Here is a 56103-nt window from a genome sequence, read left to right on the forward strand (position 1 = left end):
TAAAACAGCTACCGAACAGCTGGTGACCTATCGGTTCATATGGAACCGAGGCCTGTACCGCTGGACACAGCATATTATGATGGGCTGGGGCTGCGTCCTTGCCCTCCTGGTTACGTTCCCACTTGTCTTTGGCTGGATGTATTTCACAATGGCTGACAATGGCATGTATACAATTGTGCTAATGGGCATGAACATCATGACCGTTCCAGCTGACGGTTTTATCGCATTTATGTCCTATAACGCTTTAAATATTTCTGCGCTCATGGTCATCACGGGCGTTTCAATGGCACTGTACCGCCGCCTGAAGAATATGCAGGCTCGCGCGGAGCAAACGTTCATGTACGACTTCCTGCCGCTCTACCTGTTGCTGTTTGTATCAATTACAGGCCTTGCGCTGACATTCATTAATATCGCGCTGCACGGCTTCGGCCACCAGGCAATGTCGCTAATCCATCAGTACTCTGTTATTGTCACACTGATTTACATGCCGTTTGGAAAGCTTGCACATATCCCGTTCCGGCCGCTGAGCGTTTTCGCAAGAAATTACCGTGAACACTATGCCGAGCAGGCGACAAAGGAATGTAAAGTTTGCGGAACAGGCTTCGTATCTGTCGAGCAATCGAATGATGTGATCGATGTACTCGGAACGAACGAGATAGAATTCGCAGCCAAGGAAGGCTTCCATCTTGCAGAGCTTTGCCTTCCGTGCCGCCGGAAATACCGGATCGCACAGTTCTCCGGAATTGCGACCCATCAAGTGAAAGTCAAGGAGGCCCACCAGAATGCAAAAGGCTGAGTACAGAAATGAACGAGATAAATTTTTCAAGGAAGTTGAAAACCTCACCCATCCGAACGAAACACTCGTGAAAACACACTGCAGCTATTGCGCGATGCAGTGCGGGATGAATTTGAGGGTGAATACAGTTACGAATAAAATCATCGGCGTTGAGCCTCGCTACGACTGGCCTGTGACGGTTGGCAAAATGTGCCCGAAAGGCGTGACTGCTTACCAGCAGGTCAACCATCCGGACAGGATTCTAAAGCCATTAATCCGTGATGATGCTTCCTTAAAAGGAACGAAAGACGGTTTCCGTGAAGCAACCTGGGAAGAGGCTTACGACCTGATTGTGAAGAATTTCAAAAAACTCCAAGCTGAATACGGCAAGGACAGTGTGTCTGTATACGGTGGTGTGTCCATGACAAATGAGAAGTGCTATCTGACAGGGAAATTCGCCCGTGTCGGCCTTCAGACTAGATATATCGATTACAACGGCCGTTTCTGTATGTCGAGCGCGGCTGGCGGACTGAACCGTTCTTTAGGAATCGACCGCGGTTCAACCGTTCCGTGGACGGATGTCCATGAAACAGACTGCTTATTTCTTGCAGGCAGCAACACAGCAGAATGCCATCCGACTATGATGTTCCGCGTCTGGAACGTTCAGGAACGCGGCGGTTATCTCATCATTGCCGACCCGCGTGAAACACCGATTGCCAGAAGAGCTGATGTCCACCTTGACCTGAAGCCGGGCACAGACCTGGCGCTTGCGAACGGGATCGTCAACCTTCTCATCGAAAGCGGCTATGCCGACGAAGAATTCGTAAACAACCATACAAATGGTTTTGCAGAATTAAAGGAACTTGTAAAAGAATTTACGCCTGAATATACAAGTGAAATCACAGGGGTTGCACCGGAAAAAATCATCCGTGCCGCCGAGCTGTTTGGCAGGGCGCCGAATGCGATTGTTATGTTCGCCCGCGGGATTGAGCAGCAGCAAAAAGGCGTTGATAACGTTTCTGCCTATGTGAATATGTCTTTGATTACCGGCAAAATCGGCCGCCCGAAATCCGGCGTCGCAACGATTACCGGTCAGGGGAACGGACAGGGCGGACGCGAGCATGGCCAAAAGGCTGATGCGCTACCAGGCTACCGAAAGCTTGCCAATCCTGAACACGTGAAGGAAGTTGCAGAAGTTTGGGGAATCAAACCGGAAGAAATGCCTCTTCCTGGCGTTTCCGCTTACGAAATGTTCAACCTGATGGAACAAAAAACAATCCGCGCGCTCTACTTGCTTTGTTCAAACCCGGCCGTTTCCGCGCCGAATTTGAACTATGTACGAGAGCAAATGAAGAACTTGGATTTTATGGTCTGTGTCGATTTCTATCTGTCCGAATCAGCTGAATTCGCTGATGTCATCCTGCCGACAACCACTTGGGCGGAGGACGAAGGAACAACGACAAACGTGGAAGGCCGGATTATTAAAATCAACCGCGCCCAAGCTCCACTTGGAGAGTCAAAGCCAGATTGGCAGATTCAAATTGAAATTGCTGAGCGGATGGGAAGAGGCGAGTATTTCTCCCACCTGAAAACACCGCTCGATATTTTCAATGAACTCCGCCGCGCTTCAAAAGGCGGAATTGCGGATTACTACGGAGTAACATGGGAAAAGATAGAGAAACAGGATGGCGTATTCTGGCCGTGCAAGAGCGAGGACGACCATGGGACCCCACATCTTTTCCTTGATAAAAAGTTTTACCACCCGGATGGAAAGGCAAAGCTGTTTGCCCTTCCATATACACCGCCTGCCGAGGAGCCTGATAAGGAATTCCCGCTCCGTTTGACAACTGGCCGTGTTGTGTACCATTACTTATCAGGCAATCAAACTAGAAGAATTCCATTTTTGCACGATATGTGCCCTGACCCGTTTGTCGAGGTTCATCCAGAAACAGCAGCGAAATACGGAATAGAGCATGAGGAGAGAGTCCTCCTGTATACCCGGCGCGGTGAAGCGGTCTATCAGGTAAAGATTACAGAAGCAATCCGGAAAGATACAGTATTTGTCCCGTATTCTTGGGGACATGAAAAATCTATCAACCTATTGACAATCCCGGCGCTTGACCCGATCAGCAGGATGCCGGAATTCAAGGCCTGCGCCGCGGAGATAAAAAAGGTGCCTGCCGAAAAACATGACTTAAAGAAGGTGCAATGATGAATAAGAGGCTGTATATAGAACTTGAAAACTGTATAGGATGCCGCTCATGCCTTGCTGCCTGCACACAGTGCGGCGGGCATGAAGAGCGGAACCGGAACTACGTTTACGACGTAAACCCGCTTGTTGACCGGCAGACCATGCCTCTTATGTGCCTTCACTGTGTGAATCCGGCATGTGCAAGGAGCTGCCCGGCCCAGGCCATCCAAATCCACGAAACAGGTGCGGTCCTTTCCGCTCTAGTTGAAAAGTGCATCGGCTGCCAAAACTGTACAATTGCCTGCCCGTACGGCATTCCGAAGTTTGATACCGAGCAGAATCTGATGTATAAGTGCGACTTGTGTATCGATCGCTCCAAAGATGGAATTCCGCCAATGTGCGCGAGCGTCTGCCCTACGAACACGCTGCAGTGGCTGACGGATGAGGAAATTGACGCGAAGAGAGAACAGTTTAATCTTGATAACGGTGGAAAATGGGTGACTAGCCTGCCGTACCTTGAAGGGGAAACAAATGTAAAAGTGAACCTGCCAGGCATCCTGCAGGGCGTCACGAAATTGTTTTAGGAGGGATTGCCATGACAGAGAAAAATAATAAAATCCCGTTCGAAGAAGATAATTATACACATAACATAAATCGCAGCAACGAGCGGAAGCTGGACCGGCGCGGCTTCATGAAAACACTTGTCGGAGCGGCGGGCGTCTTCGCCGTTTCCTCCCTGCCGTGGGGAGCGATGGCCGCAAAGGAACTGATGGGCCTCGGTGAAAAAGAATATCCGCGCAAAAAAATCGCCAGCCTTGATTCGGTAGCGGTTGGTGACGCAGTCGAATTCGCCTTCCCCGGCGAGCATGACAGCGCGATTATGATCAGATTGTCCGAAAAGAAATTCGTTGCGTACCAAAATGCATGCACACACCTGCGCTGCCCGGTTTTCTGGAACAAAGAAGAAAATGACTTGCTTTGCCCGTGCCACCATGGCAAGTTCGATGTGGAGACTGGAGCGCCGACGGCCGGCCCGCCTAGAAGGCCGCTTCCTGAGATTTTTGTAAAGGTTGACAAAGGGGCAGTTTACGCGACTGGGGTGAAGCGCTATGAAGCCTAGTACACTGAATTTCGTTCTCCTGTGCGCAATCCTGATGCTGAACATTGTGTGTACCCACTTCATGGTCCAGCAGTACTTTTTCGAAAACTATGCCAACTCGCTGATTTTTGGGGCTTTGAACATCGTCCTTTTTCCGCTCGCTCTTACCATTTACAAAAGGGACCGCAAGCTGGAGCGTGAAAGCAAATGATGAACAGCGAAACGTACATCGACTTTTGTTTTGCCAGAAAGGAAGAAGGAAACTTCTCGGCGGAAGTAGACAGTCTCTTGAAGGACCTCTTTACCGGCAAGCGGCTGAAATGGTATCTTGAAGAAAAAATGGCTGATGGGGCCGATGTTGTCATTGCAGAAATCAAGGGAATGTCGCCTTTCCAGTCTGAGGAAGAAACGGTTGAGTTCATTGAAACACATGCAGGCGAAGCGTTCTGGGAGTATCTCCAGGGGTATAAAATTTTTGTTTATCCGAACAAGAGAGGGTGCGGCAGCTGTGGATCACATTAAGCATAAAAACCTCAAGCGCTTTGAAGGGACAATAGTCGAACTTGCCATCAAGGACAAAGAAGGCAGCGACCAGGCACCGGCCATCCGGAAAACGATTAAATATGTGCTCATGTGCCCGGACGGCACCCATGTACGTTTTTATTTTGACAAAAATAAATTCCTGGCTGTGCCGGTGACAAGTGAATTTGGCGGCTCGGAAGATGAATTGACTGCATACGACGCAGGCAGCGGCCTGTCTTACGCGGTCAAAATAATAGACCGCGGATAGCGGTTTGAGGAAGGAGGAAGCAAAATGGAGACGTTGTCAGGACAAAAAGAAATCAGCTCGTATATTATCCACTCGCAGGAAGATGAACTGAAAAGGATTGCCTTGGATCTTCATGAGGGGGTCGGCCAAAATCTGTACAGTGTCTTCAACGGACTGCAATTTATTGAATCCGCGGTGCAGGACCCGGCGATGAAGGAGTATGTTGCTGAAATGTCCCGGCTGATGGAAAGGACCATTCAAGAAATCCGTCTTCTGTCAGTGGAATTGCATCCTCCTACTTTAAGCACGCTCGGATTTGTGCCCGCAATCAAAAGTTATATCAAGCTTTATACGTCCACATTTGGCGTCATTGTCGATGTCGAGACGGAAGGGGAAGAGCAGGCCATTTCTGAAAAAGGGCGGATCGCGGTATTCCGTGTCTGCCAGGAAGCGCTTGCGAATATCGCAAAGTATGCGGATACGTGCCATGTCAGCATGGCCATCCGCTGGTCAAGTGATGTGCTCACTGTAGTCATCAAGGATTTCGGGCAAGGCTTCGATTTGGAAGACAGCCCGCAGACGTACCAATCATCCGGACTGGCGGCCATGAAGGAAAGGATGCTTCTGGCTGGCGGTAATTGCCATATTTCCTCTACAATAGGGGAAGGGACATTGATCGAACTGACCCTGCCGCTCGACTAACCGGGCAAGGGGTTTCTTTGTTTTTAGCGATTGTAAAGGGGAGTTTGCTTTGATTAACATTCTGCTTGTTGATGACCATGCCGTTGTCAGGATGGGATTGTCGATGCTGCTGAACTCTCATGCCGATATGAGAGTGGTCGGTGAAGCATCGGAAGGGAACGAAGGAATAAAAAAAGCGCTTGAACTGAAACCGAATGTTGTCATTATGGACCTGAGCATGCCCCATGGCAAGGACGGGCTTTCGGCAACATCGGAATTGAAGAAGCTCATGCCTGAGGTGAATATCCTCATCCTGACAATGCACGATGATGAGGAGTATTTGTTCCGGGCCATTCAGGCGGGAGCATCAGGGTGTATTTTGAAAAGCGCCCCCCATGACGAATTGCTTGCCGCAATCGAAACGGTGGCAAAAGGGGATGCCTACTTGCATCCTTCCGCGACGAAGCGTCTGATGGAAGAGTATATGGGTGCTCTCCGCCATGGGAACGCGGATACGTTTAATCTTCTGTCAGACAGGGAAAAGGAAGTCCTTACTCTCGTTGCAAAAGGTTTTTCGAATAAGGAAATTGCCGAACAGCTCGTGATTTCTGTTAAAACAGTTGAAACCCACAAAGGGAATGTCATGGAGAAACTTCAGCTGAAAACAAGGCCTGAACTGGTCCAATATGCCATTAAAAAAGGGCTGTTGGGATACGGCCTTTGAAAGGAGTAGTCCTGCATGGAGGAACTAAGGGGCCTGAATCCTGTCATTGAGAAAATAACCGAGCTGCGGGAAGAGATTGGCTGCGACTTTGTCGGACTGGCTATCCAGAACAAAGTAGGCCCCGATATCCGCTGGCATTTTGCCTCGGGCAATCTAAATGATAAATATGAGCGGATTACTGTTAGGTACGGGAAAGGGGTTGCCGGAAAAGTTGTCTCAACAGGAAGCCCGATTCTTGTCGAGAACTTTCCGCAAAACATTCTTGGAAAAGCGACCGACTACCCAATCATGCTCGCCGAGAAGCTAAAATCCTCCTATGCAGTGCCGCTGTTTTTTAATGGGGTGCCCAAAGGGGTTCTTCTAGCGGGAAATAGGTCTAATCTCTCCTTCAGCGTGCGGTGGTGCTCGGCGGTTCGAGAGACAGCAGCGGAACTTGAGAAGATCCTTGAGGGATATCATTTACTTTGAATGCGGGGGGCTCTTTATGGCAAAAGAAGAACGATTGATAGAAAGGCAGGATGTTAGCGGCGGGGTTTTGCTCGTCGATGACGTTGGCAAGATACAGTACATAAATGAACACGCGTGCGAGAAATTCGGCTATAAAATGGGGGGGCTGCCTGGGCTTGGCCTTTATTTTGATGAGTTCCTTCCGAAAATTGACCCGGAGACCGTGGCTGAAGGGATTGTGACAAGTACATATGGACTTAATGCAGAGGGGGAACTGTTTCCGCTCTTTTTCAGTATGAACAGCTTTCGTCTCGACGGGGAACTTTACTTTCTGTACGTTTTTCATGATGGTGAAAACCGAGCCAGGCTGGCGGATAAAATGTCCGCATCCCCCAATGAACTTGTCGATTATAAATTTGCGCTAGACCAGGCTGCGATTGTGGCGATTACTGACCAGCGCGGCAAAATAAAATATGTAAATGATAAGTTTTGCGAAATTTCGAAGTACAGGGCTGGGGAGCTGCTAGGTGAGGATCATCGGATCATCAATTCAGGCTACCACCCACGGGAGTTCTTCACGGATTTGTGGCAGGCGATTACGGCAGGCCGGGTCTGGCACGGTGAAATTAAAAACAGGGCGAAAGACGGCAGTTATTATTGGGTGGATACAACGATTATCCCGTTTTTGGATGGAGACGGAAAACCGTACCAGTATTTGGCGATCCGCTTTGAGATTACCGAACGGAAGCGGATTGAAGCGGAACTTCAGAAAATGACGGCGCAGATTATCGATGTTCAGGAGGAAGAACGGAAACGTTTATCGCGTGAACTGCATGACGGACTTGGGCAAAATCTGTACAGTCATTTGATTACGATCAATAGGCTGATGTCAGAACTAGACCATCCGCTACTCGTCCAGATGCAGGAGGAGGCGATGGAAATGATTGAGGAGATCCGCGACCTGTCATGGGAACTCCGCCCTTCCGTACTCGATGACCTTGGCCTTGTTCCGGCCATCCGTTCTTTCTTAACGCGCTATTCTAATCATTACAAAATTGCTGTCCATTTTGATTGTGTTCTGGGCCGTAGGCTTGCCCCCGGTACCGAAACAACCATCTACCGTGTCATCCAGGAGGCGCTCACCAATGTCCGCAAATATGCCGGAGTAGACGAAGCCGCCGTCACCATCCGGGAGTACGAAGATGCAGTCCGCGTCATGATTGAAGATTGTGGCCGCGGCTTTGATATCAGCGGCGGCCCGCGTGGAGTCGGTCTTTTCAGTATGGATGAGCGGGCCCGTGCATCGGGCGGGGAGTTGCAAATCATTTCCGAGCCAGGGAAGGGGACGAAGGTTATCCTTGAAGTGCCGGTGGGGTAGCTTGCGTGACAAAGAATCATGAATTCCTGGGATTGTTGTCACTCAAGGTGAGTTTGCGTGACAAAGAATCGTGAATTCCTGGGATTGTTGTCACTCAAGATGGTTTTTCGTGACAAAGAATTGTGAATTCCTGGGTTTGTTGTCACTCAAGATGGTTTTGCGTGACAAAGAATTGTTAATTCCTGGGATTGTTGTCACTCAAGGTGGTTTTTCGTGACAAAGAATTGTGAATTCCCGGGATTGTTGTCACTCAAGATGTTTTTGCGTGACAAAGAATCGTGAATTCCCGGGTTTGTTGTCACTCAAGGTGAGTTTGCGTGACAAAGAATCGTGAATTCCCGGGTTTGTTGTCACTCAAGGTGAGTTTGCGTGACAAAGAATCGTGAATTCCCGGGTTTGTTGTCACTCAAGATGGTTTTGCGTGACAAAGAATCATGAATTCCTGGGATTGTTGTCACTCAAGGTGAGTTTGCGTGACAAAGAATCGTGAATTCCTGGGTTTGTTGTCACTCAAAGAGGTTTTGCGTGACAAAGAATTGTGAATTCCTGGGATTGTTGTCACTCAAGATGGTTTTGCGTGACAAAGAATCGTGAATTCCTGGGAATGTTGTCACTCATCGGTTTTAAAACGGAATTGCCCCATAAATTTACAAAATAAGTATATTGAGGTGCACGAATGAAATCAGAGAAAGAGAAAATGCTCGCAGGTGAAATGTATGTGCCTGCTGATCCTGAACTGGTGGAGGGCCGCCTGAATGCCCGCAAGCTGGTGAATGCCTACAACCGCACGGCGGAAACTGAACTCGAAAAACGGACTGAAATTTTGCAGGAGCTTTTCGGATCTCTTGGCAAAAATAGTCTCATAGAGCCGGACTTCCGTTGTGATTATGGCTCCAATATTTATACTGGCGAAAATTTCTACGCTAATTTCAACTGTGTGATCCTTGACGTTTGTGAAGTCCGTTTCGGGGATAATTGTATGCTTGCTCCAGGCGTGCATATTTACACAGCAACCCATCCGCTTCATCCAGTCGAGCGGAATTCAGGCCGCGAATTCGGAAAGCCGGTTACAATCGGCAACAACGTCTGGATTGGCGGGCGTGCAGTCATTAATCCGGGCGTGACAATTGGTGACAATGCCGTTATTGCGTCAGGAGCGGTCGTGACGAAGGACGTTCCTGCTAATGTGGTTGTCGGAGGGAATCCGGCGAAAATTATTAAGCATATTGAAATGTGGAATCATAAGGCTGACTCTTCATTTTCCCAACTTTATTAGAAGTTTCGGGAACAGTCCGAAAAATAGATCACTACAAAACCGGCTATGAGTTCCATAGCCGGTCTGTATTTTTATAAGCCTGTATTCGCTTTTACTAGAATCCTATCAAAATCTCTCGCATTCTCCCTCTTAGTTGAGAGAAGAGTGCCGAAAATTGCCGCTAGGAAGCCAAGTGGAATGGAAACGATGCCTGGATTTGTTAAGGTGACAAGCGGCTTGCCAACGAAAATGGCGGCTCCAACCTCTGGAGACCAGATATTCGGGGAGATTGCGACCATGACAAGGGCACTCATTAAACCAACGATCATCCCTGTAATTGCACCGGTTGTATTGAACTTTTTCCAAAAAATCGTCAGTAAAATAATCGGCAGGTTGGCGCTGGCCGCGACTGCAAATGCGAGCGCGACTAGGAACGCTACGTTCATCTTTTGTGCGAAAAGAGCCAATACAATTGACAGGACGGCAACGCCGATGGATGCAAACCGCGCAACCTTGACCTGCTGTTTCTCCGTGGCGTTCCCTTTTTTAATAATATGCGCATAGAAATCGTGCGCGAATGCCGAAGCCGCTGAAAGAACAAGCCCGGCTACTACTGCAAGAATGGTTGCAAAAGCAACAGCGGATATGAAAGCAAAAAGGAATTCCCCTCCGATGGCCTCAGCAAGAAGCGGTGCAGCCATATTGCCAGCGGCATTGGCGGCGACGATTTTTTCATAGCCAACAAACGCAGCGGCACCAAAGCCGAGGAAGACTGTCATCACATAGAAAATACCGATAATCCAGGTTGCGTAAATGACAGACTTCCGAGCTGTTATCGCATCCTTAACCGTGAAAAAGCGGATTAGGATATGCGGGAGCCCGGCCGTACCCAACACAAGAGCAAGGTTTAGCGAAAGTGTATCCAAGGGGTTCTTGAATTTATTTCCGGGATTTAAAAAAGCTTCGCCAAGCGGGGTGGCGGTTTTCATTTCATTAAACATTTTCACAACACTATAATCAAATTTTGCAAAAACAATCATGGAAATGATAAAAGTCCCTAACATCAAGAGGACTGCCTTCGCAATCTGAACCCATGAAGTGGCTGTCATTCCGCCGAAAACAACGTAAATTGTCATGAGCGTACCGACAATGAGCACTGAATAGACATAATCGATGCCGAGCAGCAGTTTAATGAGCGCACCGGCGCCGACCAGCTGGGCAATCATATAAAAAATGGAGATCGTAATCGTATTAAGGGCCACAACACCACGAACTTTTTTTTCCTTAAACCGGGCAGCAATCATATCCGCCATTGTGTATTTCCCAAGATTCCGCAAAGGTTCTGCAACAAGATAAAGAACAACAAGGTAGGCAACGAGGAAACCGATACTGTAGAAGAAGCCATCGAAGCCCGATAAGGCGACCATCCCGGCAATGCCGAGGAAGGAGGCGGCGGACATATAATCACCGGCGATGGCCAGCCCGTTCTGAAACCCGGTCAGGCTTGAATCCGCTGTATAAAAATCACTGGTTGTCTTAGTTCTTTTTGAAGCAAAATACGTAATCACGAGAGTAAGGAGGACAATGGCTAAAAAAAGTAAAAACGCTACAGTATTCATCGCTGAGTCCTCCGTGCTTCATTCTGAATAATTCCCTCTACAAGGCGGTCAAATCTGGCCGCTTTTTTTGTATAGATAATGCACAAAGCCCATGTCATGATAAATTGGGCAAAAGCAAATACCCATGCCCAGCTAATTGGGCCAAACGCAGGGTTGTTCAGGACAGTTGAATACGCGGTCAAGATCGGCAGGGTAAAGTAAAAGGCCATGAAGAACAGGGTGGATGGCAGTAAAAATTTCCGTTTTTCCCGAAGCAGTTGCTGAAAAGAAGGTGATTGGACGATTTTTGAATAATCTAAAGGTGGGGGTGGATGATCTTTTTTCTTTAATTGGCTTCCCGTCAATGCCATTACGAATTCCTCCTTGGTCGAAAAGAATAGATTCTAGCAAAATCACGGTTATTATATAACTATCTAAATAATTAGTAAATTCTGAACCCGTTTGACTATTGGGGGAGTTTTAAAATTTTCCCAACATGTACAAAGGCTTGATTCACGACTGTTTTTTTCCGTCCGTTTAGTTTTATAATTAGGTAATTGATAATTCTGGAAATGAAAAGAGGCGTATAAATTGCTTGGAGTAAAAACGGTTTATTTGATCCGACATTGCAAGGCAGAAGGACAGGAGCCTAATGCGAAGCTTACTTCACTAGGGGAAAGCCAGGCGAATGAGCTTGCGCAGTTTCTTAAAGGAAAACAAATCGATACGATAGGTTCCAGTCCGTTTAATAGGGCGGTTTCAACCATTCGCCCTTTTGCAAAAGAGGCCGAAATCGAGATGGAAACGGATGAAAGGCTTGCCGAACGGGTGCTATGCTCGGGAGAAAATCCAAATTGGCCGAATATGCTGGAGCGGTCGTTCAATGATCCGGAATTGGCATTTGAAGGTGGGGAGTCCGGCGCGGCGGCTACAAAGAGGGGCTTGAAAGCAATCAATGCAATCCTTGCAAAAACGAAAAAGTACGCGGCGGTGGTCACGCACGGGAACTTGATGGCTCTGATTCTCAAATACTATGATGAAAGCTTTGGCTTTGAAGAGTGGAAGGCACTCTCGAATCCGGATGTGTATGAGATCAGGTTTGAGGGTGAAAAGCCGGAGATTCATAGAGTGTGGGGGTAATACAAGGAAGGGGAGCGTTATGGAACAGGTGAAACAGATTGAAAGCTTGTTCGGGTCGGACTTCAATCTATTGGCAGGGTTGCCAATATCTATTGTTCTAGAGCAAAAGGTGCCAGGGGAACTCAATGAATGGGAAAGCAAGATTACAAAACTCATCGAAATTTCCCGCCAAATGGGCGTCGAGCGGACAGGAGTCACGATCCATACAGGGAACCCGGAAGCAGGAAGGCTTCTCGTTGAAAAGGGATTTGAACATTTCTCCTCGAAAGTGGATGTGCACAAAGATTTAAAGAACCATGAAGCTTCCGCAAAAAAGACCAGTTGGCGATCGCTTGAAAGCACGGATTTGTCCGAAGAGGAGTTCAAAGATTATTGGGAACAGGCAATGAGTTTTTCTGCGAACCAAGCTTCAACCCTGACGATGGACCAGCAGCTGGAATCGGTGAGGACAGAACTTGGTGAAGGCTGGCCGAGCGTTTGCAGAGTCTTTTTTGAAGGCGAAACAGCGATTGGAGTGGCGATTCCGCATATTGAGCCCGGAATGCCCGGCGAGGGAAGGCTGTTCTATTTCGGAATCTTGCCTAGTGCCAGGGGACGGGGACTTGGTTCATTTTTGCATAAAGAAGCCCTTTCAATGCTGAAGGAAATTGGGGCGGAGGTTTATGTGGGCAGCACGCATGTTGCCAATGTGGCGATGCAGCGGGTGTTTGAGCGGAATGGCTGCGAGGTGAGGGCTTATACGGAGTCGTATTATTTGTATTTTTAACATTTGGCAACCCTTTTTCTGGTAAACTGATAGTGGGACAGGCCTGGCACGGTGGCATGCCAGGCTTTATTTATATTTGCCACAGATTGCGCTCATATCCGTCTACTAGTTGAGAGGAAAGCGGAGGAAACCCAATGTTGAGGAAAGAGATCATTTCAGAGTGGTTCCAGCAATATAGCCATGATGTGTATAATTTTTTAATCTATTATACGGGCAAAAGGGATGTCGAGGACCTTGTTCAGGAGACATTCATTAAGGCATTGAAGGGTTTGGAACGGTTCAATTACAATTCAAGTCCAAAAACATGGCTGTTTACGATTGCGCGGAATTTAGCGATTGATGACGCGAGAAAGAAGAAAAACAGGATTTGGGACAAAATAACCCGGTTTGAGCAGCAGCCGGAGGGTGTCGACTCGGAGACACCGGAAACGATTTTTGAGGCGAACGAGCAGGCAGAAGAGCTGCTTGCGGCCATCCAGAAGCTGAAACAGAATTATCGGGAAGTTGTGATTTTAAGGGGGATAAAGGAATTAAGTGTCGCGGAAACGGCGGCGGTGTTGAATTGGACCGAGGATATGGTTAGGACGAATTACCATCGCGCGCTTAAAGTGCTCCGGAATCAAAGAGGAGGTGGCCTCAATGAGCGGTCAGGAAGAATTTCGTGAGCTGGAATCGGCATTGAAGGACCTTCCGCAGAAACAACTGAATGAGCAAACTTTTAAAACGATTCATCAATCCATTCTCAAGGAGGCCGAACGGCTTGATCGGAAAGACCAGTGGATTGGTGTCATGAAACGGTCACTCGCCGGGTTGGCTGCAATCTTCGTGCTTGTGTTTGTCGGTTATATCCTAGCGAATCATAGCGGCTTTGACGGCTCGGAGTCGGCAAAAATGTCTGAAGATAAAGCAAGCGGAGGCAGAAGCGCCGTTGAAAAAGCGAACGGCAGTGATCGAACGGTTGAGGATCGGGCCGAGGTTTATTTCGATGGGGCTATAGATGTTGAAGCATTTGCTGGGGCTGAATCAGTCCGTGTGATTACTGACAAGGGGGAGATTGCGGCGGTAAGGGATATTTTTTTCCGCGCCGGTTGGGAGGATGCCAAAGTCAGCATGGAGCGGACTCCGGACTTCATTCTAAATGGCAAATATATCGTTTGGATTTCTTTTCGAGATGGAGTGGAAATATTATTTGAAGGCGAAAACAAGTACGCGATGCTGGCAAAAGAAGATTCGGAAACACTGGTTGAAATTTTGACAGGAAAGAAACCTGGTGATTGAGTTGCCGGGGTTTTTTTTTGCCAGGATGGAAAAGCTGAAACATATTGCCGCTTATTCCGTAAATAGAGATACAACTAGTAGAAATGGGGAGGACCTTTAGATGAATACAGGCGATGTCATTTTTCAATTGATGACTATTTTTCTTATTGTTTTATTTTTCGTTTCGCTCGGATTTTTCGTCAAGGTTGTCCTTACGGGCCAGCGCCAAAAGGCAAATTCAATTATGCGGCTGGAGGAACGGCTCGATCGCACGGAGGAAAAGCTGGACCGAATTATTTCGTTGCTGGAGAAACAATAAAAGCATAAGTTCCTGAACCAAGAGCGGGCCAGGGACTTATGCTTTTTAAAATAACATTATTTTAGGGATAGGTCAGCTTTTCCTTGATAGCAAGACACTTTTACTAGTGAAAATTCGCTAGGAATCTGGTGACCTATCAATTTTGCAAAAAAAGAAAATTGAAACTATTTGGCAGTTCATACGTCTTACATACTAGAGAAATTCGGGAAAGTGACCCATATCTATTTATAGGGGTGCCTAAATATGGTAAGTTTTCCATAAGAGAAAAAAGAGGGGGAGCAGTTAATGGAAACTCGAGTTGAAACAAACGTACAACAGCAGACGCCATCACTTCTTGGAATTTTTACTAGTCCGAGTGAGCAATTCGAAAGAATCAGGACCAATCCGAAGATCTGGATTCCGCTGTTGATTGTCGCAGTCGTCAATGCGGTTGGGATGGCTATGATGGCAATGATGATGGATACGGATACGCTAATTAAGCAGGGAATCCCAGCGGAGAACGCAGAGATGTTCTTGACGGGGACAAGGATTGCGATGGTTGTGACCGGGGTATTAAGCCCGGGGATTGGGGCTGTCGTTTCTAGTGCCATCCAGCTGTTAATTGCAAAAATAGCCAAGGTCGGGGTATCGTTTAGGCAATTGTTCTCGATGAATACGTACATAACGATTGTCACGGCTGTTGGACTTTTATTGAACAATGCTGTCGCGATGGCGATTAGGGCAAATCCCGAAACGCCAGTGACAAGCCTTGGCGGGCTGCTTGGTAAAGATCAGGCTGGTGTTCTTGGCTCCATCGAGTTTTTTGCCATTTGGGCAATGATTCTAACAGCCACCGGGCTTCATAAAACGGCACGTTTCTCCAAAGCACTTGCTTGGACCATCACCATTATCTTCTTCCTTATTGGACTCGGAATCGCGATGGTCGGCACTCTGCTTCAGGGGGCGCCTAAATTATAATGAAAAAGAAAATACTCATTGGATCGCTCATAACTGTCGTGCTGTTGTCCATGATTGGCGTCAGTGTTTATCGTGAGGTTTATGCGCAAGGGCCTATTGTCAAGGTGATGGAAGTGAAGCAAGACGAAATTTCTTCGTACTTGATGGTTCCGGGTTCTGTTGCCCTGGAAGAGGAGCAGGCAGTCTATTTGTCACCAGAGCGCGGTACATTGAAAGACATTTTGGTAGAAGAAGGCCAGTCAATCAAAAAAGGGACGGTCCTGGCGAAGTTTGAAAATGCGCAGCTTCAGCTTGAAGCAGAACAAAATACGTTATCACTTGAATCCAATAATATGAAAATTACCCAGCTTAAAAAGCAGCTCAGCGATTTGGAGAAGCAGGAAACGGAACTGTCCAGCGGGCTTCTTCCTGACCCGGCTGCCGAGGCGCAAATCACAGGCCAGATCAGCCAGGTGGAAATGGAGCTGAAGGTGGCTGAACTTGAATTAAAACAGGCAAATTTACAGAAGGAAAGTATTGAAAAAAGAACGGGAGAACTGGAGATTAAGAGTACGATAGACGGAATGGTCCTGCTTGTGGATGAAAGTGCCTCCCTTTCCGCTGCAGCTGGAGCCCAGCCGATTGTGCTGGTCGGCAAAATGGAGGGGCTGATTGCGAAAGGGCTTTTATCCGAATATGACACCTTGAAAGTCAGTGTCGGGCAAAAAGTCATTCTCCGATCTGACGCGGTTCCGGATCAGAATTGGCCAGGAGAGGTCACAAAGGTAAGTACGCTCCCTGACTCGCAAGCGGCGATGGCAGGATCGCAGGCAGTCCAATACCCTGTATTGGTCAAGCTTTCCGGCAAAAATCCTGTCCTGAAGCCGGGCTTCCAGGTCATTATGGAAATTGAAACAGAGAAAAAGACAGCGATTGTTCTTCCTGAGTCAGCCATTGTCGATGAAGAAGATGCTCAGTATGTGTATGTCGTGAAAAAAGGAATTGCACATAAGAAAGAGGTAAAAACAGGCATCATGACAGGTTCGAAGGTAGAAATAACCGAGGGAGTTAAGGAAAAGGACAAGGTAATTGCCAATCCGCCAGCAAAGATGAAGGACGGCATGGAAGTGACCGTGAAATGATTGAACTTCAATCGATCACAAAGTCATACACGGTAGGAACAGAACAATTAGATGTTTTGAAAAATGTGTCCGTCAAAATCGAGGATGGCGAATTTGTCGCGATTATGGGTCCTTCAGGCTCTGGAAAATCGACGCTCATGAACATTATCGGCTGCCTCGATAAAGTGTCCAAAGGAACGTATCTCCTCGACGGAGAGGATGTTTCTGATTATAAGGAGCCTGACTTAGCAAGGGTCAGAAATGAGTCGATCGGGTTTGTATTTCAGCAATTCCATCTGTTGCCGCGCCTGACCGCGTTGAAAAACGTCGAATTGCCAATGATTTATGCAGGCATTTCTAAAGATGAAAGGACGGAACGGGCAGCAGAGGCATTGGAGAAGATGGGCCTCGAAGACAGGATGGACCATTTGCCCAATGCCCTTTCCGGCGGGCAAAAGCAACGGGTCGCCATAGCTAGGGCGATTGTCAACAGGCCTTCCCTCATTCTTGCGGATGAACCGACGGGAGCGCTAGATACGAAAACGAGCCGGACGATTATGGAGCAGTTTCAAAGGTTGAACAGAGAAGGCGTCACCGTGATTGTCGTGACCCATGAGCCGGAAATCGCCGAATATGCGAACAGGACGATTATGGTCAGGGACGGGGAAATCGTTCCTTCGGCTTCCGTCGAGCGCAAATGGGGTGCTCCTTCGCTGGAATGGGGTGACGGCGGATGAGCCTGATGGAAAATTTTAAAATGGCCCTCGGGTCATTGAAAGCCCATAAAATGAGGTCTATTTTGACCATGCTTGGCATTATTATTGGCGTGGGCGCGGTCATCATTGTTGTCGCAATTGGGCAGGGCGGCGAGGCCATGCTGAAAAACCAAATCACCGGGCCGGGCAACACAATCGAAGTTTTTTACCAGCCCTCTGATGAGGAAATCCGCGTGAACCCGAATGTGTTCAATCAGGCGCCGTTTACGCAAGAGGATATTCGGGCGCTAAAACAAATTCCAGAAATCAAGGAAGTCATTGCGTCAAGCTCCCAATTTTCCACAGCCAGGATACAGGACAAAGCGGTCGATATATCGGCAACGGGAATTTCGAAAGAGTATCTTGATCTCCACGAGATAAAGGTGAAAAAGGGCAGGACGTTAACGGCGTCTGACTTCCTCGGCGGCAGGCGTTCCGCGCTCGTCAGCCATAAGCTTCTAGAGGAGCTTTTTGAAGGAAAATCACCTGTTGGGAAAGTCATTCTTGTAGCCGGCCAGCCGGTTGAGGTAGTCGGGGTGCTTGAAAAGCCTGAAGGTTTGTTTGCTTTTGGCTCGATGGAAGTTTATCTGCCGTTCCAGACATGGAGGATGATGTTCGGTACTTCAGACTTCACCCAGCTGACACTCCAGGCAGCCAACCCTGATAAAATCCAGACCGCCGGCAAAAAGGCCGCAAAGACATTGAATCAGCTCCATAATACGGAAAAATCGTACCAAGTCATCAATATGGAGGAAATTGCCGCAGGCATCGGACAGGTCACGAAAATCATGACCCTTATTATCGGGAGCATTGCCGGCATCTCGCTGTTCGTCGGCGGGATTGGCGTCATGAATATCATGCTTGTTTCCGTCACCGAGCGGACAAGGGAAATCGGCATCCGAATGGCGCTTGGCGCGACAAGGAACCAGGTACTGACCCAGTTTTTGATTGAGTCGGTCACCCTCACGCTAATTGGCGGCATTGTCGGGATTGGCTTTGGCTGGGGAGTCGCCTCGCTTGTCAGCGTTTTTGCCGGATGGCCTTCACTCGTTTCGTGGCAGGTCGTTCTGATTGGGGTTCTGTTCTCGATGGTCATCGGTGTAGTTTTCGGCATCTTGCCCGCGAATAAGGCATCAAAGCTCGATCCGATTGAATCATTGCGGTATGAATAATGAACTAAACTAGTGAGGCGGGGGAACGTTCTAAAATCTCTTGTTACGCTGGCGTAATTCGAAACACCCTTTGCACGGTTAACATCGTGTGAAGGGTGTTTTTTTCAAAAAAATGCTCGTGCAAACTGCAGCTGTTTATAGAATTGGATAATAAAACTAGTAAATTAGATAATAAAGTAACTAAATTCGCTAACAAACGAGGGAAATTGGATAATAAATTGGTTGATCTCGCTAACAAACCGAAGGAATTGGATCATAAAACCTCTTACCAAACTAACACGAAACAAAAATCCCCTTTTTACCGCATGTAACCCGGAAAAAAGGGGACTCATGATTAAGTTAGATGTTTTTTTGCAAAAATAAGCTCTGTCGAACTCGATTTAAAGCCTAAACGAGCTCTTCAGCGAAACAATCCGGTTGAATACCGGCTTTTCAGGCGTAGTCAATGTAGGATCGACATTAAAGTAGCCGTGGCGGAAGAACTGGAATTTATCCTGCGGCTGGACATCCTTCATGTTTGGCTCGATGAAGCCTTGCAGCACTTCTAGGGAATTAGGGTTCACCTTATCGAGGAAGGTTTTTTCATCGTCTTCGCCGTCTTCCTCGCCGTCATCGTCAAGAATGAGCGGTTCGTACAGCCTGAACTCAGCAGGAACGGCGTTACTCGCCTCAACCCAGTGGATGGTCCCTTTCACCTTGCGACCCGTGAAGCCTGTTCCGCTCTTGGTTTCGGGGTCATATGTGCAGCGGAGCTCGACTACATTTTCGTCCTCATCTTTGATGACTTCTTCACATTTAATGAAATACGCATGCTTCAGGCGGACTTCGTTCCCAGGGAAAAGGCGGAAGTATTTTTTCGGCGGATCTTCCATGAAATCATCCTGCTCGATATAAATTTCACGGGAGAATGGAATCTGCCTGATGCCCATTTCCTCATTTTCCGGGTTGTTTTCCGCATCAAGCCATTCCACTTCCCCTTCAGGGTAGTTGGTGATCACAACCTTGAGAGGGTTCATGACTGCCATCGGTCTTGGTGCCTTCAGCTTCAAATCTTCACGGACAAAATGCTCAAGCATTTGCTCATCGACCGCGCCGGAGCTCTTGGAAACCCCCGTTTCACGGACAAACGTGCGGATCGCTTCAGGTGTATAGCCGCGGCGCCTCATGCCTGAAATCGTCGGCATCCTCGGGTCGTCCCAGCCATCGACGAAGCCTTCATCAACAAGCTGCTTCAGCTTCCGCTTACTCATCACTGTGTTTGTGATATTCAGACGGCCGAACTCAATTTGCTGCGGAGTGGCCTCCATTTCACACTGCTCGACAACCCAGTTGTAAAATGGGCGCTGGTCTTCGAATTCAACCGTACAGATTGAGTGGGTAACGCCCTCAATCGCATCCTCAAGCGGGTGGGCGAAGGCGTACATCGGATAGATGCACCATTCGTTGCCTGTATTGTGGTGTTCAGCATGGGCAATCCGGTAAAGGACTGGGTCGCGAAGATTGATATTCGGCGAACTCATATCAATTTTTGCTCGAAGTACTTTTGCCCCATCTTCGAATTCACCAGCCCTCATCCGTGCGAAAAGGTCAAGGTTCTCCTCGATTGACCGGTCGCGGTACGGGCTGTTTTTGCCAGGCTCTGTCAACGTTCCGCGGTACTCGCGAATCTCGTCCGCAGACAGGTCGTCGACATAGGCAAGTCCTTTTTTGATCAAAAGAACGGCCCGGTTGTACATCTCTTCAAAATAGTCCGAGGCAAAGTGAAGATTGTCCCATTCAAAGCCAAGCCATTGTACATCTTCCTTGATTGAATGGACGTACTCGATATCCTCCTTCAGCGGGTTTGTATCATCGAAACGGAGGTTTGTCGTGCCGCCAAATTCGTCAGCAAACCCAAAGTTCAGGACGATCGATTTGGCGTGGCCGATATGTAAATAGCCGTTCGGTTCCGGAGGGAAGCGGGTAACGACAGTTTTGTGCTTGCCCGACTCCAAATCCTTAATAATGATGTCGCGAATAAAATTAGACGTATTGTCCACAGTTTTCTACCTCTTTCGAAAAACGCGTTAAGATACTTGTATATATATCATAAATACTGTTATTTTTCCATAAAACCGGCTATTTAACAGGGAAAAGCGGCATTTTAGCCAAAAAAATTTCATTCAATCCTGTATAAGGATAAAATGAAAGAAAACATGAAAGCAGGTAGGGTTATATGATTAAATTTGGCACAGTCGGCACCAGTTGGATTACAGCAGCTTTTATATCCGCGGCAAGGCTTAGCGGAAAAATGGAATTGAAGGCAGTTTACTCCCGTTCACCTGAAAAAGCCGGAAAGTTCGCGGAGGAAAACAAAGCTCCGTTGATTTTTACAGACCTTGAAGAAATGGCGGCAAGCCCGGAAATCGATGCAGTATACATAGCATCGCCGAACTCGCTTCACTACGAGCAGGCCATTCTTTTTTTGCAAAATAAAAAACATGTTTTCTGCGAGAAGCCAATCTTTTCAAATGTGAAGGAACTTGATCAGGCGTTCAGGGTAGCCGAAGAAAATGGCGTCTTTCTTTTCGAGGCGATCCGCAATATCCATTCGCCGAACCTTAAGGTGTTAAAGCGGGAACTCGGCAGGGCGGGAACGCTGAGAAGCGCTTTCCTTACCTACATGTCATATTCATCCCGCTATGACCTTGTTTTAAAAGGCGAAGAACCAAATATCTTCTCGGCAAAATTCTCCGGGGGCGCCCTCGCAGACCTTGGCGTCTATCCGCTTTCTTTAGCCGTTTCTCTTTTTGGCAAGCCAGAAGGCGTCACGTATTCACCAGTCATCCTGCCTACCGGCGTCGATGGCTCTGGTACTCTCGTTCTCACTTACCCGGGTTTCGTCTGTACGATTATGTGCTCTAAAATTTCAGATTCAACCGTTCCGTGTGAAATTCATGGTGAAAAAGGGACCTTCATTATTGGGGACGCGGCACCCATTTCGTCCGTTACGTTTCATGATAGCCGCACAAAGGAGCGGGAAGAACTTGGGGTCGATCAGGAAGAACAGGACATGATGTATGAGGCGGTTGAATTCGCCCGGATTATTAATGAGGGGGACCGTCCAGCCTATGATGAGCTTAAACGGTTAAGCCGAATTGTTGTGGAGACAACTGAACAAGCGCGACTAGAGAGCGGAATTCTTTTTGAAAGTGATAAGAAGGGGCTGGATTGAAGAGGGCTTAGTGCATGAGGGCTTGGCTTGTGAGTGGTCGTTCGATGACTAAGTGCGCCTTTATTAACCGAAAGCAGTTGCCGTTCGGTCGCTAAGTCTTCCTTTTGCGCCCGTCGAACGCACAGACAGTTGCTGCTTCCGATTACAAAAGCCGCCAATCATAGCGGGAAGTCTGTCTGTGACAGTTTTCCGACAATGTTTAGTATGTTATCTATATCACATACTTGCCCGTTTCGTTTCTCTATAGTGAATATATAGGAATGAAACGGAGGGATTTGTATGGCTGTGCTGAAAAAGTATTATAAGCGAGTGAAACGGCATCCGATTCAGTACACCCGGATGGCTGTCCAGATTGTGTTTGCGCTATTTCTCCTGTTTATTGGAGTGCGTTTTTACCAGTTTTATATGCATTTCAACACGATGGGGCTGGACCCATTGGTGCCCAGGCCGCCAGCGGTTGAAGGCTTCCTGCCAATCAGCGCGCTCGTTGCTTTAAAGGTTTGGATCACAACTGGCATTTTTGACCCGATTCATCCGGCCGGACTTGCGTTGTTTACCTTTTTTATTGCTTCGGGGTTCATTTTCCGAAAAGCATTTTGTGGCTGGATGTGCCCAATCGGCACACTGAGTGAATGGATTGGCCGTCTTGGCAAAAAGCTATTCAAATGGAATTTCGACGTACCAAAATGGCTGAAATGGATTTTGACGCCAATTAAATATTTGTTGTTATTCCTTTTTCTTTTCATGGTTTTGACTATGCCGACTATGGGTGCGATCGACTTTATGGCCGGAAATTACAACAAGGTTTCCGATGTGAAAATGATGCTTTTCTTCCTGAACGTCGGTGGCATTGGGCTGACAGTCATCCTCGTTTTAGTTGTCCTGTCACTGTTCGTGAAAAATTTCTGGTGCCGCTTTTTATGCCCGTATGGCGCCCTGATCGGCTTGGGATCCGTTTTTGGCATCACAAAAATCAGGCGGAATGCGGATACATGCATTGACTGCAATGCCTGCACAAAGGTGTGCCCGCAGCGGATTACCGTTTCCAAAGTGAAGACCGTCAAAACACCTGACTGTACTGCCTGCATGTCCTGTGTGGAAGTGTGCCCGGTCAAAGATACACTGAACATGACCGTTGCAACAAAGAAAGTCAACAAATGGGTCATCCCGGCCGCTTTTTTCGCAACCTTCTTCATCGTGATTGCTATCGCCAAACTAACCGGCAACTGGCACACAATGATTACCTATGAAGAATGGCGGCACCTCATCCCCAACGTCTACAACGTCGGCCACTAAGAAAAAAACAAAGCCTGCCCGGATTTTCGGGGAGGCTTTGATTATGAAGCAGGTATGAAGCAGGGACGGTTCCGCTGCTTCTTTCGGGAACCGAAAGAAGCACTGGAACCGTCCCCTACCTCAGCAAACCCGGTCTCTGCCGAGTTTTTTTGCTAGGTAAAGTTGTTTGTCGGCTTCTTCGATGGTTTCTTTCAGGTGAGAGAGGTCTGTCAGTTCTGCGACTCCGATGGATAGGGACAAGGTGATGGGCATAATCCCGACCCCTGCGGAGGTTGGGTTCTCCCTAACGCCTTTACGAATGGATTCAAGCTCTTGGCGGACGGTCAAGATGCGTTCGGCAGCCATGAACACGATAAACTCATCTCCCCCCCAGCGGGCAATGAACATATCTTTTTTGCAATATGTCAAAAGAATTTTGCCGACATTCTTGATGGCGGCGTCCCCAACCTGGTGGCCGAGTGTATCATTAATTCCTTTAAAATGATCGATATCAATCATTGCAATGAACATCCGTTTTCCTTCGGGGCTGAACTGTTCAAGCTTGGTATCGAACTTGCGCATGTTGTAAAGTCCGGTTAGCGGGTCGCGTTCAGCGAAAAACTGCTGTGTCTTTAATGTATCCAAATGGCGCCTGCCAGTTAAGGCGAAAAAATACATAATGAGAAACGCGGATAACAGCGCCCCTAAATGAATGAGTGCAACTCCATCTGGTACCGCGAGTCTGATTTTTGCAGGGAGGAGATCAGAAACAAGCCAGGAAACGGTAATGCATCCTAACAGAATCACGAGGATATGTTTCTTGTCGCGCCAGGTAAAAGCAATTAATGAAAGAATAGATGGAATAATAATTCCAAATATGGTTCCATGCACAGCAGTAGGACCGCCAAGGCCAAGCCGGTACAGGGAAGAGATGACGATGACCGGTAAAACGTATTTCCAGCTATGAAAAACCCCCAGTAGGATGATTGGGATCATTCGTAAATCGACCCGGTGACCATCGCTCATATATGAAAAATGGAACATTGAAATGATAGAAGCTGTTACGATTAAAATATGGATGACAGGCTGAAAAGCCTTGTTTATTTTATTTTCATGGATTAAGTAATAAGAAGTATTAATGCTTAAATGCATCAGCAGCATAATACCAAGATTGGCCAAAAAAGACTGAAGAATAGTGACCCCTCCATTCGATAAAATTATTATAATGGAAAGCTGAATGGAAATAAGCTTTATCTTTGGTGAAAGCTGTGACATCTTCGTGAATATTTGCCCGATGCTAATGGTTGAGTGACAAAATCAATAGTGAAGGTGGAATTGAAGAGGAGCGAAAATAAAAACCAGCCCTTTGTGAAAGGCTGGTTAAACGACTCTCTTTCGGAATACAAGCCAGTAGGAGGCGATGCCGCCAATAATTACTATTCCAGCGAGTCCGGGGAGGATGTAGGCTTTGATGCCGACAGGAGAATCCGTTTCTGCATTTCCTGTTTGCTTCGGCGTTTCCTTACTCGCGGCAGCGGCGGCCTCTTGTGAAAAACCTATCGTTGATGGTGCAATTGCTTTATTAGATAAAAATAGGAACAACAGTCCTACAACAATTAGAATTTTCTTTAACATTGTTTTCAACTCCGATATGGTAATATCGTACGTAATTTATTTTATCATCGAAGGACGTGGAGAAGGCGTTCTCCTCTGCAATGTTCACAATAGTGTCATATTTGCTTTGACAAAACCGACAAATTTAGTTTTTTGAAGCCTCCACCGTTTACGGTGGGAGTTTCGAAGTGTGAATGGATTTATCATTGGGAAATCCTTATAATAAAAACAATTGAGACTAAGAAGGAGCAAATGATGCTGAACATAAACGAAACATTCAAGCCTTTTATACAAGATGGTTGGAAAAAATCAGGTTTTAACAGGCCGACAGCCATCCAAGAAGCGGCGATCCCGGTTATTTTAGAAGGCCGTGACCTCATCGCCGAGTCGCCGACCGGTACCGGAAAAACACTGGCGTATCTTTTGCCGGTACTCCAGAAAATCGACAGCTCTAGCCAGGCACTTCAAGCAGTTGTACTCGCCTCGAGCCAGGAGCTGATCATGCAGGTTTTCGGGGAATTCCAAAAGTGGTCGGAAGGAAGCGGGATCCGCGGCGCCTCGTTTATTGGCGGGGCAAACGTAAAACGGCAGCTGGAGAAGCTGAAAAAGAAGCCCCACATTATCTTCGGGACTCCCGGCAGGCTGAACGAGCTAATCAAGCAGAAAAAAATAAAGATGCACGAAGTAAAAACAATCGTCCTTGATGAAGGCGATCAATTGCTCGTCCGTGAACATTTCGGGCCAGTCCTTGATATTGTCAAGTCAGCCCTTAAAGAACGCCAGGTTGTCCTTTTCTCTGCAACAATGAAGCCAGAGACCGAACAGCTTGCGAAAAATCTGACTGAGAATCCTGAAACCATCCGGATCACGAAGGATGAGACGTTCGAAGAAGGGAAGGTTGAGCATATTTACTTCCTTTGCGAACCGCGGGAGAAAATGCTAATGCTCGAAAAAGTCGCCCGGCTGAACGGGGTTAAAGCGCTCGCCTTTATTAATGATATTACGGAAATCCCAGTCATTGCAGCGAAGCTCCAGTTCAAGGATTTAGCAGTCAGTCTGCTCCACAGCGAGCTTGGCAAAATGGAACGCCAAAGGGCTGTCCAGGATTTCCGTGACGGCAAGCTCAGGATGCTGATCGCAACTGATGTAGCCGCGAGGGGACTTGATATCGAAGGTGTGACCCATGTCGTTCATGTTGATTTTCCGCGTGATATTGATCAGTACATCCATCGGTCAGGCCGGACAGGAAGGATGGGGGACGATGGGATCGTCATTTCGCTTGTCACGAACCGCGAAGAGCGTGAGCTGAAGGCTTTTGCCCGTAAGCTGAATGTACCTGTTGAAAAAAGGATTTTCTATAAAGGAACCATTGCGGTTGAAGACATAAGAAAGCTGGAGCGTGGTCCTGAGTGGAAGGGCAGTAAAGGAAAAAGGAGCCCGAAAACCGGCAAAATAAAATAAATTGACTAAAGCCCCGGGGTCACACCCGGGGTGTATTTTTTGGAAAAAAGGATTTCAACGCCTCCATCTAGAATTTTGATTAGTGTACCAGCAAACGGAATGGGGGCTTTATTTTGCAAAATCCTAAATTAAAGCATTTGCACGATACTTGGCTAGAGGAAGCAACAATTGCGGACATGCAGGGAAAAATGGAACAAGGCGAGCTCACCGCAAAAGAGCTTGTCCTGATGTACCTGTACCGGATTTCGCAGTTTGACAGAAAAGGTCCTGAATTGAAATCGGTTCTCGAAATCAACCCGGACGCCATCCAAATCGCGGCTGCGCTGGATGCCGAGCGGGAAGTGAAGGGTGCGCGGGGGCCGCTGCACGGCATTCCGGTTCTTCTGAAAGACAACATTGACACTGGGGATAAAATGCATACGAGCGCGGGCTCAAAGGCGTTGGCGGATTCCTACTCTCCGGCCGATTCCGAAGTGGCGAGGAAACTCCGTGAAGCAGGGGCTGTCATTTTAGGCAAAACAAACATGACCGAGTGGGCAAATTTTATGGCCATTGGCATGAAAAGCGGTTATAGCTCAAGGGGTGGCCAGACCTTGAATCCATACGGACCGGGCAAGTTTGATGTTGGCGGCTCGAGTTCAGGTTCTGGTGCAGCGATTGCTGCCAATTTCGCGGCAGTCGCTGTTGGAACCGAAACCTCGGGGTCAATTTTGGATCCGTCCGCGCAAAACGCACTGGTCGGAATTAAGCCAACGGTCGGACTCATCAGCAGACGAGGGATCATTCCGATCGCCCATACCCAGGATACGGCTGGACCGATGGCGCGGACAGTGACGGATGCTGCCATTTTACTCACAGCATTGGCGGGAGAGGACCCGCGGGATCCGGCGACTTCGGCGAGCCGGCTTTTAGGCTTCAATTTCACAGTCTTTTTGGAAAAATGCCTTTCCGGCAAAAGGCTTGGAGTGGCAAGGGAACATTATTTTGCTGAGGCAGGAGAGATGAGAGCGGCGGTCGTTGAGCAGGCAATTGAAAAGCTTCGGGAACTCGGCGCCGAAATCATTGACATTTCAATTCCTTCGGCAAAAAGGCAATGGGACTGGGAAGTGCTTACTTTCGAATTCAAAGCAGGCGTGAACGCTTACCTGAATGGGTTGGGGCCTTCCGCAAAGGTCCGCTCACTTGCTGACGTCATCCAGTTCAACAAGGAAAATGAAGCGGAAATGCTCAAATATGGCCAAGAGGTTCTGATTGGGTCAGAAGCGACGAGCGGAGGGCTTTATGAAGAAGCTTACGTTCGGTCACTCGAATTTAATGAATACCACGCGAAAGAAAACGGCATTGATTGCGTATTGAATGAATACAATCTCGATGCGATTATTTTCCCACATACTGAAGGTGCGGATATTTCAGCAAGGGCCGGCTACCCCTCAGTTGTTGTGCCCGCCGGCTACACGGAGGAAGGGGAGCCCGTCGGCATCACGTTCGCCGGCACGGCTTGGAGCGAGCCAGATCTAATCCAGCTGGCGTATGCCTTCGAACAAGAAACCAAATATAGGAAAACCCCCGATCTTGGCAAAAAGCAAAACTTGCCTGGATGAACAAATAGCCGTAAGCCTAAACTAAGAACACTTCCTGACAAAGGAGATGTTTTACGATGGGCAGAAAGAAACTCGGCAACCGAAACGCGCAAGTTAACAATAATAAAAAGTTCGGGAAAACAAGCTCCGAGCTAGTCAAATTTACGACCGGCCAGGACGAGCTGATCCGCAACCGCCCGAATGATGATTGAAGAGAGAAGCAGCTGCACTTTTCGGAGTGCAGCTGTTTCTTTATTCGATTTTAGGGATGGAAAAGTGCTGCATTACCCATATAAAAAAGGCGGTAAAATATGTTGGGACAGTAGCCCAGAATTCTTGGCCCGACTGTCCCAAGATGCCTAATGTTGGGACAGTAATCCAGAATTCTTGGCCCCAACTGTCTCAAGATACCCTATGTTGGGACAGAAACCCGGTATTCTTGGCCCCAACTGTCCCAAGATGCCCTTTGTTGGGACAGAAACCTGGTATTCTTGACCCCAACTGTCCAAAGTTGCCTAATGGTAGGACAACAACCCTTGAATTTGCCCCAGTGAGAATTGCCTACCCTTCCAGCTTCTTAAGCGACTCAATCGCCGGCCCTTCGACGACATCGCCGCCGTATGAGAACCGCGAACCGTGGCACGGGCAGTCCCATGTCTTTTCGGCATTATTCCATTCGCACTCACAGCCAAGATGGGTGCAGGTCGTATCAACTAAATACAACTTCCCGGTTTCATCCTTATACCCGCCGGCGCGCTTCCCATCCACAAGCACAACGCCACCTTCACCAACAGCAAGATCTCCAGGAAACTTCGGAATGTACTCAAGCTTACCTTTCACAAGATGGCCGGCCACTTCCGCATTGAAGGTTACCGCTTTCTTCAGCGAGGGATCAAGCTCAAACCTGGATGGATGGTAAAGATCTTTATAAGGGCTTTCGCGGTTCAGCACATAGTCGGTTAAAATGTGGCCCGCAAGCGTACTCGTCGTCATCCCCCACTTTTTGTAGCCTGTCGCAACGAGAATTGTTTCCTCATCATCCTTCAAGGGCCCGATATACGGCAGTTTATCGAGTGTATCCATATCCTGAGCAGACCAGCGGTACGTATAGTCCCCGTTCCCAAAAACATTCTCAGTGAAATCCGCCAATGCTTGATAATGCTTTTCCGTATCTTCATTTTTGCCGGTCCGGTGGTTCTCTCCGCCGATTACCAGCAAATTCTCGCCATTATGCGGTGTATAGCGAATCGACCGTGTCGGCGAGTCTGCGCTAATGTACATGCCGCCCGGGTACTCCTTGTCCGATTTCACACCAATTGCATAAGAACGGGAGGCATACATCCTCGCGAAAAACAGCCCTCTTTTATCAAAAAATGGCCAGTGCGAAGCGATGATCACATGCCCGCAGGAAACTTTCTGTCCATCCTTCGTATGCAGGACCGTGCCGCCTTCGACCGTGATGTCCTTCGCCGTCGTGTTTTCATACACCTGGCACCCGGCATCCACGGCCTTTTTCAAAAGAGCACGCAAATATTTCAGCGGATGGAACTGGCTTTGGTCCTTCATCACGAGCGCATTTTTCACTTCGATCGGAAAAGGAATGCTGCTTTTAAGCTCGCTTGGGATTCCTAGTTTTTTGTAAGCTTCTGCCTCGGTCTCGATTTTTTGCTTGTATTCATCTGTCACCGAATAAATGACCGCGTCCTGGTCGCTAAAGTCACAATCGATGTTTTCCTCGTTGACCGTCCGGCGGATGAATCCAAGTGCATCAATATGGGACTCGTAATAAAGCTTTGCGTTCTCCTCACCGAAGTGGCTGATCAGCTCATCGTATAGGAGCCCGTGCTGGGCGGTGATCTTCGCGGTCGTATGTCCGGTTGTCCCGTTCAAGACGCTGCCTGCCTCAAAGAGTGCGACCTTTTTGCCTTGCTGTGTCAGCAGGTAGGCCGCGGTAATTCCGGTCATCCCCGCGCCGACAATCGCGACATCGACTGAAAGGTCTCCATCAAGCTTGCTGAACTTCGGTAGGTCAATTTCCCGCCAATAGGATCTTGGATACTTTTGTCCGTTCATGCTATTCCTCCTAATCAGGCTAAATTCATCTTTTGCAAAAACATGTTAAAGTTCACTATATTGTTCCCTGTTTAGGAAAAATAAATCTAAATTCCTGTAAGCAAAATGGCATTAAAAAAAGACCTCTTCATTTGAGGTCATTTTTCGCAGGAAAACGAGAAGTTGAGTGCGAGAAAACTGCTTTGCACCACTGGGCTTCCGCCAATTTCCAAGCATTTATCTGTTGCAAAATTGATTTCTTTGTAATTGAAATAAGATTGCGAGCCTGTTAAAAAAACGATTACGAAAGCTGCTACCGCAATTAGCCCGATCGTCTTCTTTTTCATGTGTCCAACCCCCTTATGGGATAGTGTATCATTTTCTCAAGCAGAAAAGTCGGAAAATTAGTTCGAGTACGTTGACGAGCTTCTTTTTGCCTGATATACTCACCCACATAATTAGGAAGAAGGTGGCTGAAGTGGCAAGGGAGTTTGAAACGAAAGTACTGCATGGGGATAAAATAGAAGGCAGGGAAATTGCCAGTAAGGTGACGCCGATTTACCAGACGTCCGCATTCACGTTTAAGGACCTGGATGAACTTGAAGGCTTTTATGAAGGCAACGGCCGTTATCTTTATTCGAGGGTCGGCAATCCAAATACGGACGAGCTTGGCGCGGCAGTGGCACGGTTAGAAGGTGCCCCGGCCGGAGTCGCTGCTTCGTCCGGACTGTCCGCCATTCTCGCCGGCGTGCTTGCGGTTGTCAAAAGTGGGGAGCATATTATCGCCGCCGATGACCTGTACGGCGGCAGTTTTCATATGCTCAAGGAAGAACTGAAGGATTTCGGCATTGAAACAACGTTTGTTTCTTTTACGGACCTTTCTCTTGTGGAAAAAGAAGTACGGGCCAATACCCGGCTCATTTATACGGAATCAATCACGAATCCGCTTCTACGCGTCGAGGATCTTGAGGCTGTCATTCATTTTGCAAAAAAACACGGCTTGCTTACGCTCGTTGACAATACGTTCGCAACGCCGCTCCATGTCCGGCCTTATGAGCTAGGGGCGGAACTTGTTGTCCACAGCGCGACAAAATATATCGGCGGTCACAGTGATGTCACGTCGGGAGTCGTTGTCGGCAGGGAGGATTTGATTGCGAGAGCGAGCGGGAAAATTGTAAACCTAGGCTCGAATTTAAGCCCGTTCGAAGCGTGGCTGACTGTCCGCGGGCTGAAGACCTTGGCGCTCCGGATGAAAGCCCAGTCCTCCAATGCCAGGAAACTCGCGCTGGCGCTTAAGGAAAATGCTGATGTCGAAAAGGTCTATCATCCATTTGAACATGGCGGGGAAGATGGCTTTGGCGCCATCGTTACGGTGGAGCTGACCGAAAAGGCCGATATAAATGATTTTTTCCGAGCCCTGTCATGGATTAAAATTGCTCCAACTTTGGCCGGCGTTGAAACAACGGTTTCCCATCCGGAAGTAACCTCCCATCGCGCCCTGTCCCCGGAAGCGCGCGCCGCACTTGGCATTAACCGCCAAGTTGTCCGAATTTCTGTCGGGATTGAACACGCCAGCGACATCATCATCCAGTTTGAGGCCGCGATCCGGGCATCTGTTGGTAAATAAGTAGAAGACTGCATCCGTTTTTTGTGAAACGGGTGTATTTTTTTTGCAAAAAATGCTCTTGAATAAAGAAACATCCCCCAATTGAATAAAGGGCCAGACAGGATGTTTCATGTTCCTCGCTACGTTGGTAAAGAAGGAGGAAGAAGTCGAAAATTCCAAGGAGGCAGCCAATGGCCGATAAACAAAAAGAGATTAAACGCATTAGGGAGAGGTCGGAGCGCTTTGAGGTGGCGTTCAACCAAATCCATGCTGAATTAAAAAAGCTCGAACAGAATGCGGAAACGGACCAGTTCCTCGAGCTCCTTCATAGAGTGAAAAATAGACATGCGCCGATTCGCCGTTATTTCGATGATTTGAAAAGCTATGCGAAGCTCCGTAATGCGCTCGTGCATGAAAAGAGCAGAAAGAATTTTTATATCGCTGAGCCCCACCCGGAAATAGTCGAGCAAATTGAAAGCATCGCCGAATTCCTGCGTGTTCCTCCGTCGATTTTGACGGTCGCCTCTAAGCCGGTGAAGACGTTTGAAGCGGACGAAGATGTAAAGGATGCACTGATGGAAATGGAGAAACATGAATTTACGCAATATCCGATTTATGAGGATGGCCGCTTCAAGTTTTTGATGACCGAAAGCGGGTTGAGGCGTTATTTTGCCAGCAAGCTGAAGGGGGCGAAGATTGACCTCGCCGGGCAAAAGCTGCGCGATGTCCAGAAGTATGAAAGAACGAATACAGTGAAAGTTGTTTCGCAGGGTATGAATATATTTGAACTGCAGGATTTGTACGACTCGCGCGCGGAGGAGGAAAATAAACTCGAAGCCGTTATTATTACCGAAAACGGCTCGCACAAGGAAAAGCCGATTGGCATCGTTTCGTCGTGGGATTTGATAAAAATGGATATGGATTAATGAAATGGCGGGTTTGTTCAACCCTGCCTTACTGCGTGTTGTTGCGATTCGGACTCTTGAGGCCTTAGAACCTTGTATAGAGTCCGAATCCTGGGCTAATTCGGACTCTTGGAGCTTTAAAGCCCGGTAGAAAGTCCGAATCCTATGCTTATTCGGACTCTTGGAGCCTTAAATCCTGGTATAGAGTCCGAATCCTGGGCTAATTCGGACTCTTGGAGCCTTAAAGCCCGGTAGAAAGTCCGAATCCTATGCTTATTCGGACTCTTGGAGCCTTAAATCCTGGTAGAGAGTCCGAATCCGACCGCTAGAGATTCAAAGAGTAAACACACTGTCCGAACGCTCCCCGGCTTTATTAAACTCGCCAGCGAAGGCGAGTTTTTCTCATCCCTTCGGATTCTCTTTTGGAGGGTCGGCGGCGGGGGCCTTGTCTTCGTGTTCCTTCGCGGAATAGTAGGCGACCTTTTTAACATTGACCCCAACAAACGTTTCAATGACAGACTGGCCGCCGGCGATGGCGAGGATCAGTGCAAGGACGAGGAACGGTTTTGGAAAAAGCAAATAGCCGCCACCGAGAAAAAGGGCGCTCCAAATGCCCGCGCACCAATAGCAATTGAGCAGGTAGCCAAACATATTCTTTGGTACGTCTTTCATTTCGCTGCCATGCGACGTCTCGACTTTTTTCTTTCGCATGAATGGCTTTCGGATGAATTCTGTGATTTTGTCAAAAACAATCAGGTGGGTCAGACGGTAACTGGCCAATATTAGGATAATCAGTTCCATCCAGGACAGGTTTTCCATAAAGCGCCTCCTACAATGCCTTCATCAAATAGTGTTTCCAAAACAAGGGAGCAAGTACCTATTCATTGTTTTCCCGCCGGAAAAAAGATTAATCGTTAAACGCCCAGCTCCCGGTATATTTTTGTAAAAAAAACACAATCTATCCCGAGGAGGCGATAATAATGAAAAAAGGATTCTTGTTTATTTTGCTGCTGGTAGTGACGTTTATCGTTTTGCCGACCATTTCCCATGCGCAGACCATCCATACGGTTGTACGAGGGGACACGCTCTGGAAAATTTCAGTGCGATATCACGTGGGCCTTACTGAGATCATCCGCGCGAATCCGCAGTTTAAAAACCCGAATTTGATTTATCCGGGCCAGAAGGTCACAATCCCATCCATCGGCGAAAAAAGTGTTGAGCAGCAGGTAATTAGCTTGACGAACCAGGAGCGCGCCAAGCACGGGCTCAAGCCGCTGACCCATGATTGGGAACTGTCGAGAGTGGCGAGGTATAAATCAATGGATATGAGGGACAAAAGCTATTTCTCCCATACGAGCCCTACATACGGATCCCCTTTTACAATGATGAAGAACTTCGGCATTGCATACAGGTCAGCTGGAGAGAACATCGCGGCCGGGCAAACAAGCGCTGCCGAGGTGGTTCGGGCTTGGATGAATTCACCGGGCCACAGGGCCAATATCCTTAATCAGGGCTATACCCGCATAGGCGTCGGCTATGCTGCCGGCGGGTCGCAGCGCCACTATTGGACGCAAATGTTCATTTCGAAATAAGGTTGTTTACAGCATCCGCTTATCCCAAGCGGATGCTTTATTTTTTTGCAAAATTGGCCCGCAATTAATCCCAGTCCCACCCCATCTCCGCCTCAGGTCTTAGTTGAAAATCTGTCTGGAGCACGTTATGGAAAAAACGCGCCAAAGGTAAGATAGAGACATGAAAGGAGAGGAAACGAAATGAAAAAATTTGGCTTACTCGTAGTGGGAGGGATCGCGGTGATGATCCTGTTATCCACAATCGGCCCGATCGCGGGAATGGTGATCAGCCTGGCGATTTTGTACTTTGTTATTAAGCAGTTTCTGAAAACTGACTCAACTGCGGCAAAAATTGGTCTTGCCATCATCGGTCTGATCGTCCTGGCTTCCGCGGCAAGCAACGCACCGGCACTCTTTGGAGTTGCGGCAGCCTATGTCTTGTATCTTGTGTATAAGAAATGGAACGAAACAAAGTACACAGAATCTGTTAGCGAAACTCACACTGAAAAAGATCCATTCGTCAATTTTGAAAAGCAATGGAATGAATTGCATAAAAACTATTAATCAAGGGAGAGGAAATGAAAATGGCAAATTTATTTATGAAACTTAAAAATACGGTTATGGCGGATTTGCATGAAGCGATCGATCAGAAGGAAAGGAAAAACCCGATTGCGATGCTGAATGAGTATTTGCGCCAGTGTGAAAAGGAAACGGAGAAGGTCAGAGATCTTGTCGAGCGGCAGCACGCGCTTAAGGATGAATTCGTCCGCGAATACAATCAGGCGAAAGAAATGGCTGAGAAGCGGAAGTATCAAGCTGATATTGCGGCAAAAGCTGGGGAGCTGGCATTGCAGGAGTTTGCGGAAAGGGAGCATCTGCATTTCTCAGACCGGGCGATCCGCCTCGAAGGAGCAATGGAACAGGCTGCACGCCAGTTGGCTGAATTGGAAGCCCGTTATGAAGAAATGAAGCACAAATTAAAGGATATGAATATCCGCCGTCTCGAACTGATGGGTCGGGAAAACATTAGCAGGGCCAACCATCGGATCAATCAGGTTGTAGAAGCAGGGGAATTGAAGTCGGATAACCGCTTTAGGGATATTGAAACGTATCTCGATAATGTCGAAAATGAGGTAAATAGTTCTTATTTCCGCAATACGATTGACGCGCGGATTGCCCAGCTTGAAAAAGAGTTCAAGAATCAGGACAGCCAGCAAAACGCGAATTAAACTGCTGCGTACTGCCCATGCTGATCGGGCCTGTGGCACGATACGATACCGGAGCTGGTCCAGATTTACATGAACATAAAGACAACCCTCGTCCTACATGCTATTCTAAAGAGGACGGGTAAACTTCAGACATAAGGCTTACAGGGAGGAAGAGAGATGGACAGAAAAATGACAGGAGATTATATGGGCTGGCTGATTTTTGGCGGCGGGATCATTCTCCTATTGGAGCTTGCTTTTTTCAATAGCGGTCTTATCTTTTCCCTCTTCCTTTCAGGAGCCATGATTTATATAGGCCGGAAAAAGTCGCCTTCCAAATTCGGAAGGTTCCTTTTCTGGATTGGGATTATCATCCTTGCGGCGAGCTTGTTGAATATGATGACCCTGAAGCTGATCCTGATTGGGATGCTGGTTCTGTTTTTTATTCAATTCATCCAGGCTAAACAAGCGCCGAAGCGAATTGCACCAACCATCCAGGTTTCGGAACAGGATGGCCCGGGCACGGAAATGGTGAGGACGAAGCCTCTTTTTGAAAACGTCCTGTTTGGCCAGCAAAAAACGCCTGAGCAAGTGTATGAGTGGAATGATATTAATATCCATGCAGGTCTTGGCGACACAGTCATTGACCTGAGCTACACCCTTTTCCCGAAAGGCGAGACAGTGATCTTTATTCGGAATTTCATCGGGAATATCCAGATTTTGGTGCCATATGAGATGGAAGTGAGCATTCATCACTCCGTTGTGGCGGGTTCGACTTCTGTGTTCGGCAATGAAGAATCGAAGGTCCTCAATCAGGTTTTCCAGCTAAAAACCGCTAATTATGACCAATCAGTCCAGAAGGTGAAAATTTTTACATCGGTGATTGTTGGGAACCTCGAGGTGAACCGGATATGAGCGCGATTCAAAGGCAAGTACTCTGGAGCCTCGGTTTTGCTTTCTTGTTGGCTGGTGTTAGTTCCGCGGCCTTCTTTGTCGTATTCCCGCTTGAGGAATGGTCATCCCTATGGCAAAAGGAACTAATGGGTATTCCGTTTATTATTTTTATTCCTGCATTCAGCGGGGCATTCGGTATTTTGTTCGGTTTAATTTCAGGTGTGTATTGGAAATCACAGTTCACGCTCATCGACCAGTCGCTCCGCCAAATTGAGGAAGGCCATCAAGCCGATTTGAGGGAAACGGGTTCGCTTTTTGAAATGAAGCAAATCCATGAACGGTTCCGCAAGCTCAATTGGCAAATCTCCGAAAAAGCGAAACTATCACAGCGTCTGGCGACTGAAAAGGCCGAGGACCAGGAAATGAGAATCCAGGAAATCATTTCACAAGAGCGGAACCGGCTGGCACGTGAGCTGCATGATTCAGTCAGCCAGCAATTATTTGCTGCTTCCATGCTCATGTCCGCAATAACGGAAATGAAAGAGGATGACGAAGGGACAGAAGCCAAGCAACTGAAGCTCGTTGAAGAAATGATTCACCAGTCACAGATTGAAATGAGGGCGCTCCTTCTTCACCTCCGGCCAGCCGCGCTGAAAGGCAAAACGCTGCAGGAAGGAATCGCGGATTTACTTGGCGAATTATCACAAAAGGTGATGATTGAAATCCATTGGAAGGCTGAGGATTTTGCGATGGACAAAGGGGTCGAGGACCATTTGTTCCGGATCCTCCAGGAGTCGGTATCAAATACACTTCGGCATGCAAAAGCAAATTCGCTGGACGTACTGCTCATTAAAAGAGACGGGCTAATCATCCTGCGCGTTGCCGATGACGGAGTCGGTTTTGACGAGGAAGACCGGAAAGCTGGCGCTTATGGCCTGCAAAATATGCATGAGCGGGCACTGGAAATAGGCGGCACAATGAAGATTGTTTCAGTGAAGAATAAAGGGACGCGGCTTGAAGTGAAGGTTCCGGCTGTGTCGAATGGGGATGGGGAAAATGATTAAAGTTGTGTTTGTCGATGACCACGAAATGGTTCGGATCGGGGTTTCTTCCTACCTGTCCGCCCAGCCGGATATCGAAGTGGTGGGCGAGGCCGACAATGGAAAACGCGGGGTCGAATTGGCACTTGAGCTCAAGCCGGACATTATCCTAATGGACCTTGTCATGAAGGAAATGGACGGGATTGAGGCCACCCGCCAGATCATTGAACAATGGCCCGAGGCAAAAATCATTATCGTCACAAGCTTCCTTGACGATGAAAAAGTGTACCCCGCTCTTGAAGCCGGGGCGACAAGCTACATGCTGAAAACTTCAAAGGCAAGTGAAATTGCCAACGCAGTCCGCGCTACATATAATGGCCAGTCGATTCTTGAGCCGGAAGTCACCGGCAAAATGATGTTGAAAATGCGCCAGAAAAAGGAACTGCTTCCCCATGAAGAACTGACTGAACGCGAAATGGAGATCCTCCTTTTAATGACAGAGGGCAAAACCAACCAGGAAATTGCCGATGAATGTTTTATTGCTTTAAAAACAGTAAAAACACATGTCAGCAATATCCTATCCAAGCTCCAGGTCCAGGACCGGACTCAAGCCGTCATTTATGCGTTTAAGCATCACTTGGCGAAGTAAGAGAAGCGTTTTTGGCGCGAATCGCGGTCTTGCGGGCCATTCAACCTGATATTATCCGAAGCTATGGCGCGAATCGCAGCCTTGCGCGCCATTAGACTGATATTATCCGAAGCTTTGGCGCGAATCGCAGCCTTGCGCGCCATTCAACCTGATATTATCCGAAGCTATGGCGCGAATCGCAGCCTTGCGCGCCATTCAAGCTGACTTTATCCGAGGCTTTGACGCGAATCGCAGCCTTGCGCGCCAATCAAGCTGACTTTATCCGAGGCTTTGGCGCGAATCGCAGCCTTGCACGCCATTCAAGCTGACTTTATCCGAATCTTTGGCGCGAATCGCAGCCTTGCGCGCCAATCAAGCTGACTTTATCCGAGGCTTTGGCGCGAATCGCAGCCTTGCACGCCATTCAAGCTGACTTTATCCGAATCTTTGGCGCGAATCGCAGCCTTAAATGAAAATTCCACAGCCTTTTCCGAAATCTCTGTCGCGAATTATTGACGAGCTTTTGAAACATAGGGTTCTGGTGCATCAAGTCCATGGACTTTGTCTTATAGCAAGCAGAAAAGGTTAAGTTTAACCTATATGATTGGAATGACTAGTCTTTTTGTTCGCTTAGAACGCGTCGGCACGTCGCCACTTATATCGTTTGTTGATTTCTCGCCTCCACTTTTTCTTCCAGCTTTTCTTTGTGGGCTTCAATCTCGTTGGCAAATTTACTTTGCAGGCATTCCTTGTCGCCGTAAAGGTAAAACATGTCCCCGGCTTGGATTTCTTCTTTATTTCGGTCATGGCGGATCATGACGTCGCCGCGCATAATAAACAAGACATTGATATCTTCTTCAGGCTTAATGATATCCCTTAGCATGCTGCCGATCAAATTGGACTCCTCGTGTACGTGGATTTCGATAAAATCATCCTCATCGTTTTGTAAAAGAACTTCCTTGATTGGCAATTCTTCAAGCTTGTAGCTTTGTTCCATTTCCTCATGCAGCCTTTTCTTGAGTTTTTTTTGCATGGAGGGGAGCCTTAAAACAAGCAGCAGCAAAAGAAGGAAACCTGCAACCAAACCAATTTCTTGCAGGTGAAAGTTTTTCTGCAAAATTCCGCTAATCGCAGAGATGATCACTGCAAGGGAAAAAGCACCGAACAGGATCAGGAAAGATCCAAGCCGCCTTCTGATCGGATGGGCGATAATCAACTCGGACTCACCGGTTGTAAATCCCGTACTCGTCAGCATGGACACAACCTGAAAGCGGGCAACCGGTTTTTCGAGCCCTGTCAATACAAATAAAGTTGTACATAGCTCGACGACGAGCAGGATAATGCCAATATAAATGAGGATAAATAAATAGCCCATCCGCGTATGCCTCCAAAAACTCGTTTCAACTAGTTTCTCCAAAAAACAAAAAGCCTAAAGGAACAGGTCCTTTAGGCGTTATCTTGCTCGTTCTTGTTGTAGTAGTGGACACCGTATTGCGATCCTTCGCTGACCATCTTGTTGTCATCAAGGTCCATTGGGTCGGATAGGCCCGCTTTTGCGACAACTGGTTCAGTGGTGTTTTTTCCAATTGGGAGTTTATTTGCGACTGTGTCAACCATTCCTTTTAAATCGTCCTTTGAAGGTTTCCATGCATACCATAGAAGTGCGCCGATACCGGCACCTGCGATTAGATAGCGTGTATTGTTCTTCATTCTCAACTCAACTCCTTAAAGGATTTTCTCTCTCTGAAGTATTCCTTATAATACCCGTCATTCTTAAACCAAAAACATAAAATGCCCAGATCGGAAGAAAGTTTTGAAACAGGTGGATTTGGGGATGTTTAAGGTAGTAGCACTATTAAGACCGGACGGGAAGTGGCAAAGCATGAATCATGTGTTTAAAAGCGGAGCCTGGGAGTGGCATGAATTTTTGCCGGGGGAGACAGAGGGCCTAAAAAAACTCGCTATGGAAAGAGGTTCATATAATATAAATTCTTGGATAAAAAAATCAGCAGAAATGAATACGAATAGTGTTGTTATTGATACCTTTTATAAAGGGGCTGAATGGATCGCTGGTTCGCTTGTCTTTAAACAGGATCTTGTGGAAAAGGATGATAATCATGTCTTCCACTTTTTCCTCGCAGAGAAGTTTATGATTACTAGCGACCTGGATTTCTCTGTTCTTGGCGAGAGGGACTACAACCTCATGAGGATCCAGATGGGCAATTGTGAAAATGCCATTGAAGGTTTTTCCGTCCTGCTGGGTGAAATCACGACGAGCAGCCTGATTGAAATCGACCCGTTTGAAGTAAGGCTCAATGACCTTTTCTGGAAAATGAAAAAGGAAAACAGTACGAGTATTCTAGAGGAAATCTACCAATGCCGCCACGAGCTTCTCGTCCTAAAGCATTTGATGATTCCGCTGAAGGAAATCAGGATCGGAATGGAGGAAGCATTCGGCAATATAGCTGCCGAAAAGCCTGAATATAAACGGACTTGCCTGAAAATTGACCGGGGGTTCGCTGTGATTAACGAATATCAGGCGGAAATCGACACGTTGATTAAGCTTGAAGAAGTCGTTTCCACGCACCGCGGAAATGAAATTATGAAAACACTGACCGTCCTGACTACGCTCTTTACTCCTATTACCGCTCTTGGCGCGTTGTGGGGGATGAACTTTGTAAATATGCCGGAGCTTGAATGGAAGTATGGCTACGTTTTTGCGCTCGGGCTTACTGCTCTTTCAACTATAGGGCTTTATATTGTTTTAAGAACAAAAGGCTGGTCAGGGGATATTTTACGCGGCAAAAAACGATACAGTTTCTTTAAATGACGGAAGGCAGGCCTGTGAAAAAGGCCTGCCTTTCATATGAATTGGCAATAGTTTAATCATCGCCACCAAGGATACCGAAAATACGAAGCAGGCTGATGAACAGGTTCACGAAGTCGAGGTAAAGGTTAAGCGCCATGAGCGGAACTTCTTCGGCTGTGACGCCGTAGTGTTTCATTCTGTTAAAGTCGTATAAAATATAGCCGCTAAAGACGAGAACGCCGATGAACGAAAAGGCTAGCATGCCTGTTGAGCTAAGCTGGAAGAACATATTGAAAATTGAAATGGCAATCAGTGCGAGCAGCGAGGCCATGAGCATGCCGCCGAGCCATGAGAAGTTGCGCTTTGTTTTCGTCGCGTAAACGCCAATTCCGGCAAAAACAACCGTCGTTGTCCCGAGGGCTAGCAGAACGATGCTTCCACCGGCTTGAGACGCATAGTGGTAGACAAGCGGATATGTTGTGATACCAGAAAGGAACGTAAACACGTAAAGGAATGTATAGGAAATCGTCCGTTTTTTGCGGATAAAAAAGGCAAATAGCAGCATTCCGACTTCCAAAATGACAAGCGGCAGGAAAAGTGCGGGTGGAACGTAGGTACCTGCCATCGCGCCTAGCATCGCAAATGCAATGGACATCGCGAACGTTCTCATCACGGACGGCAAATAGTCAGTACTTGTTTGTGCATACATGTATGGTTCACCTCGGATTATTATGATAGTTTTATTTACGGAGTGGTGTTTAAAAGGTTTCAGTTTTTAAAGAAAAATAGTTCTAGGCCTCGTTCCGGCTTTCGGTGCCTTTTGTCTGGGCTTTTAAAAGGTCGCGGATTTCAGCGAGCAGCTCCTCAGATTTATCCAATTCTACCTCCGCCATTTCTTCTTCCTCTTCATTTTTCCGGAAATGGTTGATGAGCTTAATGAACATAAAGATAGAAAAAGCGGTAATAACGAAGTCAGTCACAGATTGGAGGAACATACCGAAGTGGATTTCGGCTTTCCTGAATGTAAAACTCAATCCCTTAAAGTTGACCCCTCCCATCAATAAACCGATGAGCGGCATCATGATGTCTTCTACAAGGGAAGTGACGATTTTGCCAAAAGCCGCTCCGACAATGACCCCGACAGCAAGGTCCATGACATTTCCCTTCATTGCAAATTTCTTAAATTCTTGCAGCATAATAAAATCCCCCGTTATAAAATAGTAAACCTACTTTATCAAGTTTGGGGTGAATTGTCACTGGTGTAAATTTTGCAATTAAACGTATATTAGTTGTTAAAACAAACTAGATGTATCTTTGGGCCTGGACAGCAGTGGTTATGGGGTCCTTCGGTTACTAAGTGTGCCTTTATTAACCGAAGGCCCTGTTTCTGGTGGTCCCTCGGTTACTAAGTGTGCCTTTATTAACCGAAGGCCCTGTTTCTGGTGGTCGTTCGGTCACTAAGTCCGCCTTTATTAACCGAAGACCTTGTTTCCGGAAGCCGTTCGGTCACTAATCAGTTAACTCATATTATATTTAGGGGAAGCTTTTGCAAAAATACAATATAATTCAAAAAAATGAACGACAAACAAAAACCAGCAGGCAGTTAAGTAATAACCGCCTGCTGGTCCAATTGCCCGGTTGCCCGGAAAATATTAAAGTGCCCAGTTGCCTGCGCGAAAGACCGGTTCGGAATTTCCGTCTTCGGTAATGCCGTCGATATTCATTTCGGCGGAACCGATCATGAAGTCGACGTGGGTGATGCTTTCGTTCAGGCCTGCTTCAGCCAATTGCTCGGAATTCATCGTCTTGCCGCCTTTAATGCAGAACGCATAGGCACTGCCGATTGCCAGGTGGTTCGACGCATTCTCATCAAAAAGTGTATTGAAGAACAATATGTTCGATTGGGAAATCGGTGAGTCATAAGGGACAAGAGCTACTTCACCGAGGTAGTGCGAGCCTTCATCTGTTTCCACAAGCCTTTTCAAAATTTCTTCGCCTTGCTCCGCTTTCACATCGACAATCCTCCCGTTTTGGAAAGTAATGCTGAAGTTGTCGATGATGTTTCCGCCGTAACTAAGCGGCTTCGTGCTGGCAACGACACCGTTGACGCCAGTCTTTAATGGAACAGTGAAAACCTCTTCAGTCGGCATGTTTGCCATAAACTCAACACCTTGCTCACTGACGCTGCCTGCGCCGACCCATAGGTGCGTTTTCGGAAGCTCAATAATCAGGTCGGTTCCAGGCGCCTTGTAGTGTAGGAATTTAAAGCGTTTATCATTCAGGACGCTCACCTTGTCGTGTAAAGTCTGGTCATGCTGTTTCCAGGCAAGGACCGGGTCTTTTGTATCCACCCGGACAGATTTGAAAATGGCGTCCCAGAGCTTGTCAACCTGCTCGGACTCCGGTGCATCCGGGAATACTTTCGCAGCCCACGCTGTTGAAGCGGCCGCGATGACAGTCCAACTGACCTTGTCGGATTGGATCATCTTCCGGTAATTTGCGAGGGCGGTGCCCGCAGCTTTCTGGAAGTTGGAAATGCGCTGCGGCTCGATGCCTTTCAGCAGATCGGGGCTTGAAGAAACAATCGACATGAACGCAGCTCCGTTTTCGGCAAGGTCCTCGATTTCCTTAGCCCGCCATTCTGGATATTCATGAAAAGATTCCTCGGGAGCCAACTCGTATTTCAGTCTGGAAACTGTGTCGTCGGTCCAATTGACGACAACATTATTCGCGCCGACTTCGTATGCCTTCTTCACCACCAGCCGGACAAATTCAGCCGCATCAAGGGTTGTGTTCACCACAAGCGTCTGGCCTGGCTGGACATTCACGCCAACCTTGACCGCAAGTTCCGCGTATTTTTCCAATTGTGTTTGAAAATCACTCATCCTATGTACCTCTCTTCCTATTTCATCTTCCTAAGTTTAGCGCTTTTTTGGAAAAAAAAGAAATAAAAACACACCGAAGTTTCTGAAAAATGTTTTCGAAGAAAAGACAAGGCTGTATTTTTGCAAAACAAAAGCAGCAGGCCAGGCCTACTGCTCAATATCGTTATATAATTTAATGTTTAGGTATATACCCCAGGAAAACAGCGATGCAAAAGCGATGATCCCTGACAAAGAGGTAGGTGACATCCAATCCATCATTTCCACCATCCCAACATGGTAAAGTAACTGTTACTGTAAGTATACGCCTGTTTTTTTGTTCATTCAATAAAAGTTCATTAATTATTCATAAATTTATATTGACAAAAATCGCAACCCCCGCCATCCAGCGTTGCTATTTTGCCAAGAAAGATTGTTGGTCATACTCCGGTCTGGGCCTGTGGCTTAGCTGGGCATAAATTCATTAATTAATTGTTCTGTTCTCACTAGGAGATTATCGTTGTGAACGACCATAAAATTCCGTTAGTAGCCCTATAAAGTTTTTTGCAGGGGTAGAGACATAATGATTTTCAAGCCAAATGACTCCTAAAGAAGATGTCATATCGGCATCATTAATCGGAGTTGAATAGAGATGTTTATCCCCATACACATCAAAAACGGATTTTGGGACAATGGTTGCTCCCATTCCTTCTTTGACTAATTTCATTAATAAATTCATATCAGAACATTCCGCGATATGATTAAGTCGAAGGTTTTGCCGGGAAAAGGCTTCAAGTATTGTACTGTAGATGCCCAAGCCTTCCGTACTTGGAATAATAAGGGGGACTTGTGAAATCTCTTCAAGTGAAATCGTATGGGTTTTCCTATTTGAAACGAAAGAAAAGGGCTCATTTAATAAAGGTTGGTATGTAAGGCCGCGATGTTCAAGTGGAAGGCGTACGAACGCTATTTCAATCGCCCTTGCTTTCACCATTTGCGTCAAATAAACCGAATCATTTTGAATAATCTTTAATGAAACAAGGGGGTACTTTTTGTGGAAGGAATGAATGATATCTGAAAACCCAGAAAGAGATGAAGTATTCATTCCTAAAGCCAGTTCCCCCTTTATTCCTTCCTCAGTTTCCTTTATTTCATTTTTTATTTCCTCTACACTGTTCACTAAATCCAAAGCCCTTTTGTAAAGTACCCCGCCTTTATCCGTCAATTCCATGCTTTTTCCAGTTCGTACAAACAATTTTACACCTAACTCATCTTCCAATTGTTTCAACTGGATACTTAAAGGCGGTTGGGACATATGCAGGCGAGCGGCAGCAGCGGTTATATTCTTTTCCTCAGCTATTGCTAGAAAATAACGTAATTGTTTTATATCCATAAATAAAATACCTTTCTATTTGCAAATTATATAATTTGTATTTAAATTATATATTTTTCATATAGTGAAGTCCATGCTATGATAGCTTTCGTGTGCATTTTGAAAGTCGAAGCAGAAAGGTGAAGGACATGGAGCGTTTTTTTAAATTACATCAATATGATACGACCATTGCAAAAGAAATTTCTGCAGGTCTGATTTCATATATAACGGTCGCTTACATTATTATCGTTAACGCGACCATCTTATCGGTTGCAGGAATCCCGATGGAGGCTGGTATCATCGCAACGATATTAACTAGTTTTATCGGCTGTTTAGTCATGGGGTTATGGAGCAATACCCCATTTATTATCATTCCTGGCATGGGCCTTAATGCGATGTTTACTTATACAATCGTCCAATCCGGGGGATTTACTTGGCAGGAAGCCTTGGCGATGGTTTTCGTTATAGGTCTGTTATTTGTTGTGATTGCCTTTACACCCATGGCAAAAGTGATTACTTCCTCCATCCCCAACTCCTTGAAAGAAGCGATTACGATTGGGATTGGAATTTTATTGATTTTTATAGGCTTTGAAAATGGGGGTATTATTACGAGGTCTGAGCATACCTTGCTCGCAATTGGAGACTTAAGCAGTCCGACAGTTATCGTAACGTTTATCGGTTTAATTATTACAATCATATTATTTATTAAAAATGTGCCTGGAAACTTATTATTAAGTATCATCATTACTTCGTTGTTAACGATTTGGCTAGGCGGATCTAGTTTTAAGGGCATTTCCTTTTCAATGCCATCCTTTAGTGAATACGTTGGCATATTTGGCCAAATCTCGTGGCAGCAAGCAGGAAATATCATTTTCTGGCTAACTTCCATTTCTTTTGCAATGGTGGTTGTGTTTGAAAATATTGGCTTGATTCATGGACATAGCAAAATGCTGAACCGCCCTGAAAGTAGTAAGAAATCTCTTCAGGCAACAGCTGTTTCCGTTTTATCATCCGGTATCTTTGGCACAAGTCCCACTGTAGCATCAGTGGAAACAGCGGCAGGGATTACAGCGGGTGGAAGAACGGGGTTAACGAGCATTGTGACTGCGTTTATGTTTCTTATTTCCATTTTGTTTATACCTGTTATTAAAATCGTTCCTGCAAGTGCCGTGTCGCCAATTCTCATCTTGATCGGAATTCTTATGTTGCAAAACATCGTCCATATCTCAATGGATGATTTAACAGAGAGCATTCCGGCACTTTTAATTATTGTCCTCATTCCTTTAACGTATAGCATTGCAGATGGCATGGCGATTGGCTTTATTCTCTATCCACTTCTCAAGCTCTTGATGGGGAAAGGGAAGGAAATTCACCCGGCCCTTTATATGATTGCGATTTTGTTTCTTAGTAATTTTGTTATGCAGTATGTATTTTAAGTGAAAGGTTAAAAAAGAGATCTTTATCAGGGGGAAAATAATCAGCCCTATAAGCAAAAAGCTTGGAGCCATATTATAACGGTTTCCAAGCTTTTTTATGCTTATCTCATTTAAAATGCATTTTTCCCTAGGGAGTACTTATGAAATACGGAAAGCGTGCTGCACGAGCTTTTCAAGCAAGTCTGGCAGGGTTCCGAACGAAAAATCCATCTCTAGCCGCTCGGTTTTCTGATGCGGGTCCGCTCCATACGGACCAAGGTTAAATACAGGCATATCCAGCTCTTGGATTGCCTCAAAAGGAATGGTGTACCCATTGTTGTAGAGAGGCATGTTGCCGGCTAAGAGCTTCGCATCCTTTTCAGAAGTGGAGGAGGTGGCATAGCTTAAATCGCACAGCCCCTGGAAGAACTTCCTTTCCTGAATCTCGCTGATTTCACTTTTGACAAAAGAGGCCAGTGATTGGACGATTTCCGAGTTCCGCGACGAAACGGCAGGGTAGAAAGGCGGGCTGAAATAAAACACGATGAACGGTTTCTTTTCAATATACGAAGCAAACTGCTGGACAACTTTCAGGCTTTTGCCACGCTCGTCCTCATCAGCCGCGGCTAAAAGCGTGGCTTCAATCAGTGCCTGCGCTTCGTCAAGGCCAATCGCTTTAACGACTTCCGCGTAAAGGTCTTCCCACGTATATACATCAATTGTAAACGGAAGTCCTTTGACGCCGGCCAGCTCAGCCTTTTCCCGGTAGTGCTCCAGCGCCATATTGGCCGCTTTATGGGTCGCTTTGAGAATTCCTTCCGTCAGTTCACCAGGCGATTTTTCCATGAACAAAAGGTTGAACATCGCCACCGCAGATGTCGGCGTCTGGACATTATAGAATTCCTTCAGGTCCCTCATCATCAGGTTTGTCAGCGCCGAGGTGCGCTCCTCACCGATTGTTTCGGAAAACTCGCTGTTCAATTCCAATTCCATTGTGAGCGCTGCCGCCATTAGCGAGGCATTCAGGCCGGCGAACGGCTCCCCGACATGCGTTTCCTGGCCGGCAAAATAGAAGCTTGGCATCATTTTGCCAATTGTGCCCGTGTACATGTATTTATTTTTATCATGGGGATGTACCTTGAAGGATGGCTCCGTGTTCAGGCAGAGGACATACTCGAGCCCCAAGTCTTCCTTTAGGCGGAGGACTTCTTCAATCGCCTTCAGCATCCCTTTGGAGCTGACCTCCTCATCGGAAACAGTGACGAAAAGAAGATTCCCGTCAATTTCCCCGTAGGAAGCCTTCTCCAGTAAAGACAGTTGGACGGCGATTCCGGCTTTCATGTCCATCGCACCACGTCCGAAAACCCAGTCGCCGGACCGAAATTCTTCACGGAATGGCTCCGGCAAAAGTTCCGGATTCTCGTTATAAAGTTCGGTCAGCTTTTCGACATTGAAAGCAATTTCCTTCAGCTGTCCATAATCTTCAACTCCGACAACATCGAAATGGCTGATCATGACGATTGTTTTCTTTGTGCCTTTTTTCTCTACAAAAGCCGTCAGATAGGAGCCATCAGGTGAATGATGGACATTCAGGTGGTGCGCATTTTGCTGAAAGTAGGGGAGATTCTTCAGCTCCAACTCCAGCAAATCCGGAAAAATAGCTTCCGATTCCGTTCCGCTCACACTGGGAATACTCACGAGCCGGGACAATAAATCAAGTAATTGCGGTTTTGTCTCCCAAATCATACACATTTCCTCCTCTAAACCGAAGCCTTTTGTCTATCATAACTTTTAAATGTCGCCCAGTAAAAACCAGCACTTACAAGTGAAAGTAGACAGAGCGTCATGAATGTCCAGTTATAGCCAACCCATTCGGTCAGCGGAATGGACAGCGGCGCAATCGTCCGGCCAATTGTATAGCGAAGGCTCGCCGCGGCAAAATACTGCCCGCGTAAATGCTCTGGCGCTATTTTTGAGACGAAGCCCTGCTGGATGCCCGCTGAAGCCAGTTCCCCAAGCGTAAATACGACCATTGCCAAAATAAGCCCCCAAATCCACGTCGTTTGGCCGAACATCACAATCGAAATGGCATAAAGAATCGCCGATGCCATAAACACATTTTGTTCTTTGAATCGATTCATATATCTCGTCACCATGACGGTGAACAGGGCGACGAGGAGGCCATTTTCAGATAAGATGATGCCGAAAGCCTGCTCGCCGTTTACTTTAAACGACCAGTCGCCAAAGCTGAGCATCGTTTGATTATGGACAAATTCCTTCATATAAACTGGGAACAGCAAATCAAGCTGCATAAACGTTTGTGAGAGGAGGATTCCCGCGATGATGAACAGCAGAAAAGTTCTGTCCCTCATAATAACGCCATAATCCTTGAATTGACTTTGCAAAGCGTGATACCATTTGCTGCCCGAGCCTGTCGATATTGACATTTGTACCGGGAGCGTCTCACGCGTCCATTTTGCGAGAATGAAAGAGAGCAGCAGGCCGATAAACCCTGATGCGAGCAAAACCTCAAACGGATAACGGACAAAGAAGATGGCGCCGAGGATCGGCCCGACAACAACGGAAATATTAATCGATGTATAAAAGACAGCGAAAACATCGCTCCGGTCTTTTTCAGGCACGAGGTCGGCAACCATCGCCTGGCTCGCCGGCCAATAAAACGAACCGAATACGCCCGCAAGTGCGAAGCAGGTAAATCCTAGTACAGGCGAGTCGAGCCAAGGTGACTGAGCGATTCCGAAAACGAAAAACGACAGTCCTTGTCCGGCTGCCGACAAGACCATCATCCGTTTCCGTCCGAACCGGTCCGCGCAATAACCACCCATCAAATTGGCGGCAACTGAGAAAACCTGCGAAAAAATAAGCAGCAGCCCCGCCTTGCTTTTCCCGAACTCCCCCGCAAAATAAATCGTCAAAAACGGGAAGAACAGCCAGAACATCGTATTCATCAAGGCTTCCGCAGCAAGCCTGACCCGTAAGTTTGTATCCCAATCCCTAAGCCTCATCGTTAAAACTCCGTTTCTATAAAAACAGTTAAGTAAGCCCTATTATCATACTATTTTAGAGGAAGTATTTTCAAGATTGCCATTGGGGATTACCTGGACAGGCCACCATTTTATAAAAAAACGGCAGTTTGTCCATGCAAAACTACCTTCTTTTCATAAGTTGAATTATCGACATGAAAAGGGGGTGAAACAATATGGCTAAAATTAAAAAGTCTCAAGGCTCGCAACAGCCACCACAGAACGAGTGCCCAGAGGGCTGTTGTACCGGTGATGAAATCCTGTGTATCTCCATTCCATGCCCGATTTCTATCGTCCTGCTTGGCTTGGATCTTCAACTCGAACTACCGTGTATCCGCCTTAGCTCGGTAAACGGTCTAACTGCTGGGCAGACCCAGCAAGTCCTTGCCGTCCTCGCCAACCTGCTAGGTGCACTTGGCAGCATTTCCCCAACCTCCATAGACGAACAATAAGGAGGATTGGAAGGGTAAATTAGGACAAGCCTTCAATGGAGAGCTTAACGTTTTTTCGTTAAGCTCTTTTAATTATTGTTCTCGGTTCCAAAACAAGTTTCATAAATTAAATTGGGATATAGTAGAGTCGAATAGGAGGAGATTTTTTTGTCACAAGGTGTGATCCATCACATTGAAATATATGTTTCTGATTTAAAGAAAACAATAGAGTTTTGGGGATGGTTTCTTGAAGAGTTGGGTTATGAAGCCTTTCAGGAGTGGGATAGCGGAAAAAGCTGGCGGTTTGGACCATCATACATAGTATTCGTGCAGGCAGAGGATAGGTTTTTGGATATCCCATACCACCGATGCCGGGTCGGCCTAAATCATTTGGCCTTCCATGCAAAGTCACGCGAGCATGTTGATGAGATGACAGTTAAATTGTTAGAAAGGGGCGTAAATATTCTTTATGCGGATAAACATCCGTATGCTGGAGGAGCGGGGTATTATGCCGTTTTCTTTGAGGATCCAGATCGAATAAAGGTGGAATTAGTTGCCCCATGATTTTATTAAAGCAGAGGCACCAAATGATATTGGCGCCTCTGCCTTTTCTTTCAGCTCTTTCTCCTAGATTGAAGCACACTTCGCCTATCTTGGTGCCCTTTGCGTAAATATTTCTTCTCAAACGTCATCAAGAAGGTCTATTGGTGCCTTTTCCGTAACTCATTTTTCTCAAAAGTCACTAAGAAAGTCTGTTGGTGCCTTTCTCGGAGATCCATCTCCTAAAAAGGCGCCAATCAACTCAAAAAACGATTTCTAGTTTACTCATCCTTCTCCAGCGCCTTCTTCAGCAAATCGCCAAGGCTCGTGCCGAAGTCTTCCTTCGGGGTATACTTCTGGACAAGCTTTTTCTCTTCGCGTTTGTTGACGGCTTTTTTCCGTTCTTCCGCTTTTTCAACAACATTGCATGGGCGGCATTGGAAGTACGTGCCGGCTTTGCCGTTATGGATTTCCATCTTCTTACGGCACTGCGGACAGCGGCGGTTCGATAGTTTCGGATCCTTCCGCTTCCGGTACGAGCAGTCGAGGCTTGAGCAGACAAGGATTTTGCCTTCTTTTGTATTCCTTTCCTTCAGGAACGAATCGCACTCCGGACACTTTGATCCTGTCAGGTTGGGCGGGCGGTAGGACTTGTCGCTCGTCTTGACTTCGGACACCAGCCGTTTCGTCTGCTCCCTGATTCTTTTGCCAAAAGCTTTCGGATCGCCTTTGCCTTTCGCAATCTTTTCAAGCTCTTCTTCCCATTTCGCGGTCAGTTCAGGTGACTTCAAATCGTCATTTACAAGCTCGATCAGCTGCTTGCCTTTTTGAGTCGGATGGAATCGGCCATTCTGCCGTTCGACAACTTCTGTATCGACGAGCCGCTCGATGATTTCTGCGCGGGTCGCCGGCGTGCCGAGGCCGAATTTTTCCATCTGGCCGAGGATGTCGGACTCTGAGTAGCGGGACGGCGGCTCGGTCCATTTTTGGTTAATATTCACAGCTGACACCATCAATACCTGACCTTGCTTCAGCGCCGCAACGGCTGGCTTCAAAGGAACAGACTCCTCCTTGCCGAGTGCTTTTTTGAAGCCTGGCTCGATAGTCACAGTTTCCCTTGTGGCGAATGTTTCGCCGGCAGCAGACACTTCAAATGAAATTGTTTCATATTCGTATGCCGGATAAAACAGCGTCAGGAAGCGGCGGACTATCAGGTCGTAAATTTTGCGCTCATCCGAATCGAGTTCGGATAGATTCGGCCGTTCCTCGGTAGGAATAATCGCATGGTGATCGGTTACCTTCGCATTATTAAATACCCGCTTGGCAAGGACCTGGCTTTTGCCCAGGACAGGCCGTGCTTCTTCCTTATAAGCCCCAGCAATGGCGCCAAGCCGGTCCGCCATCGTTGCCTCCATGTCGGTCGTCAAGTACCGGGAGTCGGTCCTCGGGTAGGTGACGAGCTTATATTGTTCATACAATCTCTGCATCGTGTTCAATGTTTTCTTGGCGGAAAAACCGAAGCGCTTGTTGGCATCCCGCTGCAGCTCGGTCAAATCGTACGGGAGTGGCTGCGGCTCGGATTTCTTTTTCCGTTCGATTTTCGTCACGGTTGCTTTGACATCCTTGACCTTACCGGCTATTTCTTCTGCTTTCTGTTTGTCAAAAAGGCGCTTCTCGCCATTCTTCTCCCACTCAAGCGAAAGAGGGCCAGCCGTTGCTGATATTGTCCAGTACTCCTTCGGCTGGAACTTTTGGATCTGATTCTCGCGTTCTAAAACCATCGCAAGGGTCGGCGTTTGGACCCGGCCGGCAGAAAGGGGATCCCGGTATTTCGTCGTCAGCGCTCGGGTGACATTCAAGCCAATCAGCCAATCAGCCTCAGCCCGGCAAACGGCAGAATCATATAGGCTTTCAAACTGGGAACCTGGTTTCAACTGACGGAAACCATCCTTGATTGCCTTATCGGTCTGGGACGAAATCCACAATCGCTTAATTGGCTTTTTCCAATTGATCTTCTCGAGGATCCATCTTGCGACAAGCTCACCTTCACGCCCCGCGTCCGTCGCGATGATGACTTCGCCGACATCCTTCCGTTTGGCAAGGTTCTCAATTGCCCGGAACTGATGGCTCGTCTGCTTCATGACTTTAATGCCCATCTTATCTGGGATGATTGGCAAGTCTTCAAGATTCCAATTCTTAAACTTTGTATCGTAATGCTCAGGCATTTTCAACTCAACCAAGTGGCCAAGCGCCCAAGTCACAATATATTTATCGCCTTCAATATAGCTCTTTGAAGATTGCCGGCAGCCAAGCACGCGGGCAATTTCCCGTCCGACACTTGGTTTTTCGGCAAGTACTAATGATTTCACAGCATTCAATCCTTTCAAATTCAGGCTGCCTTTTGCGAATTAAGCCTCTTTTTGCAAAAAAAGCACTTCGCTTCGGCACTCTACAAGTATACCGGAAAAACCGGGATTTTTGTAATCGGCAGCCGGAGTAGATTGAGCTTTGAAGAGGATAGGACGGCAAAAAACTATTTTGCGTTATAAAAGACAATCGATTCTACATTCTTAATCCATGGTTTTGCAGAGGTCCCATCCGGATTAGCCAGCCAGACAGTCCTTTTTTGATCGACAATGGATTTTCCTCTAAACCAGGATAGCTTTCCAATTGTTCTTACAAACTGAGGCGAGTAGTCCCCGAACCCTTTTGGCGGGGCGGTTATCTGAGTTTGCTTATTTGCCGGGATCTCCACTTTATAAAGCGAGGGCAGGGGCTGCTTGCTGAAGTCATTCGTCCATTCCTGCTCTTTGAACCGGGAGACGACCAGCGATTGATCCGTCAGCCAGTCAAAATAAAAATCTGCATAATTGGGCGGAGTGAACGTTCCGGATGCAGGCATTTCCTTTACTTTTAAATCTTTATTTTTAAAACCGAACACTATTCTTCCGCCGCCTGCGATAAAGGCAAGTGTATCTGAAGACGGCGCCCATTTCGGTTCACTCACATCCAGTATCACTTCGTCCATGACCTCGAAGTTTTTTCCGTCATTGCGAATGACACAAACCATATTGCTGTCCATCGACCAAGAGGCTGTTGGAGAAACAATAAAAGAAATCCACTTGCCGCTTGGAGAGTAGGTTAGTTTCTCGGCATTAACCGCAATCAGTTTATTTTCTTTGGTCGTCCCGATTTCCTTTGGCAATGTGAAAAAGGATTCCACCCCGCCAAATAATTGAACATCACTGTATTGATCATCGGTCTTTTTCGTGAATAAAGAGGCACTCGACCAGCCATCAGGCCTTAATGTCCCTGATGACGAAAGAAGGAAGCCCTTCCCATCTGGCAACCAGGCAAAATCGTTGACCCCGGTGGCAATATTGAAAAAATTTTGTAGGTTGGACACATTTAATATCCCTTTCGAATTAAACGCAACGACATTTTGATGAGGAGCCCAGGCGGGAGAATAGCCATCATAAAATAGCTTTTTCTTCTCTCCTGTCTCCACTTTATAAACCCAAACCTCTGACTGCTGTTCTCCTTTTTCAAACTGGGAAGGAGCGCTCAGTTGAAAGACAAGCATTTTCCCATCCCGGGACCATTTCGGCTGCCACTCGACTCGCCCCGTTGTACTAATTTGTTTTTCCTTGCCTTTATTGACGATCCACAGGTTTCCCTCCCGGACAAACGCCGCCTTTACCTGATCCTCTGGAGCGGCGGCAATAACGGAAGGGAAAAACAGAGAGAAAATGATAGCGAAGAGAAAAATTCTTTTCATTCTAATTCACTCCTTTGCTGTTAACATCCACATTGAGATAACTTTTATGTAGCCGGGAAAAGAACCTTTTTGCAAAAGTAACATTATGCCCAAATGAATTCTCCATTGACACTTAGGCCTGCACCACATACAATAAAGGTAATTATCGTTATTTTCTGACAAACGAGGATGATTCCGATGAAAACAAAACATTGTGCAGGCATATACAGAAGGCTGGACTCCAAATCTTAACCGGTTTGGAAGTCCAGCCTTTTTCTTTATCCTGCTAAATTGGTAGAGGTGAGAATGATGGTTACATTAACTGGAAACACATTGACGCTTGCGGAGGTAAAAGAGGTTCTTTATAGAGGTGCTTATGTAAGTGCTTCAAGGGACAGTATGGAGAAAGTGGTAAAAAGCAGGCAGGCCGTCGAAAGGATTGTTGATGAAAAGAAGGTTGTTTATGGAATTAACACCGGTTTTGGCAAATTCAGCGATGTCTTAATTGATGCCGAAAATGTTCGTGACCTGCAGTTGAATCTGATTCGTTCGCATGCTTGCGGAATTGGCGATCCATTTCCGGAAGTCGTTTCGAAAGCAATGGTATTACTCAGGGCGAATGCTTTGTTGAAAGGTTTTTCGGGGGTGCGGCCAGTCGTAATCGAGCGGCTGATTGACCTCGTCAACACAGACATCATCCCGGTCATCCCACAGCAGGGTTCACTTGGTGCAAGCGGGGACCTAGCGCCGTTGTCCCATTTGGCGCTCGTGCTGATTGGGGAAGGGGAAGTCTTCTACAAAGGAATCCGTATGGATGCAGCCGCGGCCCTGCAACAGGAAGGGATTTTGCCAATTACACTCGAAGCAAAAGAGGGGCTCGCCCTGATTAACGGAACACAGGCGATGACGGCGATGGGTGCGGTCGGCTATCTTGAGGCTGAGCAGCTTGCCTACCAGAGCGAACTGATTGCAAGCCTGACAATCGAGGGACTAACCGGAATCATCGATGCATTTGCTGATGAAATCCACCAGGCGCGGGGATATGCCCAGCAAATTGAAACTGCCGCGCGAATCCGGAACTACCTTAGGGACAGCCAGTTGATAACCTCACAAGGTGAGCTGCGCGTCCAGGATGCCTACAGTATTCGCTGTATTCCGCAAGTTCACGGTGCATCGTGGCAGGCGCTTGACTACGTACGAGAAAAACTGGAAATCGAACTGAACGCGGCGACCGACAACCCGCTTATTTTCCATGATGGCGAGATGATCGTCTCCGGCGGGAACTTTCACGGACAGCCGATTGCGTTCGCAATGGATTTCATGAAAATCGCCGTTGCGGAACTGGCGAATATTTCAGAGCGCCGCATCGAGCGGCTCGTCAATCCGCAGTTGAACGATCTGCCGCCATTCCTGAGTCCTGAACCCGGATTGCAATCCGGTGCCATGATCATGCAGTATGCGGCCGCCTCGCTCGTGTCGGAAAATAAAACACTTGCTCATCCAGCAAGCGTGGACTCGATTCCGTCGTCCGCTAACCAGGAAGATCACGTTTCGATGGGGACCATTGCCGCCCGCCATGCCTGGCAAATCGTCCAGAATGCGAGAAGGGTGCTCGCCATTGAACTGATCTGCGCCCTGCAGGCTGGCGAATTCCGCGGCCCGGAAAAGCTTGCCTCGGCCACACGCCAGTTGTTTGAAGAAGCAAGGGAAATCGTACCAAGCATCACCCATGACCGTATCTTTTCAAGAGACATTGAAGCCGCGGCACACTGGCTGAAGGACAAAGAGCTAGCTGCAGTCGCCATACCGAAAGAGGAACAAGTCTAATTTTGCAAAAAAAGCGGTTCGCCACGTTTGTGGGCTGAACCGCTTTTTCTCTTTGATATCCAATTGGATAATAACTCGTCAGAATTGGATAATAAACCTTCGGAATTGGCGCATAAACATCTTAAGTTGGCGCATAACCCGCTGGAATTGGCGCATAACCGAATGAAATTGACGCATACCATGTGAAATTAGCGCATATCCCTTTGGAACTGGCGCATAAAACTTGGCAATTCGCAAAACCCTAATGAAACCGATTGCCGTCCCCGCGTTCAACCCGATTCTTAAACGCTTCCCTCACAACCAGAAATTCCTCATCGCCGATTGCTTCCTTCGTGTGCTTTTCAGTCAGGCTGTCTTTCGGAAAATCGCCTGGATGGCCTTTCTTCTTATGGTCAAAATTTTTGCCGCGGCCCATACCGATACCCCTTTCGTCATAATCATTTACTCGTACTAGTTTCCCCATAAGCGATTTGATTATGAGAACTAGTCGTAAACTAATCAATGGATAAACCAATATATAGAACAGGTTATTACGCTGGTAATAGTAATAAAATGGTATACTTAAAAGGAACAATAGACTTGCCTGTATAGGAGGAACTGAAATGGATTATTTCCAGAT

The 56103-nt window shown here is 47.1% G+C and carries 60 protein-coding genes (2 of these 60 running past the window's edge); 41 read left to right on the forward strand and 19 right to left on the reverse strand.

Features of this window, described 5'->3' with window-relative positions; genetic code table 11:
- The 12 genes from D1B31_RS07195 to maa form a co-directional block, all read left to right on the forward strand.
- Nucleotides 1–796: the 3' portion of a hypothetical protein gene (locus D1B31_RS07195; RefSeq protein WP_118920087.1), read on the forward strand. 287 nt of this gene lie to the left of the window's left edge; the window shows 796 of its 1083 coding nt (coding positions 288–1083); its start codon lies beyond the left edge, outside the window; its stop codon occupies nt 794–796.
- Nucleotides 783–2987, forward strand: a complete 2205-nt coding sequence (locus tag D1B31_RS07200; protein ID WP_118920088.1) for a molybdopterin oxidoreductase family protein — start codon at nt 783–785, stop codon at nt 2985–2987. Before D1B31_RS07195 ends, D1B31_RS07200 begins: the two co-directional genes overlap by 14 nt.
- Nucleotides 2987–3550, forward strand: a complete 564-nt coding sequence (locus D1B31_RS07205) for a 4Fe-4S dicluster domain-containing protein (protein ID WP_118920089.1) — start codon at nt 2987–2989, stop codon at nt 3548–3550. The genes D1B31_RS07200 and D1B31_RS07205 overlap by 1 nt, the downstream gene beginning before the upstream one ends.
- A gap of 11 nt (nt 3551–3561) precedes the next feature.
- The gene (locus D1B31_RS07210) at nt 3562–4086 is read left to right on the forward strand and encodes a Rieske (2Fe-2S) protein (protein WP_118920090.1); all 525 of its coding nucleotides are present in this window, start codon (nt 3562–3564) and stop codon (nt 4084–4086) included.
- Nucleotides 4076–4276 carry a hypothetical protein gene (locus D1B31_RS07215; RefSeq protein WP_118920091.1) on the forward strand — a complete coding sequence of 67 codons (201 nt, stop codon included), beginning with the start codon at nt 4076–4078 and terminating at the stop codon, nt 4274–4276. The genes D1B31_RS07210 and D1B31_RS07215 overlap by 11 nt, the downstream gene beginning before the upstream one ends.
- Nucleotides 4273–4587, forward strand: a complete 315-nt coding sequence (locus D1B31_RS07220; RefSeq protein WP_338036456.1) for a hypothetical protein — start codon at nt 4273–4275, stop codon at nt 4585–4587. Before D1B31_RS07215 ends, D1B31_RS07220 begins: the two co-directional genes overlap by 4 nt.
- The gene (locus D1B31_RS07225) at nt 4574–4855 is read left to right on the forward strand and encodes a hypothetical protein (protein WP_118920092.1); all 282 of its coding nucleotides are present in this window, start codon (nt 4574–4576) and stop codon (nt 4853–4855) included. Before D1B31_RS07220 ends, D1B31_RS07225 begins: the two co-directional genes overlap by 14 nt.
- Nucleotides 4856–4879: 24 nt before the next feature.
- A complete protein-coding gene (locus D1B31_RS07230; protein WP_118920093.1) occupies nt 4880–5536 on the forward strand; it encodes a sensor histidine kinase in 657 nt (218 codons plus the stop codon).
- A gap of 49 nt (nt 5537–5585) precedes the next feature.
- Nucleotides 5586–6239, forward strand: a complete 654-nt coding sequence (locus tag D1B31_RS07235) for a response regulator (protein ID WP_118920094.1) — start codon at nt 5586–5588, stop codon at nt 6237–6239.
- A 15-nt stretch (nt 6240–6254) separates the two neighbouring features.
- A complete protein-coding gene (locus tag D1B31_RS07240; RefSeq protein WP_118920095.1) occupies nt 6255–6707 on the forward strand; it encodes a GAF domain-containing protein in 453 nt (150 codons plus the stop codon).
- A 16-nt stretch (nt 6708–6723) separates the two neighbouring features.
- Entirely contained in the window at nt 6724–8064 is a 1341-nt protein-coding gene (locus D1B31_RS07245; protein ID WP_118920096.1) for a PAS domain-containing sensor histidine kinase, read from the forward strand.
- 676 nt (nt 8065–8740) lie between these two features.
- Complete coding sequence (gene maa / locus D1B31_RS07250) at nt 8741–9340, forward strand: maltose O-acetyltransferase (protein WP_118920097.1); 600 nt, start codon at nt 8741–8743, stop codon at nt 9338–9340.
- A gap of 71 nt (nt 9341–9411) precedes the next feature.
- On the opposite strand, the gene D1B31_RS07255 is transcribed toward maa, so the two are convergent.
- Nucleotides 9412–10938, reverse strand: coding sequence for a solute symporter family protein (locus tag D1B31_RS07255; RefSeq protein ID WP_118920098.1), 1527 nt, complete (start codon nt 10936–10938; stop codon nt 9412–9414).
- Entirely contained in the window at nt 10935–11288 is a 354-nt protein-coding gene (locus D1B31_RS07260; RefSeq protein WP_118920099.1) for a DUF485 domain-containing protein, read from the reverse strand. The genes D1B31_RS07255 and D1B31_RS07260 overlap by 4 nt, the downstream gene beginning before the upstream one ends.
- 220 nt (nt 11289–11508) lie before the next feature.
- Between D1B31_RS07260 and D1B31_RS07265 the strand changes: the two genes are divergently transcribed.
- The 9 genes from D1B31_RS07265 (at nt 11509) to D1B31_RS07305 (ending at nt 18383) form a co-directional block, all read left to right on the forward strand.
- Nucleotides 11509–12057 (forward strand): histidine phosphatase family protein, encoded by a 549-nt coding sequence (locus D1B31_RS07265; RefSeq protein ID WP_118920100.1) that lies wholly within the window; start codon nt 11509–11511, stop codon nt 12055–12057.
- Between the two features lie 19 nt (nt 12058–12076).
- A complete protein-coding gene (locus D1B31_RS07270; RefSeq protein ID WP_158587488.1) occupies nt 12077–12823 on the forward strand; it encodes a GNAT family N-acetyltransferase in 747 nt (248 codons plus the stop codon).
- Between the two features lie 134 nt (nt 12824–12957).
- A complete protein-coding gene (locus D1B31_RS07275) occupies nt 12958–13488 on the forward strand; it encodes an RNA polymerase sigma factor (protein WP_118920102.1) in 531 nt (176 codons plus the stop codon).
- Complete coding sequence (locus D1B31_RS07280) at nt 13463–14101, forward strand: hypothetical protein (RefSeq protein ID WP_118920103.1); 639 nt, start codon at nt 13463–13465, stop codon at nt 14099–14101. The genes D1B31_RS07275 and D1B31_RS07280 overlap by 26 nt, the downstream gene beginning before the upstream one ends.
- 100 nt (nt 14102–14201) lie before the next feature.
- Entirely contained in the window at nt 14202–14399 is a 198-nt protein-coding gene (locus tag D1B31_RS07285) for a DUF4083 family protein (RefSeq protein ID WP_118920104.1), read from the forward strand.
- Between the two features lie 285 nt (nt 14400–14684).
- Entirely contained in the window at nt 14685–15356 is a 672-nt protein-coding gene (yknW, locus tag D1B31_RS07290; RefSeq protein ID WP_118920105.1) for a YknW family membrane protein, read from the forward strand.
- On the forward strand, nt 15356–16477 hold the full coding sequence (locus tag D1B31_RS07295) for an efflux RND transporter periplasmic adaptor subunit (protein ID WP_118920106.1): 1122 nt from the start codon (nt 15356–15358) through the stop codon (nt 16475–16477). Before yknW ends, D1B31_RS07295 begins: the two co-directional genes overlap by 1 nt.
- A complete protein-coding gene (locus D1B31_RS07300; protein WP_118920107.1) occupies nt 16474–17193 on the forward strand; it encodes an ABC transporter ATP-binding protein in 720 nt (239 codons plus the stop codon). The genes D1B31_RS07295 and D1B31_RS07300 overlap by 4 nt, the downstream gene beginning before the upstream one ends.
- Nucleotides 17190–18383 carry an ABC transporter permease gene (locus D1B31_RS07305; RefSeq protein WP_118920108.1) on the forward strand — a complete coding sequence of 398 codons (1194 nt, stop codon included), beginning with the start codon at nt 17190–17192 and terminating at the stop codon, nt 18381–18383. Before D1B31_RS07300 ends, D1B31_RS07305 begins: the two co-directional genes overlap by 4 nt.
- 380 nt (nt 18384–18763) lie before the next feature.
- On the opposite strand, the gene D1B31_RS07310 is transcribed toward D1B31_RS07305, so the two are convergent.
- Complete coding sequence (locus D1B31_RS07310; protein WP_118920109.1) at nt 18764–20422, reverse strand: glutamine--tRNA ligase/YqeY domain fusion protein; 1659 nt, start codon at nt 20420–20422, stop codon at nt 18764–18766.
- A 179-nt stretch (nt 20423–20601) separates the two neighbouring features.
- Between D1B31_RS07310 and D1B31_RS07315 the strand changes: the two genes are divergently transcribed.
- Nucleotides 20602–21597 (forward strand): Gfo/Idh/MocA family protein, encoded by a 996-nt coding sequence (locus tag D1B31_RS07315; protein ID WP_118920325.1) that lies wholly within the window; start codon nt 20602–20604, stop codon nt 21595–21597.
- Between the two features lie 279 nt (nt 21598–21876).
- Nucleotides 21877–22893, forward strand: a complete 1017-nt coding sequence (locus D1B31_RS07320) for a 4Fe-4S binding protein (RefSeq protein WP_118920110.1) — start codon at nt 21877–21879, stop codon at nt 22891–22893.
- Nucleotides 22894–23013: 120 nt separating this feature from the next.
- Here D1B31_RS07320 and D1B31_RS07325 read toward each other — a convergent pair whose 3' ends face one another.
- Together D1B31_RS07325 and D1B31_RS07330 are read right to left on the reverse strand one after the other, a co-directional pair.
- Complete coding sequence (locus D1B31_RS07325; protein WP_158587489.1) at nt 23014–24051, reverse strand: GGDEF domain-containing protein; 1038 nt, start codon at nt 24049–24051, stop codon at nt 23014–23016.
- A gap of 201 nt (nt 24052–24252) precedes the next feature.
- Nucleotides 24253–24507, reverse strand: coding sequence for a hypothetical protein (locus D1B31_RS07330; RefSeq protein WP_118920112.1), 255 nt, complete (start codon nt 24505–24507; stop codon nt 24253–24255).
- 234 nt (nt 24508–24741) lie between these two features.
- On the opposite strand from D1B31_RS07330, the gene D1B31_RS07335 reads away from it, so the two are divergent.
- From D1B31_RS07335 to D1B31_RS25025, 3 genes are all read left to right on the forward strand, one after another.
- The gene (locus D1B31_RS07335; protein WP_118920113.1) at nt 24742–25947 is read left to right on the forward strand and encodes a DEAD/DEAH box helicase; all 1206 of its coding nucleotides are present in this window, start codon (nt 24742–24744) and stop codon (nt 25945–25947) included.
- Between the two features lie 113 nt (nt 25948–26060).
- Entirely contained in the window at nt 26061–27548 is a 1488-nt protein-coding gene (locus tag D1B31_RS07340; protein WP_118920114.1) for an amidase family protein, read from the forward strand.
- 56 nt (nt 27549–27604) lie between these two features.
- Entirely contained in the window at nt 27605–27739 is a 135-nt protein-coding gene (locus tag D1B31_RS25025; protein WP_275670706.1) for a hypothetical protein, read from the forward strand.
- Between the two features lie 349 nt (nt 27740–28088).
- On the opposite strand, the gene D1B31_RS07345 is transcribed toward D1B31_RS25025, so the two are convergent.
- Both D1B31_RS07345 and D1B31_RS07350 read right to left on the reverse strand, forming a co-directional pair.
- On the reverse strand, nt 28089–29600 hold the full coding sequence (locus D1B31_RS07345) for an FAD-dependent oxidoreductase (RefSeq protein WP_118920115.1): 1512 nt from the start codon (nt 29598–29600) through the stop codon (nt 28089–28091).
- A 137-nt stretch (nt 29601–29737) separates the two neighbouring features.
- The gene (locus D1B31_RS07350) at nt 29738–29926 is read right to left on the reverse strand and encodes a hypothetical protein (protein ID WP_118920116.1); all 189 of its coding nucleotides are present in this window, start codon (nt 29924–29926) and stop codon (nt 29738–29740) included.
- Nucleotides 29927–30057: 131 nt separating this feature from the next.
- Here D1B31_RS07350 and D1B31_RS07355 point away from each other — a divergent pair, with 131 nt between their 5' ends.
- Together D1B31_RS07355 and D1B31_RS07360 are read left to right on the forward strand one after the other, a co-directional pair.
- Nucleotides 30058–31206: a trans-sulfuration enzyme family protein gene (locus D1B31_RS07355; RefSeq protein WP_118920117.1), complete on the forward strand. Its 1149-nt coding sequence runs from the start codon at nt 30058–30060 to the stop codon at nt 31204–31206.
- Nucleotides 31207–31376: 170 nt separating this feature from the next.
- On the forward strand, nt 31377–32111 hold the full coding sequence (locus D1B31_RS07360) for a CBS domain-containing protein (protein WP_118920118.1): 735 nt from the start codon (nt 31377–31379) through the stop codon (nt 32109–32111).
- Between the two features lie 381 nt (nt 32112–32492).
- On the opposite strand, the gene D1B31_RS07365 is transcribed toward D1B31_RS07360, so the two are convergent.
- Nucleotides 32493–32909 carry a DUF1360 domain-containing protein gene (locus D1B31_RS07365; RefSeq protein ID WP_118920119.1) on the reverse strand — a complete coding sequence of 139 codons (417 nt, stop codon included), beginning with the start codon at nt 32907–32909 and terminating at the stop codon, nt 32493–32495.
- A 161-nt stretch (nt 32910–33070) separates the two neighbouring features.
- On the opposite strand from D1B31_RS07365, the gene safA reads away from it, so the two are divergent.
- From safA to D1B31_RS24175, 7 genes are all read left to right on the forward strand, one after another.
- A complete protein-coding gene (gene safA / locus D1B31_RS07370; RefSeq protein WP_118920120.1) occupies nt 33071–33682 on the forward strand; it encodes a SafA/ExsA family spore coat assembly protein in 612 nt (203 codons plus the stop codon).
- 180 nt (nt 33683–33862) lie between these two features.
- Complete coding sequence (locus D1B31_RS07375; RefSeq protein WP_118920121.1) at nt 33863–34225, forward strand: lmo0954 family membrane protein; 363 nt, start codon at nt 33863–33865, stop codon at nt 34223–34225.
- A 20-nt stretch (nt 34226–34245) separates the two neighbouring features.
- Nucleotides 34246–34890, forward strand: coding sequence for a PspA/IM30 family protein (locus D1B31_RS07380; RefSeq protein ID WP_118920326.1), 645 nt, complete (start codon nt 34246–34248; stop codon nt 34888–34890).
- A gap of 156 nt (nt 34891–35046) precedes the next feature.
- The gene (liaF, locus tag D1B31_RS07385; protein ID WP_118920122.1) at nt 35047–35781 is read left to right on the forward strand and encodes a cell wall-active antibiotics response protein LiaF; all 735 of its coding nucleotides are present in this window, start codon (nt 35047–35049) and stop codon (nt 35779–35781) included.
- Nucleotides 35778–36824 carry a sensor histidine kinase gene (locus D1B31_RS07390; protein WP_118920123.1) on the forward strand — a complete coding sequence of 349 codons (1047 nt, stop codon included), beginning with the start codon at nt 35778–35780 and terminating at the stop codon, nt 36822–36824. Before liaF ends, D1B31_RS07390 begins: the two co-directional genes overlap by 4 nt.
- Nucleotides 36817–37449, forward strand: coding sequence for a response regulator transcription factor (locus D1B31_RS07395; protein ID WP_118920124.1), 633 nt, complete (start codon nt 36817–36819; stop codon nt 37447–37449). Before D1B31_RS07390 ends, D1B31_RS07395 begins: the two co-directional genes overlap by 8 nt.
- Before the next feature lie 63 nt (nt 37450–37512).
- Nucleotides 37513–37653, forward strand: coding sequence for a hypothetical protein (locus D1B31_RS24175; RefSeq protein ID WP_158587490.1), 141 nt, complete (start codon nt 37513–37515; stop codon nt 37651–37653).
- 430 nt (nt 37654–38083) lie between these two features.
- Here the strand turns inward: D1B31_RS24175 and D1B31_RS07400 are convergent, their stop codons facing one another.
- Nucleotides 38084–38803, reverse strand: a complete 720-nt coding sequence (locus tag D1B31_RS07400) for a TrkA C-terminal domain-containing protein (protein WP_118920125.1) — start codon at nt 38801–38803, stop codon at nt 38084–38086.
- A 71-nt stretch (nt 38804–38874) separates the two neighbouring features.
- On the reverse strand, nt 38875–39138 hold the full coding sequence (locus D1B31_RS07405) for a hypothetical protein (RefSeq protein WP_118920126.1): 264 nt from the start codon (nt 39136–39138) through the stop codon (nt 38875–38877).
- A gap of 124 nt (nt 39139–39262) precedes the next feature.
- On the opposite strand from D1B31_RS07405, the gene D1B31_RS07410 reads away from it, so the two are divergent.
- Nucleotides 39263–40258, forward strand: a complete 996-nt coding sequence (locus D1B31_RS07410; RefSeq protein WP_118920127.1) for a magnesium transporter CorA family protein — start codon at nt 39263–39265, stop codon at nt 40256–40258.
- Nucleotides 40259–40310: 52 nt separating this feature from the next.
- Here D1B31_RS07410 and D1B31_RS07415 read toward each other — a convergent pair whose 3' ends face one another.
- From D1B31_RS07415 to D1B31_RS07430, 4 genes are all read right to left on the reverse strand, one after another.
- The gene (locus D1B31_RS07415) at nt 40311–40946 is read right to left on the reverse strand and encodes a Bax inhibitor-1/YccA family protein (RefSeq protein WP_118920128.1); all 636 of its coding nucleotides are present in this window, start codon (nt 40944–40946) and stop codon (nt 40311–40313) included.
- An 82-nt stretch (nt 40947–41028) separates the two neighbouring features.
- The gene (gene mscL / locus D1B31_RS07420) at nt 41029–41433 is read right to left on the reverse strand and encodes a large conductance mechanosensitive channel protein MscL (protein ID WP_118920129.1); all 405 of its coding nucleotides are present in this window, start codon (nt 41431–41433) and stop codon (nt 41029–41031) included.
- 456 nt (nt 41434–41889) lie between these two features.
- A complete protein-coding gene (locus tag D1B31_RS07425) occupies nt 41890–43122 on the reverse strand; it encodes an aminopeptidase (protein ID WP_118920130.1) in 1233 nt (410 codons plus the stop codon).
- Between the two features lie 490 nt (nt 43123–43612).
- Complete coding sequence (locus D1B31_RS07430) at nt 43613–44491, reverse strand: LysR family transcriptional regulator (RefSeq protein ID WP_118920131.1); 879 nt, start codon at nt 44489–44491, stop codon at nt 43613–43615.
- 128 nt (nt 44492–44619) lie between these two features.
- Here D1B31_RS07430 and D1B31_RS07435 point away from each other — a divergent pair, with 128 nt between their 5' ends.
- A complete protein-coding gene (locus tag D1B31_RS07435; protein WP_118920132.1) occupies nt 44620–45906 on the forward strand; it encodes an NCS2 family permease in 1287 nt (428 codons plus the stop codon).
- A gap of 138 nt (nt 45907–46044) precedes the next feature.
- On the opposite strand, the gene D1B31_RS07440 is transcribed toward D1B31_RS07435, so the two are convergent.
- Together D1B31_RS07440 and D1B31_RS07445 are read right to left on the reverse strand one after the other, a co-directional pair.
- Nucleotides 46045–47631 carry a M20/M25/M40 family metallo-hydrolase gene (locus tag D1B31_RS07440; protein ID WP_158587491.1) on the reverse strand — a complete coding sequence of 529 codons (1587 nt, stop codon included), beginning with the start codon at nt 47629–47631 and terminating at the stop codon, nt 46045–46047.
- A 14-nt stretch (nt 47632–47645) separates the two neighbouring features.
- Nucleotides 47646–48911 carry an MDR family MFS transporter gene (locus D1B31_RS07445; RefSeq protein ID WP_118920134.1) on the reverse strand — a complete coding sequence of 422 codons (1266 nt, stop codon included), beginning with the start codon at nt 48909–48911 and terminating at the stop codon, nt 47646–47648.
- Nucleotides 48912–49105: 194 nt separating this feature from the next.
- Between D1B31_RS07445 and D1B31_RS07450 the strand changes: the two genes are divergently transcribed.
- Both D1B31_RS07450 and D1B31_RS07455 read left to right on the forward strand, forming a co-directional pair.
- The gene (locus D1B31_RS07450) at nt 49106–49381 is read left to right on the forward strand and encodes a hypothetical protein (protein WP_118920135.1); all 276 of its coding nucleotides are present in this window, start codon (nt 49106–49108) and stop codon (nt 49379–49381) included.
- A 147-nt stretch (nt 49382–49528) separates the two neighbouring features.
- Complete coding sequence (locus tag D1B31_RS07455) at nt 49529–49924, forward strand: VOC family protein (protein WP_118920136.1); 396 nt, start codon at nt 49529–49531, stop codon at nt 49922–49924.
- A 257-nt stretch (nt 49925–50181) separates the two neighbouring features.
- Here the strand turns inward: D1B31_RS07455 and D1B31_RS07460 are convergent, their stop codons facing one another.
- Both D1B31_RS07460 and D1B31_RS07465 read right to left on the reverse strand, forming a co-directional pair.
- The gene (locus D1B31_RS07460) at nt 50182–52269 is read right to left on the reverse strand and encodes a DNA topoisomerase III (protein ID WP_118920327.1); all 2088 of its coding nucleotides are present in this window, start codon (nt 52267–52269) and stop codon (nt 50182–50184) included.
- A 164-nt stretch (nt 52270–52433) separates the two neighbouring features.
- Nucleotides 52434–53678 (reverse strand): TolB family protein, encoded by a 1245-nt coding sequence (locus D1B31_RS07465; protein WP_118920137.1) that lies wholly within the window; start codon nt 53676–53678, stop codon nt 52434–52436.
- Between the two features lie 288 nt (nt 53679–53966).
- Here D1B31_RS07465 and hutH point away from each other — a divergent pair, with 288 nt between their 5' ends.
- A complete protein-coding gene (hutH, locus tag D1B31_RS07470; RefSeq protein ID WP_118920138.1) occupies nt 53967–55484 on the forward strand; it encodes a histidine ammonia-lyase in 1518 nt (505 codons plus the stop codon).
- Between the two features lie 241 nt (nt 55485–55725).
- Here hutH and D1B31_RS24180 read toward each other — a convergent pair whose 3' ends face one another.
- The gene (locus tag D1B31_RS24180; RefSeq protein WP_158587492.1) at nt 55726–55947 is read right to left on the reverse strand and encodes a hypothetical protein; all 222 of its coding nucleotides are present in this window, start codon (nt 55945–55947) and stop codon (nt 55726–55728) included.
- A 139-nt stretch (nt 55948–56086) separates the two neighbouring features.
- Between D1B31_RS24180 and D1B31_RS07475 the strand changes: the two genes are divergently transcribed.
- A protein-coding gene (locus D1B31_RS07475) for a DnaJ family domain-containing protein (RefSeq protein ID WP_118920139.1) crosses the window boundary here: on the forward strand, nt 56087–56103 show its 5' portion. 358 nt of this gene lie beyond the right edge of the window; the window shows 17 of its 375 coding nt (coding positions 1–17); it begins with the start codon at nt 56087–56089; its stop codon lies off the right edge, out of view.

It is taken from the genome of Neobacillus notoginsengisoli, from assembly GCF_003515685.1.
In the GTDB taxonomy this organism is placed as follows: domain Bacteria; phylum Bacillota; class Bacilli; order Bacillales; family Cytobacillaceae; genus Bacillus_D; species Bacillus_D notoginsengisoli.

Excerpts from the sequence above, each read along its gene's own strand:
- mscL (WP_118920129.1), bottom strand. The coding sequence starts at position 41,433 with ATGCTGCAAGAATTTAAGAAATTTGCAATGAAGGGAAATGTCATGGAC.
- yknW (WP_118920105.1), top strand. The coding sequence starts at position 14,685 with ATGGAAACTCGAGTTGAAACAAACGTACAACAGCAGACGCCATCACTT.
- D1B31_RS07335 (WP_118920113.1), top strand. The coding sequence starts at position 24,742 with ATGCTGAACATAAACGAAACATTCAAGCCTTTTATACAAGATGGTTGG.
- D1B31_RS07425 (WP_118920130.1), bottom strand. The coding sequence starts at position 43,122 with ATGAGTGATTTTCAAACACAATTGGAAAAATACGCGGAACTTGCGGTC.
- D1B31_RS07240 (WP_118920095.1), top strand. The coding sequence starts at position 6,255 with ATGGAGGAACTAAGGGGCCTGAATCCTGTCATTGAGAAAATAACCGAG.
- D1B31_RS07435 (WP_118920132.1), top strand. The coding sequence starts at position 44,620 with ATGGAGCGTTTTTTTAAATTACATCAATATGATACGACCATTGCAAAA.
- D1B31_RS07365 (WP_118920119.1), bottom strand. The coding sequence starts at position 32,909 with ATGGAAAACCTGTCCTGGATGGAACTGATTATCCTAATATTGGCCAGT.
- hutH (WP_118920138.1), top strand. The coding sequence starts at position 53,967 with ATGGTTACATTAACTGGAAACACATTGACGCTTGCGGAGGTAAAAGAG.
- D1B31_RS07405 (WP_118920126.1), bottom strand. The coding sequence starts at position 39,138 with ATGAAGAACAATACACGCTATCTAATCGCAGGTGCCGGTATCGGCGCA.
- D1B31_RS07270 (WP_158587488.1), top strand. The coding sequence starts at position 12,077 with ATGGAACAGGTGAAACAGATTGAAAGCTTGTTCGGGTCGGACTTCAAT.
- D1B31_RS07305 (WP_118920108.1), top strand. The coding sequence starts at position 17,190 with ATGAGCCTGATGGAAAATTTTAAAATGGCCCTCGGGTCATTGAAAGCC.
- D1B31_RS07350 (WP_118920116.1), bottom strand. The coding sequence starts at position 29,926 with ATGAAAAAGAAGACGATCGGGCTAATTGCGGTAGCAGCTTTCGTAATC.
- D1B31_RS07275 (WP_118920102.1), top strand. The coding sequence starts at position 12,958 with ATGTTGAGGAAAGAGATCATTTCAGAGTGGTTCCAGCAATATAGCCAT.
- D1B31_RS07415 (WP_118920128.1), bottom strand. The coding sequence starts at position 40,946 with ATGTATGCACAAACAAGTACTGACTATTTGCCGTCCGTGATGAGAACG.
- D1B31_RS24180 (WP_158587492.1), bottom strand. The coding sequence starts at position 55,947 with ATGGGGAAACTAGTACGAGTAAATGATTATGACGAAAGGGGTATCGGT.
- D1B31_RS07245 (WP_118920096.1), top strand. The coding sequence starts at position 6,724 with ATGGCAAAAGAAGAACGATTGATAGAAAGGCAGGATGTTAGCGGCGGG.
- D1B31_RS07320 (WP_118920110.1), top strand. The coding sequence starts at position 21,877 with ATGGCTGTGCTGAAAAAGTATTATAAGCGAGTGAAACGGCATCCGATT.
- D1B31_RS07400 (WP_118920125.1), bottom strand. The coding sequence starts at position 38,803 with ATGGGCTATTTATTTATCCTCATTTATATTGGCATTATCCTGCTCGTC.
- D1B31_RS07375 (WP_118920121.1), top strand. The coding sequence starts at position 33,863 with ATGAAAAAATTTGGCTTACTCGTAGTGGGAGGGATCGCGGTGATGATC.
- D1B31_RS07450 (WP_118920135.1), top strand. The coding sequence starts at position 49,106 with ATGGCTAAAATTAAAAAGTCTCAAGGCTCGCAACAGCCACCACAGAAC.
- D1B31_RS07465 (WP_118920137.1), bottom strand. The coding sequence starts at position 53,678 with ATGAAAAGAATTTTTCTCTTCGCTATCATTTTCTCTCTGTTTTTCCCT.
- safA (WP_118920120.1), top strand. The coding sequence starts at position 33,071 with ATGAAAAAAGGATTCTTGTTTATTTTGCTGCTGGTAGTGACGTTTATC.
- liaF (WP_118920122.1), top strand. The coding sequence starts at position 35,047 with ATGGACAGAAAAATGACAGGAGATTATATGGGCTGGCTGATTTTTGGC.
- maa (WP_118920097.1), top strand. The coding sequence starts at position 8,741 with ATGAAATCAGAGAAAGAGAAAATGCTCGCAGGTGAAATGTATGTGCCT.
- D1B31_RS07200 (WP_118920088.1), top strand. The coding sequence starts at position 783 with ATGCAAAAGGCTGAGTACAGAAATGAACGAGATAAATTTTTCAAGGAA.
- D1B31_RS07285 (WP_118920104.1), top strand. The coding sequence starts at position 14,202 with ATGAATACAGGCGATGTCATTTTTCAATTGATGACTATTTTTCTTATT.
- D1B31_RS07210 (WP_118920090.1), top strand. The coding sequence starts at position 3,562 with ATGACAGAGAAAAATAATAAAATCCCGTTCGAAGAAGATAATTATACA.
- D1B31_RS07345 (WP_118920115.1), bottom strand. The coding sequence starts at position 29,600 with ATGAACGGACAAAAGTATCCAAGATCCTATTGGCGGGAAATTGACCTA.
- D1B31_RS07360 (WP_118920118.1), top strand. The coding sequence starts at position 31,377 with ATGGCCGATAAACAAAAAGAGATTAAACGCATTAGGGAGAGGTCGGAG.
- D1B31_RS07445 (WP_118920134.1), bottom strand. The coding sequence starts at position 48,911 with ATGAGGCTTAGGGATTGGGATACAAACTTACGGGTCAGGCTTGCTGCG.
- D1B31_RS07255 (WP_118920098.1), bottom strand. The coding sequence starts at position 10,938 with ATGAATACTGTAGCGTTTTTACTTTTTTTAGCCATTGTCCTCCTTACT.
- D1B31_RS24175 (WP_158587490.1), top strand. The coding sequence starts at position 37,513 with ATGGCGCGAATCGCAGCCTTGCGCGCCATTAGACTGATATTATCCGAA.
- D1B31_RS07205 (WP_118920089.1), top strand. The coding sequence starts at position 2,987 with ATGAATAAGAGGCTGTATATAGAACTTGAAAACTGTATAGGATGCCGC.
- D1B31_RS07280 (WP_118920103.1), top strand. The coding sequence starts at position 13,463 with ATGAGCGGTCAGGAAGAATTTCGTGAGCTGGAATCGGCATTGAAGGAC.
- D1B31_RS07410 (WP_118920127.1), top strand. The coding sequence starts at position 39,263 with ATGTTTAAGGTAGTAGCACTATTAAGACCGGACGGGAAGTGGCAAAGC.
- D1B31_RS07440 (WP_158587491.1), bottom strand. The coding sequence starts at position 47,631 with ATGATTTGGGAGACAAAACCGCAATTACTTGATTTATTGTCCCGGCTC.
- D1B31_RS07230 (WP_118920093.1), top strand. The coding sequence starts at position 4,880 with ATGGAGACGTTGTCAGGACAAAAAGAAATCAGCTCGTATATTATCCAC.
- D1B31_RS07380 (WP_118920326.1), top strand. The coding sequence starts at position 34,246 with ATGGCAAATTTATTTATGAAACTTAAAAATACGGTTATGGCGGATTTG.
- D1B31_RS07260 (WP_118920099.1), bottom strand. The coding sequence starts at position 11,288 with ATGGCATTGACGGGAAGCCAATTAAAGAAAAAAGATCATCCACCCCCA.
- D1B31_RS07430 (WP_118920131.1), bottom strand. The coding sequence starts at position 44,491 with ATGGATATAAAACAATTACGTTATTTTCTAGCAATAGCTGAGGAAAAG.
- D1B31_RS07220 (WP_338036456.1), top strand. The coding sequence starts at position 4,273 with ATGATGAACAGCGAAACGTACATCGACTTTTGTTTTGCCAGAAAGGAA.
- D1B31_RS07300 (WP_118920107.1), top strand. The coding sequence starts at position 16,474 with ATGATTGAACTTCAATCGATCACAAAGTCATACACGGTAGGAACAGAA.
- D1B31_RS07395 (WP_118920124.1), top strand. The coding sequence starts at position 36,817 with ATGATTAAAGTTGTGTTTGTCGATGACCACGAAATGGTTCGGATCGGG.
- D1B31_RS25025 (WP_275670706.1), top strand. The coding sequence starts at position 27,605 with ATGGGCAGAAAGAAACTCGGCAACCGAAACGCGCAAGTTAACAATAAT.
- D1B31_RS07390 (WP_118920123.1), top strand. The coding sequence starts at position 35,778 with ATGAGCGCGATTCAAAGGCAAGTACTCTGGAGCCTCGGTTTTGCTTTC.
- D1B31_RS07215 (WP_118920091.1), top strand. The coding sequence starts at position 4,076 with ATGAAGCCTAGTACACTGAATTTCGTTCTCCTGTGCGCAATCCTGATG.
- D1B31_RS07330 (WP_118920112.1), bottom strand. The coding sequence starts at position 24,507 with ATGTTAAAGAAAATTCTAATTGTTGTAGGACTGTTGTTCCTATTTTTA.
- D1B31_RS07295 (WP_118920106.1), top strand. The coding sequence starts at position 15,356 with ATGAAAAAGAAAATACTCATTGGATCGCTCATAACTGTCGTGCTGTTG.